Origin of the sequence: Solibacillus sp. NPDC093137 (assembly GCF_050280445.1) — a bacterium.
GTDB classification, from domain to species: Bacteria; Bacillota; Bacilli; order Bacillales_A; family Planococcaceae; genus Solibacillus; species Solibacillus isronensis_B.
In genome coordinates this window covers 1-57,671 of record NZ_JBNNVH010000001.1, presented here as the reverse complement: position 1 = coordinate 57,671, position 57,671 = coordinate 1, and the positions used below count along the sequence as shown (strand labels likewise).

Annotated in this window: 56 protein-coding genes, 4 tRNA genes, 1 riboswitch and 1 other annotated feature (1 of these 62 running past the window's edge); of the genes, 17 read left to right on the top strand and 43 right to left on the bottom strand. The window is 39.3% G+C overall.

Annotated features, from left to right (window positions below):
* Together ACQKN3_RS00300 and ACQKN3_RS00295 are read left to right on the top strand one after the other, a co-directional pair.
* On the top strand, positions 1–328 hold the 3' portion of the coding sequence (locus ACQKN3_RS00300; protein ID WP_427708600.1) for an acetoin utilization AcuB family protein. Its footprint begins 320 nt before the window's first position; only the last 328 of its 648 coding nucleotides appear in the window; its start codon lies off the left edge, out of view; the stop codon is at positions 326–328.
* Positions 325–1,488 carry an acetoin utilization protein AcuC gene (locus ACQKN3_RS00295; RefSeq protein WP_427708598.1) on the top strand — a complete coding sequence of 388 codons (1,164 nt, stop codon included), beginning with the start codon at positions 325–327 and terminating at the stop codon, positions 1,486–1,488. Before ACQKN3_RS00300 ends, ACQKN3_RS00295 begins: the two co-directional genes overlap by 4 nt.
* 80 nt (positions 1,489–1,568) lie before the next feature.
* Here the strand turns inward: ACQKN3_RS00295 and ccpA are convergent, their stop codons facing one another.
* From ccpA to ACQKN3_RS00280, 3 genes are all read right to left on the bottom strand, one after another.
* Complete coding sequence (gene ccpA / locus ACQKN3_RS00290; RefSeq protein ID WP_427708596.1) at positions 1,569–2,567, bottom strand: catabolite control protein A; 999 nt, start codon at positions 2,565–2,567, stop codon at positions 1,569–1,571.
* A gap of 207 nt (positions 2,568–2,774) precedes the next feature.
* Entirely contained in the window at positions 2,775–3,536 is a 762-nt protein-coding gene (locus ACQKN3_RS00285) for a 3-hydroxybutyrate dehydrogenase (protein ID WP_251689980.1), read from the bottom strand.
* A 127-nt stretch (positions 3,537–3,663) separates the two neighbouring features.
* The gene (locus ACQKN3_RS00280) at positions 3,664–4,749 is read right to left on the bottom strand and encodes a bifunctional 3-deoxy-7-phosphoheptulonate synthase/chorismate mutase (protein WP_251686458.1); all 1,086 of its coding nucleotides are present in this window, start codon (positions 4,747–4,749) and stop codon (positions 3,664–3,666) included.
* Positions 4,750–4,926: 177 nt separating this feature from the next.
* Between ACQKN3_RS00280 and pilM the strand changes: the two genes are divergently transcribed.
* On the top strand, positions 4,927–7,068 hold the full coding sequence (pilM, locus tag ACQKN3_RS00275) for a pilus assembly protein PilM (RefSeq protein WP_427708593.1): 2,142 nt from the start codon (positions 4,927–4,929) through the stop codon (positions 7,066–7,068).
* A 59-nt stretch (positions 7,069–7,127) separates the two neighbouring features.
* On the opposite strand, the gene ACQKN3_RS00270 is transcribed toward pilM, so the two are convergent.
* The 9 genes from ACQKN3_RS00270 to ACQKN3_RS00230 all read right to left on the bottom strand — a co-directional run bounded on the left by ACQKN3_RS00270 (position 7,128) and on the right by ACQKN3_RS00230 (position 17,273).
* Positions 7,128–7,610: a YtxH domain-containing protein gene (locus ACQKN3_RS00270; RefSeq protein ID WP_251686456.1), complete on the bottom strand. Its 483-nt coding sequence runs from the start codon at positions 7,608–7,610 to the stop codon at positions 7,128–7,130.
* Positions 7,611–7,650: 40 nt separating this feature from the next.
* The gene (locus tag ACQKN3_RS00265) at positions 7,651–8,160 is read right to left on the bottom strand and encodes a DUF948 domain-containing protein (protein WP_251686455.1); all 510 of its coding nucleotides are present in this window, start codon (positions 8,158–8,160) and stop codon (positions 7,651–7,653) included.
* 390 nt (positions 8,161–8,550) lie between these two features.
* On the bottom strand, positions 8,551–9,849 hold the full coding sequence (gene murC, locus ACQKN3_RS00260; RefSeq protein ID WP_427708591.1) for a UDP-N-acetylmuramate--L-alanine ligase: 1,299 nt from the start codon (positions 9,847–9,849) through the stop codon (positions 8,551–8,553).
* A gap of 146 nt (positions 9,850–9,995) precedes the next feature.
* Positions 9,996–13,166: a DNA translocase FtsK gene (locus ACQKN3_RS00255; protein ID WP_427708589.1), complete on the bottom strand. Its 3,171-nt coding sequence runs from the start codon at positions 13,164–13,166 to the stop codon at positions 9,996–9,998.
* Positions 13,167–13,376: 210 nt separating this feature from the next.
* Positions 13,377–13,991 carry a YtpR family tRNA-binding protein gene (gene ytpR / locus ACQKN3_RS00250; RefSeq protein ID WP_427708587.1) on the bottom strand — a complete coding sequence of 205 codons (615 nt, stop codon included), beginning with the start codon at positions 13,989–13,991 and terminating at the stop codon, positions 13,377–13,379.
* Positions 13,988–14,803: a DUF1444 domain-containing protein gene (locus ACQKN3_RS00245; RefSeq protein WP_427708585.1), complete on the bottom strand. Its 816-nt coding sequence runs from the start codon at positions 14,801–14,803 to the stop codon at positions 13,988–13,990. The genes ytpR and ACQKN3_RS00245 overlap by 4 nt, the downstream gene beginning before the upstream one ends.
* Positions 14,804–14,911: 108 nt before the next feature.
* The gene (locus tag ACQKN3_RS00240) at positions 14,912–15,430 is read right to left on the bottom strand and encodes a hypothetical protein (RefSeq protein ID WP_427708583.1); all 519 of its coding nucleotides are present in this window, start codon (positions 15,428–15,430) and stop codon (positions 14,912–14,914) included.
* Positions 15,431–15,502: 72 nt separating this feature from the next.
* Positions 15,503–16,039 carry a DUF84 family protein gene (locus ACQKN3_RS00235; protein ID WP_251686450.1) on the bottom strand — a complete coding sequence of 179 codons (537 nt, stop codon included), beginning with the start codon at positions 16,037–16,039 and terminating at the stop codon, positions 15,503–15,505.
* Between the two features lie 157 nt (positions 16,040–16,196).
* Positions 16,197–17,273, bottom strand: a complete 1,077-nt coding sequence (locus ACQKN3_RS00230; protein ID WP_427708582.1) for a M42 family metallopeptidase — start codon at positions 17,271–17,273, stop codon at positions 16,197–16,199.
* A gap of 147 nt (positions 17,274–17,420) precedes the next feature.
* Between ACQKN3_RS00230 and ACQKN3_RS00225 the strand changes: the two genes are divergently transcribed.
* Together ACQKN3_RS00225 and ACQKN3_RS00220 are read left to right on the top strand one after the other, a co-directional pair.
* Positions 17,421–17,735 (top strand): peptidase M4, encoded by a 315-nt coding sequence (locus ACQKN3_RS00225; RefSeq protein WP_079528542.1) that lies wholly within the window; start codon positions 17,421–17,423, stop codon positions 17,733–17,735.
* Positions 17,736–17,770: 35 nt separating this feature from the next.
* Positions 17,771–18,160 (top strand): DUF3169 family protein, encoded by a 390-nt coding sequence (locus tag ACQKN3_RS00220; protein WP_427711553.1) that lies wholly within the window; start codon positions 17,771–17,773, stop codon positions 18,158–18,160.
* A gap of 41 nt (positions 18,161–18,201) precedes the next feature.
* Here the strand turns inward: ACQKN3_RS00220 and ACQKN3_RS00215 are convergent, their stop codons facing one another.
* The 6 genes from ACQKN3_RS00215 to pepV form a co-directional block, all read right to left on the bottom strand.
* Positions 18,202–19,062, bottom strand: coding sequence for a YtnP family quorum-quenching lactonase (locus ACQKN3_RS00215; RefSeq protein WP_251686447.1), 861 nt, complete (start codon positions 19,060–19,062; stop codon positions 18,202–18,204).
* Between the two features lie 23 nt (positions 19,063–19,085).
* Entirely contained in the window at positions 19,086–19,733 is a 648-nt protein-coding gene (trmB, locus tag ACQKN3_RS00210) for a tRNA (guanosine(46)-N7)-methyltransferase TrmB (protein ID WP_251686446.1), read from the bottom strand.
* 65 nt (positions 19,734–19,798) lie between these two features.
* Entirely contained in the window at positions 19,799–20,719 is a 921-nt protein-coding gene (locus ACQKN3_RS00205; protein ID WP_427708578.1) for a diacylglycerol/lipid kinase family protein, read from the bottom strand.
* A 3-nt stretch (positions 20,720–20,722) separates the two neighbouring features.
* Positions 20,723–21,721 carry a nuclease-related domain-containing protein gene (locus ACQKN3_RS00200; RefSeq protein WP_427708576.1) on the bottom strand — a complete coding sequence of 333 codons (999 nt, stop codon included), beginning with the start codon at positions 21,719–21,721 and terminating at the stop codon, positions 20,723–20,725.
* 116 nt (positions 21,722–21,837) lie between these two features.
* Positions 21,838–22,689, bottom strand: a complete 852-nt coding sequence (gene dat / locus ACQKN3_RS00195; RefSeq protein ID WP_427708574.1) for a D-amino-acid transaminase — start codon at positions 22,687–22,689, stop codon at positions 21,838–21,840.
* Positions 22,690–22,708: 19 nt separating this feature from the next.
* Positions 22,709–24,103 (bottom strand): dipeptidase PepV, encoded by a 1,395-nt coding sequence (gene pepV / locus ACQKN3_RS00190; RefSeq protein WP_427708572.1) that lies wholly within the window; start codon positions 24,101–24,103, stop codon positions 22,709–22,711.
* A 326-nt stretch (positions 24,104–24,429) separates the two neighbouring features.
* On the opposite strand from pepV, the gene ACQKN3_RS00185 reads away from it, so the two are divergent.
* Positions 24,430–24,651 (top strand): DeoR family transcriptional regulator, encoded by a 222-nt coding sequence (locus ACQKN3_RS00185; RefSeq protein WP_008408196.1) that lies wholly within the window; start codon positions 24,430–24,432, stop codon positions 24,649–24,651.
* A gap of 190 nt (positions 24,652–24,841) precedes the next feature.
* On the opposite strand, the gene ACQKN3_RS00180 is transcribed toward ACQKN3_RS00185, so the two are convergent.
* Positions 24,842–25,552 (bottom strand): pseudouridine synthase, encoded by a 711-nt coding sequence (locus ACQKN3_RS00180; RefSeq protein WP_251686441.1) that lies wholly within the window; start codon positions 25,550–25,552, stop codon positions 24,842–24,844.
* Positions 25,553–25,601: 49 nt separating this feature from the next.
* Positions 25,602–27,218, bottom strand: coding sequence for a putative polysaccharide biosynthesis protein (locus ACQKN3_RS00175; RefSeq protein WP_251686440.1), 1,617 nt, complete (start codon positions 27,216–27,218; stop codon positions 25,602–25,604).
* Between the two features lie 262 nt (positions 27,219–27,480).
* On the opposite strand from ACQKN3_RS00175, the gene ACQKN3_RS00170 reads away from it, so the two are divergent.
* Positions 27,481–28,734 (top strand): NAD(P)/FAD-dependent oxidoreductase, encoded by a 1,254-nt coding sequence (locus ACQKN3_RS00170; protein ID WP_427708569.1) that lies wholly within the window; start codon positions 27,481–27,483, stop codon positions 28,732–28,734.
* An 89-nt stretch (positions 28,735–28,823) separates the two neighbouring features.
* On the top strand, positions 28,824–29,639 hold the full coding sequence (locus ACQKN3_RS00165; RefSeq protein ID WP_251686438.1) for a cysteine methyltransferase: 816 nt from the start codon (positions 28,824–28,826) through the stop codon (positions 29,637–29,639).
* A 40-nt stretch (positions 29,640–29,679) separates the two neighbouring features.
* On the opposite strand, the gene trhA is transcribed toward ACQKN3_RS00165, so the two are convergent.
* From trhA to ACQKN3_RS00145, 4 genes are all read right to left on the bottom strand, one after another.
* Entirely contained in the window at positions 29,680–30,321 is a 642-nt protein-coding gene (gene trhA / locus ACQKN3_RS00160) for a PAQR family membrane homeostasis protein TrhA (protein ID WP_251686437.1), read from the bottom strand.
* Between the two features lie 218 nt (positions 30,322–30,539).
* Positions 30,540–30,974 carry a CoxG family protein gene (locus tag ACQKN3_RS00155; RefSeq protein ID WP_427708566.1) on the bottom strand — a complete coding sequence of 145 codons (435 nt, stop codon included), beginning with the start codon at positions 30,972–30,974 and terminating at the stop codon, positions 30,540–30,542.
* 168 nt (positions 30,975–31,142) lie between these two features.
* Entirely contained in the window at positions 31,143–33,557 is a 2,415-nt protein-coding gene (gene leuS / locus ACQKN3_RS00150) for a leucine--tRNA ligase (protein ID WP_427708564.1), read from the bottom strand.
* Positions 33,558–33,669: 112 nt separating this feature from the next.
* Positions 33,670–33,885, bottom strand: a binding site (T-box leader).
* Positions 33,886–33,936: 51 nt separating this feature from the next.
* A complete protein-coding gene (locus tag ACQKN3_RS00145) occupies positions 33,937–35,106 on the bottom strand; it encodes an MDR family MFS transporter (protein WP_427708562.1) in 1,170 nt (389 codons plus the stop codon).
* A gap of 133 nt (positions 35,107–35,239) precedes the next feature.
* Between ACQKN3_RS00145 and ACQKN3_RS00140 the strand changes: the two genes are divergently transcribed.
* From ACQKN3_RS00140 to ACQKN3_RS00130, 3 genes are read left to right on the top strand one after another with little or no spacing between them, the layout of a single operon-like run.
* The gene (locus ACQKN3_RS00140) at positions 35,240–36,196 is read left to right on the top strand and encodes a TIGR01212 family radical SAM protein (protein WP_251686433.1); all 957 of its coding nucleotides are present in this window, start codon (positions 35,240–35,242) and stop codon (positions 36,194–36,196) included.
* Positions 36,193–36,783, top strand: a complete 591-nt coding sequence (locus ACQKN3_RS00135; protein ID WP_427708560.1) for a class I SAM-dependent methyltransferase — start codon at positions 36,193–36,195, stop codon at positions 36,781–36,783. Before ACQKN3_RS00140 ends, ACQKN3_RS00135 begins: the two co-directional genes overlap by 4 nt.
* Before the next feature lie 30 nt (positions 36,784–36,813).
* Complete coding sequence (locus ACQKN3_RS00130) at positions 36,814–37,227, top strand: pyrimidine dimer DNA glycosylase/endonuclease V (RefSeq protein WP_427708558.1); 414 nt, start codon at positions 36,814–36,816, stop codon at positions 37,225–37,227.
* Between the two features lie 29 nt (positions 37,228–37,256).
* On the opposite strand, the gene ACQKN3_RS00125 is transcribed toward ACQKN3_RS00130, so the two are convergent.
* Entirely contained in the window at positions 37,257–38,717 is a 1,461-nt protein-coding gene (locus tag ACQKN3_RS00125) for an alanine/glycine:cation symporter family protein (RefSeq protein WP_427708556.1), read from the bottom strand.
* A gap of 133 nt (positions 38,718–38,850) precedes the next feature.
* Complete coding sequence (locus ACQKN3_RS00120; protein WP_251686429.1) at positions 38,851–39,654, bottom strand: alpha/beta hydrolase; 804 nt, start codon at positions 39,652–39,654, stop codon at positions 38,851–38,853.
* Positions 39,655–39,908: 254 nt separating this feature from the next.
* Between ACQKN3_RS00120 and ACQKN3_RS00115 the strand changes: the two genes are divergently transcribed.
* Positions 39,909–40,421 (top strand): gamma carbonic anhydrase family protein, encoded by a 513-nt coding sequence (locus ACQKN3_RS00115; RefSeq protein WP_251686428.1) that lies wholly within the window; start codon positions 39,909–39,911, stop codon positions 40,419–40,421.
* 110 nt (positions 40,422–40,531) lie between these two features.
* Here ACQKN3_RS00115 and metK read toward each other — a convergent pair whose 3' ends face one another.
* Positions 40,532–41,728, bottom strand: coding sequence for a methionine adenosyltransferase (gene metK / locus ACQKN3_RS00110; RefSeq protein ID WP_251686427.1), 1,197 nt, complete (start codon positions 41,726–41,728; stop codon positions 40,532–40,534).
* 265 nt (positions 41,729–41,993) lie between these two features.
* Positions 41,994–42,109: riboswitch (SAM riboswitch) on the bottom strand.
* A 198-nt stretch (positions 42,110–42,307) separates the two neighbouring features.
* Here metK and pckA point away from each other — a divergent pair.
* The gene (pckA, locus tag ACQKN3_RS00105; RefSeq protein WP_427708553.1) at positions 42,308–43,894 is read left to right on the top strand and encodes a phosphoenolpyruvate carboxykinase (ATP); all 1,587 of its coding nucleotides are present in this window, start codon (positions 42,308–42,310) and stop codon (positions 43,892–43,894) included.
* A 76-nt stretch (positions 43,895–43,970) separates the two neighbouring features.
* On the opposite strand, the gene ACQKN3_RS00100 is transcribed toward pckA, so the two are convergent.
* From ACQKN3_RS00100 to ACQKN3_RS00085, 4 genes are all read right to left on the bottom strand, one after another.
* On the bottom strand, positions 43,971–44,750 hold the full coding sequence (locus ACQKN3_RS00100; protein ID WP_427708551.1) for an alpha/beta hydrolase family protein: 780 nt from the start codon (positions 44,748–44,750) through the stop codon (positions 43,971–43,973).
* Positions 44,734–45,201, bottom strand: a complete 468-nt coding sequence (locus ACQKN3_RS00095; RefSeq protein ID WP_251686424.1) for an NUDIX hydrolase — start codon at positions 45,199–45,201, stop codon at positions 44,734–44,736. Before ACQKN3_RS00095 ends, ACQKN3_RS00100 begins: the two co-directional genes overlap by 17 nt.
* 66 nt (positions 45,202–45,267) lie before the next feature.
* Positions 45,268–45,576: a transposase gene (locus ACQKN3_RS00090; RefSeq protein ID WP_251686423.1), complete on the bottom strand. Its 309-nt coding sequence runs from the start codon at positions 45,574–45,576 to the stop codon at positions 45,268–45,270.
* 113 nt (positions 45,577–45,689) lie between these two features.
* A complete protein-coding gene (locus ACQKN3_RS00085; RefSeq protein ID WP_251686422.1) occupies positions 45,690–46,133 on the bottom strand; it encodes a Dps family protein in 444 nt (147 codons plus the stop codon).
* A gap of 206 nt (positions 46,134–46,339) precedes the next feature.
* Between ACQKN3_RS00085 and ACQKN3_RS00080 the strand changes: the two genes are divergently transcribed.
* The 3 genes from ACQKN3_RS00080 to ACQKN3_RS00070 all read left to right on the top strand — a co-directional run bounded on the left by ACQKN3_RS00080 (position 46,340) and on the right by ACQKN3_RS00070 (position 47,820).
* The gene (locus ACQKN3_RS00080) at positions 46,340–46,492 is read left to right on the top strand and encodes a hypothetical protein (protein WP_251686421.1); all 153 of its coding nucleotides are present in this window, start codon (positions 46,340–46,342) and stop codon (positions 46,490–46,492) included.
* A 2-nt stretch (positions 46,493–46,494) separates the two neighbouring features.
* Positions 46,495–46,728: a membrane protein insertion efficiency factor YidD gene (yidD, locus tag ACQKN3_RS00075; RefSeq protein WP_251686420.1), complete on the top strand. Its 234-nt coding sequence runs from the start codon at positions 46,495–46,497 to the stop codon at positions 46,726–46,728.
* A 105-nt stretch (positions 46,729–46,833) separates the two neighbouring features.
* Positions 46,834–47,820 carry a metal ABC transporter solute-binding protein, Zn/Mn family gene (locus ACQKN3_RS00070; RefSeq protein ID WP_427708548.1) on the top strand — a complete coding sequence of 329 codons (987 nt, stop codon included), beginning with the start codon at positions 46,834–46,836 and terminating at the stop codon, positions 47,818–47,820.
* Positions 47,821–47,873: 53 nt separating this feature from the next.
* Here ACQKN3_RS00070 and ACQKN3_RS00065 read toward each other — a convergent pair whose 3' ends face one another.
* The 5 genes from ACQKN3_RS00065 to ACQKN3_RS00045 all read right to left on the bottom strand — a co-directional run bounded on the left by ACQKN3_RS00065 (position 47,874) and on the right by ACQKN3_RS00045 (position 54,136).
* Entirely contained in the window at positions 47,874–49,310 is a 1,437-nt protein-coding gene (locus ACQKN3_RS00065) for an o-succinylbenzoate--CoA ligase (protein WP_427708546.1), read from the bottom strand.
* A gap of 77 nt (positions 49,311–49,387) precedes the next feature.
* Positions 49,388–50,212, bottom strand: coding sequence for a 1,4-dihydroxy-2-naphthoyl-CoA synthase (gene menB / locus ACQKN3_RS00060; protein ID WP_008408141.1), 825 nt, complete (start codon positions 50,210–50,212; stop codon positions 49,388–49,390).
* 21 nt (positions 50,213–50,233) lie between these two features.
* The gene (menH, locus tag ACQKN3_RS00055) at positions 50,234–51,046 is read right to left on the bottom strand and encodes a 2-succinyl-6-hydroxy-2,4-cyclohexadiene-1-carboxylate synthase (protein ID WP_427708543.1); all 813 of its coding nucleotides are present in this window, start codon (positions 51,044–51,046) and stop codon (positions 50,234–50,236) included.
* The gene (menD, locus tag ACQKN3_RS00050; RefSeq protein WP_427708542.1) at positions 51,028–52,761 is read right to left on the bottom strand and encodes a 2-succinyl-5-enolpyruvyl-6-hydroxy-3-cyclohexene-1-carboxylic-acid synthase; all 1,734 of its coding nucleotides are present in this window, start codon (positions 52,759–52,761) and stop codon (positions 51,028–51,030) included. The genes menH and menD overlap by 19 nt, the downstream gene beginning before the upstream one ends.
* On the bottom strand, positions 52,754–54,136 hold the full coding sequence (locus ACQKN3_RS00045; protein ID WP_427708540.1) for an isochorismate synthase: 1,383 nt from the start codon (positions 54,134–54,136) through the stop codon (positions 52,754–52,756). The genes menD and ACQKN3_RS00045 overlap by 8 nt, the downstream gene beginning before the upstream one ends.
* Before the next feature lie 242 nt (positions 54,137–54,378).
* Between ACQKN3_RS00045 and ACQKN3_RS00040 the strand changes: the two genes are divergently transcribed.
* A complete protein-coding gene (locus ACQKN3_RS00040) occupies positions 54,379–55,296 on the top strand; it encodes a 1,4-dihydroxy-2-naphthoate polyprenyltransferase (RefSeq protein WP_251686414.1) in 918 nt (305 codons plus the stop codon).
* A gap of 41 nt (positions 55,297–55,337) precedes the next feature.
* On the opposite strand, the gene ACQKN3_RS00035 is transcribed toward ACQKN3_RS00040, so the two are convergent.
* The 7 genes from ACQKN3_RS00035 to ACQKN3_RS00005 form a co-directional block, all read right to left on the bottom strand.
* Positions 55,338–55,682 (bottom strand): TraR/DksA C4-type zinc finger protein, encoded by a 345-nt coding sequence (locus ACQKN3_RS00035; protein ID WP_251686413.1) that lies wholly within the window; start codon positions 55,680–55,682, stop codon positions 55,338–55,340.
* 63 nt (positions 55,683–55,745) lie between these two features.
* Positions 55,746–56,504, bottom strand: coding sequence for a MerR family transcriptional regulator (locus ACQKN3_RS00030; RefSeq protein ID WP_427708538.1), 759 nt, complete (start codon positions 56,502–56,504; stop codon positions 55,746–55,748).
* Positions 56,505–56,609: 105 nt separating this feature from the next.
* Entirely contained in the window at positions 56,610–57,236 is a 627-nt protein-coding gene (locus tag ACQKN3_RS00025) for an NUDIX hydrolase (RefSeq protein WP_427708537.1), read from the bottom strand.
* Between the two features lie 76 nt (positions 57,237–57,312).
* Positions 57,313–57,384: transfer RNA gene (locus ACQKN3_RS00020), tRNA-Glu, on the bottom strand.
* Positions 57,385–57,386: 2 nt separating this feature from the next.
* Positions 57,387–57,477: transfer RNA gene (locus tag ACQKN3_RS00015), tRNA-Ser, on the bottom strand.
* A 14-nt stretch (positions 57,478–57,491) separates the two neighbouring features.
* Positions 57,492–57,567, bottom strand: a tRNA-Asn gene (locus tag ACQKN3_RS00010).
* A gap of 9 nt (positions 57,568–57,576) precedes the next feature.
* Positions 57,577–57,653: transfer RNA gene (locus ACQKN3_RS00005), tRNA-Ile, on the bottom strand.
* Positions 57,654–57,671: the final 18 nt, after the last annotated feature.

Genomic DNA, 57,671 nt, shown 5'->3' with positions numbered 1-57,671 from the left:
TATTGTTACTGCCGGGAAACTGGTCGGCATCGTAACGACGACTGATTTACTATATACTTACATCGAATTAACAGGCGCACATAAGCCCGGTTCTAAAATTGATATTCGGGTAAACGACAAACCTGGCATGTTGTTTGAAATAACGAAAGTATTCCATGAAAATAAAGCAAATGTATTAAGTGTTCTCGTATATCCTGATGGTGAAAATGTGAAATCCAGAATTGTAAGTGTCCGTCTGCAAGTAATCAATCCGCTGCATATTATTGAAGAGTTGCGAAAGCAAGGATACGATGTATTGTGGCCAAACTTGCCTGGCGTTACATTATGAAAAAAGCTGTATTTATTTATTCACCAGAACAACTCACTTACAAATTTTCGGACACACACCCGTTTAACCATAAGCGATTACACTTAACGATTGATTTACTGAAAAATATCGGTGCCCTCCAAGATGAGGATATCGTCCCTGCTCGTATTGCAACAGATGAAGAAATTGCGCTTGCCCACGACATGCAGTATATTGACATCGTAAAAAAAGCAGGTCATGGCGAGTTAACCGCTCAGCAAGGGGAACCATATGGTATTGGGACAGAGGATACTCCGATTTTCAAAAATATGCACGAAGCAAGCGCATTGTTAGTCGGCGGGACTTTACAGGCAGTCGACCAAGTACTGCAAGGTAAATCTCAGCACGCATTAAACTTGGGAGGCGGACTTCATCACGGTTTCCGTGGAAGAGCATCCGGTTTTTGCATTTATAATGATAGCAGTGTAGCTATTAAATATATTCAGAAAAAATACGGGCTGCGTGTTTTATATGTAGATACTGATGCACATCACGGCGATGGTGTTCAATGGTCCTTTTATGATGATCCAAATGTATGTACATTATCAATTCATGAGACAGGACGCTATTTGTTTCCGGGTACAGGCAATATCACAGAACGCGGGAATGGTGAAGGATATGGGACTTCTTTTAACTTCCCGATTGATGCGTTTACGGAAGATGAGAGCTTCTTGGAAATATATGAACAATCAATGCGGGAAGTTTTTGAATTCTTCAAACCGGATGTTGTTTTGACACAAAATGGTGCAGATGCCCATTATTTTGACCCCCTAACACATTTATACGGGACGATGAACATTTATAAAGAAATACCGAAGCTTGCACATAAATTGGCACATGAATATTGTGAAGGTCGCTGGATTGCAGTTGGTGGCGGAGGATATGATATTTGGCGGGTCGTCCCGCGGGCTTGGTCACATATTTGGACAGAGATGACCGATCAGCCTGCACCGATTGGAGCGTTACCGCAGCAATGGCTTGATACATGGCAATCGGAATCGCCTGTTCCGCTAATTCCGACATGGAATGATCCACAACCTCTATATGATCCTATTCCGCGTAAAGCAGAAATTGAGGAAAAAAATGCACGAATGCTTGAAAAAGCACTACATATTATTCGTACAGAAAAAAACCGATCGTAACGTTTGCAATAAAGTTTGAACAAAATTATAAAGCTATAAAATAATACAAAGCGCCTGTCAGCTATTGACAGGCGCTTTTGTTATTTACTCGAACCACGCTTTTCTATGCGGTGAGGTAAGATGACATGTTGCTGTTCAACTTCCTCTTTGTTCATATACTTCGTTAATAAGCGCATTGCGACTGCTCCAATATCGTATAAAGGCAATACAACACTTGTAAGTCTTGGTCGTACCATACGCGCTAGTTTTGAATTTTCGAAGCTGATGATTTCAACATCATTGGGTACATTTTTTTCGCTATCTTGAATGCCATGTACTAGTCCAATTGCCAGCTCATCATTCCCGACAAAAATGGCTGTAGGCGGTTGCTGTAGTTCACTTAAACTCGCCCAGCTTTCCAATCCGTCATCATAAGAGCCATCTCCGGCAACAATTAAAGCATCGTCTATTTCAATGTTTGCTTTTTCAAGAGCATCTTTATAGGCTGCAAGTTTATGCTGACCATTCACTGTATACTGTAATGGACCTGAGACAAATGCAATTCTCATATGTCCATTATTAATAAGTGTTTCTACAGCTTCAAATGCCGCATTATAATAATCAATGTTTACAGAAGCTACTTTTTCAGTAGAACTGATAGAACCTGCCAATACAATCGGTACTGGACAAGCTTCCACTGCGCGTTGGATATTTTCAGTTACCTCTTCACTCATCATCACAATACCGTCAACTTGCTTTCCTAGCATCGTATCAAGTAAAGACAACTCTTTTTCTTCATTTTGATCTGAATTTGCTAAAATAATATTATAGCGGTACATTGTCGCAATATCTTCAATGCCTCGTGCAAGCTCAGCATTTAAATTATTCGAAATATCAGGGATGATGACTCCTACTGATGTTGTTTTTTTACTTGCTAAGCCACGTGCTACTGCATTTGGACGATATTCGAGACGCTCAATCACTTCCAACACTTTTTTTCTTGTCGCAGGCTTAACATTTTGATTTCCATTTACTACGCGAGATACGGTTGCCATTGATACATTCGCCTCACGTGCAACATCATAAATTGTGACAGTCAAAAATTTCTCCCCCTTTTTATCTTAGTGATATAAGTTTTTATAAACGACTAGTAGAACTAATTGTTATGTATAGCTTCATCATATAATATTTTCATTTCTATTTTCAATCTAAAACCTAGTGAATACCTGGTTTTTTCATCAATTGTCTTAAAATATTCAAAAAGTGTGATATCAACACGATAGCACTTGTTTAAATTCGCTATTTTTTTATTGAACGGTGTATCCTCCATCCAATACAACCGCCTGTCCTGTCATCCCTTTTGCTGCATCACTGCATAAATAGATGACTAACGCTGCAATTTCGGAAACATCAATTAAGCGCTTTTGTGGCACTAAAGGATAGAGTACTTGCTCCAATACATCTTCAACCGCTATATTCCGTGTTTTCGCTAAATCCTGAAATTGATTTCTAACTAATTTCGTATCAACATAGCCGGGACAAATTGCATTTACTGTAATTCCGTTTGCTGCCGTTTCAAGTGCTGCTACTTTAGTTAAACCAATAACACCATGTTTAGCGGTATTATAGCCGGCTTTCCCTGCAAAACCGACCAAACCATTGATGGACGCAATGTTAATTATTCTGCCAAAGTTTTGCTGTTTCATAATAGGTAATGCATACTTCATAAAAATAAAAGGCCCTACAACCATTACTTTCTGCATCAATTCAAAAACTTCCGTATCAAATTCCTCTATTATGGATACATGTTGGAAACCAGCATTGTTGATCATGACATGTAGTGCACCAAACTGCGAAATAACTGTATCGATTGTTTCTTTAATTTGGTCTTCATCGCTGACATCACAAAGTAAATACTTTAAATCCGGTCGTTCTGTAATTGCTTCTTTCAGTCTTTCTTCATTTTTATCTGAAATAATAACTGTCATCCCATTGTTTGAAAGCTCTTTAGCAATTTCAAAGCCGATTCCTTGTGCAGCCCCCGTGATTAACGCAATTTTTTGCACTATGTCATTCCCCCTTATATAAGGTATTTAGAAAAAATTGTAATTTATTACACTACTATTCGTCAAATTAAAACATGCAGAAATACATAAAGGCCCATGTTGAATTGACTCAACATGGGCTTATTAATGTTTATTTTGACACTTCGTATTGTTTCATGAATTTTAAAAGTTCATCGTAGTAAGCATTGAATGTCGGGATATCCATTTGCTGTTGCTGATCCGATAATGCGATTGATGGATCTGGATGCACTTCTGCCATTACACCGTCTGCTCCAATAGCGATTGCAGCTTTTGAACATGGCAATAATAAATCACGACGGCCTGTAGAGTGCGTCACGTCTACCATAACCGGTAAATGTGTTTCTTGTTTTAAAATCGGAACTGCCGAAATATCTAATGTGTTACGAGTTGCTTTTTCGTATGTGCGAATACCGCGTTCACATAAAATAATGTTTTCATTACCTTTTGACATGATGTACTCTGCTGCATGGATGAACTCATCAATTGTCGCTGCTAAACCGCGTTTTAATAAGACAGGCTTATTCGTTGATCCAGCTGCTTTTAATAATTCGAAGTTTTGCATATTACGAGCTCCGATTTGAATTACATCGATGTAATCTAATGCATGGTCTAAATCAGCAGGTGTTACGATTTCTGTAATAACACCTAAACCGTATTCTTTAGAAACATCTTTTAAAATCTTAAGGCCGTCCAAACCTAGGCCTTGGAAATCATACGGAGATGTACGTGGTTTGTATGCACCACCTCGGATTAATTTTAATCCTTTTTCCTGAATTGTTGCAGCTACTGCAGCAACTTGTTCATACGACTCAACCGCACATGGTCCAAATACGAACGAAGGAGCACCTGTACCGATTAATTCACCATTAACATTAATGACAGTATCTTCTGACTTTTCTTTACGTGAAACGAGTAATTCTTTTTTCTTTTCTGCTTCTAATTGTTTAAGCGCTGTTTTGAAGATTTGTTTAAAAATATAATCAACCGTCATTTGATTTAACGGGCCGTTATTGTTTTCTTTAATTAAGTCAAGCATATGACGCTCGCGTAACGGATCATAGCGATTGACACCTTGCTTCTCTTTAATCTTACCAATTTCTTCTACTACTGATGCACGTTCATTAATTAAACGTAAAATTTCTAAGTTCAAGCTGTCAATCTGGCTACGTAAGCTTTCTAAATCTTGTTGATGCATATTCCTCTACCCCTCTTCTTTGCGTATCCGGCACTTTCAGATAAATAAAAAGTATGATACATTTTTAAGTAATAATCTTATTATAATCAAACTATTGTAGATTGTCACGCATTTTTAATTTAGCGCTTCAACTCGTTAAAGTATATTGTGATAATAATAGAAAGGAAGCGTTTTCATATGGCAAACAAATTGTTCGCACTTGATATCGGAACACGCTCCGTTGTCGGTATTATTTTAGAGCAGCATACAGATACATACCATGTCGCCGATATTTTAGTAAAAGAACATAAAGAACGTGCAATGGTTGATGGCCAAATACATAACGTCCTGTATGTAGCGGAGCTTATACAGGAAATTAAGACGAAATTGGAAGAAACTCACGGTCCTTTGGAGAAAGTGAGTGTAGCAGCAGCCGGGCGTGCATTAAAAACCGAACAGGCCAGTGTTTCCATTTCTATTAAAAACCGACCGATCTTTACTGATGAAGATATTAACCGCCTAGAACTTCAAGCCGTTCAACAGGCTCAGCAAAAATTATTGCTTCATAAAGAAGATACAAAAAATAACCATTATTATTGTGTTGGCTATTCCGTTTTATATTTCCGTTTGGATGGAGAAGAAATTGGGAGCCTCCTCGATCAGCAAGGTGATGAAGCATCCGTTGAAGTGATTGCCACTTTCCTGCCGCGCGTAGTCGTGGAATCATTGCTAGCTGCATTAAAACGAGCCAATTTGGAAATGGAAGCCCTCACGTTAGAACCGATTGCCGCGATTAATGTACTTATTCCTCCTTCCATGCGCCGCTTGAATGTGGCACTTGTTGATATTGGTGCCGGAACTTCGGATATTGCCATTACAGACAAAAGTACGGTTGTAGCATACGGAATGGTGCCGACTGCTGGTGATGAAATTACCGAAAGTTTAAGTGACCACTATTTACTGGACTTTCCGGTCGCTGAAATGGCAAAGCGCCAATTGCATACGAGTGAGGAAATTCTCATTCAGGATATTTTGGGATTTGACGAATATTTTCCTCGTGAAGAAGTAATCAAGGCAATATATCCAGCAATTGAAAATTTGGCGAAGTCTATTGGCGACGAAATACTACGGTTAAATAATAACACCCCTCCAAAAGCGGTCATGTTAGTTGGGGGCGGGAGTTTAACACCTCACTTGCCGGAAGAGCTCGGCAAAACATTAAATTTGCCGTCTAACCGTGTAGCGGTACGTGATGTGAGTGCCATTCAGAATTTAACACGGGCTCAACATATTGCTGCAACACCTGAGCTTGTGACACCGATTGGAATTGCGATTGCCGCACAAAAATCACCGATCCATTACATGTCAATTCAAGTAAATCAACAAGTTGTACGACTATTTGAGTTGAAAGAAATGACAGTCGGTGATGCATTTTTGGCTGCGAACGTCAGAGCAAAACAATTATACGGCAAACCCGGACACGGTTTGTCGATTACAGTGAACGGTCAAAATGTTTTCGTGCCAGGTGAGCATGGACAGCCGGCACAGATCATATTGAATGGTGAAAATGCCTCGATTAAATCCCTTATTCAAAATGGAGATCAAATAGAGCTGATTCCCGGAAAAGATGGGACAGCCGCATCTGTTACTATAGGGGATATTATTGACCATGCATCCGTAAAAACTGTGATAATTCAAGAAAAGCAATACACTATTGAACCGAAAGTATTTGTAAACGGTCAAATTGCAAAATTGGATACTCCTTTACAGGATCGAGACTTAATTGTCGTCGAAACAATCGAAACTGTGGAAGATGTATTGAAATCTATGAACCATTCTGTGTATATGCAGCAATTCCAATCATATTTTGTTCATATCGATGGGAAACCTGTATCGTTCCCTGATTTTTCATCACAGCTTTTCATTAACGGAAAGCCTGGGAAACTGCATTACCCTATTCAAAATGGAGATATCATTACATTCGAACAGCGTCATTTACCTACAGCTGAACAAATTGCAGCACATTTGAATTTGTTGTTGGAAGAAAAGGCGATTGTAGAGTTCCAGCATGAACAAGTCGAACTTGTAAAGGTGGCCCGTGAGTTTTCTGTAAACGGTCAAGTAGTCCAACGTGAAGCAACAGTGCCGAATGGGGCTACAATTAATATTATCGAAAAAGATACAAGCAAATGGATTTATCAAGATGTCTTTCGGTTTTCCGACTGGCAGCTTCCTGCGTCATTTAAAGGGTCATTTGTGATTTTACGTAATGGTGCGCCTTCTTCATTTGATGCTGAAATATTCGGTGGCGACCAACTTGAAATTCAGCTTACCGATTAACCGGTTGTGGAATAATAAAAAAACGGCTCCCAATATTTTTTGGGGAGCCGTTTTTCTTATTATTGTACATCTGTATGGCGTGTTGAGTTTGGTGCGATATCCGGGTCTGTATTTACGCTATCCGGATCCGGAGCTTCAGCAGCAAGTACTTCTTCATCTACCATTTTATCCAATGGTAATGGTTCCTCACCTTCTGATGAAGCAGTTCCATCATCCATAACTGGTGGTTGTTTCGCTGTTTTCGCTTTCACTTTTTCAACAATTGAAGAAGATTGCTCTTTTAATTGCGTCGATAGCTGTGCCGTTTTCTCCTTTGCCGTGCCAGAAAGCTCAATGCTCTTATCCTTTAATGTGACAGCTTGTACCGCAACATCATTACGCATTTCACTGCCTGTCTTAGGCGTAAGTAATAAAGCTGTCGCTACACCGACAATACCGCCTACTAATGCGCCGATAACAAAATCCTTAACGTGAACTTTTTCATCATCATAAATCGAATCATTTAATCGGTTATAATCATAATTTACGCGTTTTTCTTCCATTTTAAAAACTCCCCCTTGTTATTGAATGTCATTTTCCCTTTTACTTGCGTTTTAAGAAACCAAACTTTGATTTCTGGCCTAAATTTGGTGGTGTTTCATTTGTTTTAGTACTCGTATAAATGATATCTTCTTCATTAATCGGCTTGCGCTGACGCCATTGGTCTGCAATCCCCATCGCTACATTACTCCATTGTACGACTTGCGCAATCTTGTCTTCGTTTTTATGCACTTCTGTTGAAATCGATGTTGTAATACGTTGAACTGATGAATTCAAATTATTCACAGAATCTCCAACACCTTTTACAGCATGCATTACTGAATTTAACTTCTCCGATTTATCTGAAATATCATCTGCCAGTGCATTTGTTTTTGTAAGCAGGCTTGTCGTCTCACGTGTAATGCCTTCCATTTGTCCTTCGATGCCGGCAACAGTTCCCGCAATTGAATTTAATGTATTCTTAACAGAAAACAATGTCATACCAATACTTACGCATAGGACTAAAAATCCGATTGCAGCCACTAATGCCGCAATATAAAGTAATACTTCCATCAAATATAACCTCCTCTATCTAGTTCCATTTATTACATTCGACAAAAATTGCGACAATCCTTTTCCTAGAAAAGCATTTTTTCCGAAAAACCCTCACGAAATACAAGCTTTTCTTACGTGAATACTGTTAATTTGTTATTTATTTATTCACTAAAGGCGAATGGCCATTTTGTCCATGCTTTCATATTCCCCAATCTCTTGATGAATAAAACCCTTTATAAATAGAAGTTCTATCATTTGTCCCGCATTAACGGAAAATCCGGTTGCTTTGGGCCAACACGATGTTGGTCTATCACTAGGGGATGAAGACAACAACCTGCTGATTGGAGTTTCACTTTATGTATGGAAAAACAGCTTATCCTTTTACTTCTAGGTTAAGCTGTTTTTCAATTAAATCAAAATTGCTTCAAAGGCATCTTGATATTTATGAACATCTCCCGCTCCCATAAACAGGAATACGGCATTTTCATGTTTTTTAAGTTGATCAACTGTTTCGGTAGTTAACACAGTACAGCCATCGATTAAGTTTGCTAAATCATGAATCGAAAGCTCTCCTTGTTTTTCACGTGCTGAACCAAAAATATCACATAAGTAGGTTGTGTCGGCACCGCTTAAACTATCCGCAAAATTTTGTAAAAATGCTTTAGTTCGAGTAAAAGTATGAGGCTGGAATACAGCTACAACTTCACGATCTGGATATTTTTGTCGCGCTGATTGCAAAGTTGCCGCAATTTCTGTTGGATGATGTGCATAATCATCCACTAAAATTGCATTACCCACTTTTGTTTCAGTAAATCGACGTTTTACACCGCCATAAGTATTAAGGCGTTCTTGAATCAGCTTTGCTGGAACCCCTTCATAATGACAAAGTGAAATCACCGCCAAAGAGTTTAAAATCGTATGGTCACCGAATAGCGGGATAAAGAATTTGCTGTAAAACTCATTACGTACATAAACATCAAATTCCGTACCTTCTGATGTTTTTACGATATTACGCGCAGAAAAATCATTAGCAGGATCAAAACCATAGTAGACAACTGGTACATTGGCTTGAATTTTCTGAAGCTGTTCATCATCTCCGCAGGCAATGATTGCTTTATTCACTTGTAAAGCCAGCTGTTGGAAAGCATCGTATACATCGTCAATACTCGTGAAATAATCCGGATGATCAAAATCGATATTCGTCATGATTGCATAATCCGGATGGTACGCTAAAAAGTGGCGACGGTATTCACATGCTTCCATAACAAAATATGAAGCATCTTTTTTACCTGAACCAGTACCGTCACCGATTAAATACGATGTCGGCATATAACCGCCTACAACATGGCTCATTAAACCAGTCGTAGACGTTTTACCATGTGCACCTGTGATGGCAATTGAAGTATAGCGATTGCTGTATTCACCTAAAAACTTATGGTAGCGAATGACCTCAACACCTAACTCGCGTGCACGCACTAATTCTGGATGATCATCATTAAACGCATTCCCTGCAATAACTGTTAAACCTTCTTTAATATTGTTTTCATCGAAATTTAAAATTTCTATTCCTCGGTCACGTAATGGTTGCTCCGTAAAATAGTATGTTTCATAGTCGGAACCTTGAACTTGCTCTCCTGCATCAAATAGAATTTGCGCCAGGGAACTCATGCCTGAACCTTTAATACCGGTAAAATGATAGCGTGTCATTATTTATAAAACCCTCCTAGGATACGAAGACCCCATTGAATTATCAATTTATTGTTTCAAAGTATGCCTACATTATAGCACTAAATACACGTTACGATAATTGAACGACAATTCTAATTTTTTTTAATTGTTCAACTTGCTGTGCTTTAGCCTCCGAATTGCTCAAACAGCTCTTCTTCTGTAATATATACATCTCTCGGTTTGCTTCCTTTTGGTTCTGAAACATAACCATGTCGCTCTAACATATCGATTAATCTAGCTGCTCGATTATAGCCAATATGATAACGGCGTTGTAAAAGTGATGTCGATGCTGAGCCTTGTTCAAACACAAATCGGCATGCCTCTTCAAACAACTCATCTTGTTCCTCTATTGTTTCTGAGCGTTTTAATAATTCTTCCTGTTTAAAAATATATTGTGGCTCTCCTTGTTCACGTACATACTCGATAATTTCTTCGATCTCATCATCTGTTACAAATGTACCTTGAATACGGGTTGGAGCCGACATTCCATTTCCTAAATATAGCATATCTCCGCGTCCCAGTAATCGTTCTGCACCCTGTGAATCCAAAATTGTGCGGGAGTCGATTTGTGATGATACTGAAAAGGCGATACGCGTTGGAATATTGGACTTTATCAGACCAGTTATAACATCTACTGATGGGCGCTGTGTAGCAACAATTAAGTGTATTCCTGCAGCACGGGCCTTTTGCGTAATTCGTACAATGCTGTCTTCCACATCTTGTGGGGACATCATCATTAAATCTGCCAACTCATCGATGACAATTAATAAGTATGGAAGCTTCTGTGCATACATACCATTTGCATCACACATTTTATTATATGCTTCTATTTTACGTGCACCGCTGTGCATAAATAACTCATAACGTCTTTCCATTTCCTCAACTGCCCATTTTAACGCTGCAGTCGCTGCTTTAACATCTGTAATAACAGGGCTGACTAAATGCGGAATATGGTTAAATGGCGCCAGTTCTACCATTTTCGGGTCAATCAGCATAAGCTTTAATTCATTCGGATTTGCTTTATACAGCAGGCTGACTAAAATCGAGTTAATACATACCGATTTACCCGATCCTGTGGCACCGGCGATCAGACCATGCGGCATTTTCCGTAAGTCGATTGTGACTGGCTTTCCTGTTAAATCCAAACCAAGTGCTGCTTCCAATGGGGAATCCGAATCTTTAAACGAAGCTGATTCTGTCACTTCTGATAGGCGCACCGAACGAGAAATCCGGTTTGGAATTTCAATACCGATTGATCGTTTCCCCGGAATTGGCGCATCAATTCGAATATCTTTTGCAGCTAATGCCAATTTAATATCATCCGTTAAATTGCGGACTTTGCTTACCTTCGTCCCGTGCCCTACTGTAATTTCAAATTGTGTAACGGCCGGTCCTTGGACAATCGATTCAATCTGCGCCTGAACTTGGAAATGGGATAGTGCTTCAACTAAATTTTCGCCTTGTTCATCCATCCAGTCGCGGTCTTCCACCATTTCCTCCGGCGGTACTAAGTATTCAAGAGGTGGCTTTACATAAGGTATCCTTTTAACTGGAGGTGCTTCTATTACGGTCTCAGCTTCCTCTGCTATCACTTCTTGAGTAGAAGGTGCTTTTACGTCTGCTGTTTCTTCAACAATTGGCTCTTCCTCTTCTTCAACTGACGGAAGTTCTGTTACCTCTTGGATTTCCGGTACTTCTTGAACGTTCAACGTTTCTGGAACTTCTTCTACTACTGCTTCCGTAGTCGCTGCTACTTCTAATAACTCTTCTACTTTTGCAGGTATATCGGATTCACGTTCCAACAACCCAATAGATGTAGAAATAGGTGCCCTCATCGTTTCCTCTTCATACTGATTAGTCGGTTCATGCTTCACAACCTGTTCGTTAAAAGTAATGATTTCAGCATTTTCCTGTACAGGTCGTACTTCATTCTGAGATAACTGAGCTTCCTTTTTAACAGCTTCTATTTCATCATTCTTTTCATGTTGCACTATATCCTCTAGTTCAGTATGAACTTCATTAGTTTCTTCAACCGGATTCATAATGTTTTCTTGCTTTACTTCGTCTAGTTTATTTTTTTTACTTTGCATGCTTAACTGCTGTTCAACAAATTGCTTCGTCATCAGTTTTTGCTTGTCTGACTTCAGCATCACCACATTAAAAGGAACACGGCTTCTCGTACTGATTGGTTGTACTGCATCCGTTTCTTCCTTCTTCTCTTCAATTACAATGGCTTCTTCAGATGGAGGCATTTGCTCCACATTTAATTGACCAATGTGTATTGTCGAATTTTCAATTGTTACATGCTTCACTTGTACATCACTGATTGTTTCTGCAACGGAAGGTTCCTCTTTCACTGCTTCTTCCGCTTCATCTTCTATTTCGACAACTGCTTCTGTCCGTTGTTCAAGCACCTCTTCTTCCACCGGTTGCTTGTCTTCTTCAATTGATTCGTCATTTTCGACTTCAATCAATTCTTCCTCATTCACAGGGGCAAGTTCAGGTTCTGATTCAAGTGATTCAGTTTGGGCAATTTCTTCTGAATAAGGCTCATGTATTTCTTGTTCATAATTTGTTACAGCTTGTTGTTCTTCCTCATTTGGTTGTACATCAACCAGTTCAGTCGGCTGTTCTGCCGATTCATTATGTTCTGGTTCAATTATTGATTTATGTTCGTGCTCTTCATTTTTAAGCTTTTCATCCTGCTGCTTTTCAATTAATTTTTCAATTGATGACGGCTTTTTAAAACCATGTACAGGCGACGGAACATCGGTAGGAATAAAACGTTTCCTAATTTCGATCGGTTTTAAAATTTGTTTATTTTCAGTTCTTTCTGCGCGTACAGGCTTATTGTGACGTATCGCTTCCCGTTCTTCTTTTAAATTCGATAAACGTCGTACAGGATCTCTTGTATGCACGACATTTGTGTGGCCTTTCCCTTTGCGGCGGCGTTCCAGTAAATCTCGTATACCGGATACTTCGACTTCATATACTTCCTTGGCTGTATGCTTTTGCAAATAATTTGGTAATGTCAGTTCTTCCTTATCATCATCATAAAAGCGCGTCGTTTGTCGCTGCTCATTTTCTTGCTTAACTGTTTCTTCATAATCATCTTCTATTAAAGGAAATCGGAATGCTTTTTTCGGCGCATCAGGTTCTTCATAATAATTTTGCTGCGCTTGTGATTGTTTTGTTTGATCTATTTCATCCATTTTTGGAGAATCATCATACTCATCATATTCTTCATCTGAATCCATATTAAATAGCTTATTAAATTTATTTTTAATCCAACTCATAAATACCACTTCTTTCCTTAAAAACATTGCCGTACAAATTCCACTATTTGCAACGGTCTTTATTCTTATTTAAATTGCTGTGTATAAATAATATACACCTCAAAAGCATATCATATTTGCCGGGTAAATGCGCTTTGTCGCTGATATTTTTAAGGATAAAAAAAAGTTAGTATGAGAGACTCAGCTCAACATACTAACTTATCGTACTTATTAACGAGTTGGAACCTCGAATGGGCTTCCTACTTCTGCAGAATCTTCCAGCACTAAAATACCTTTTACTTCAGGTGCGCCTGGAATTGCTAGTTCACGTGCAGAGCAAAGCATACCGAATGAATCTTCACCGCGTAAGTTACCTTCTTTAATCAATAGACCAGAAGGCATAACAGCGCCAACTTTAGCCACAACTACTTTTTGGCCTGAGTCAACATTCGGTGCTCCACATACGATTTGTAATGTTTCATCCCCAACGTTTACTTTACAAACACTTAGTTTATCTGCATTTGGATGCTTTTCTTTTGATTCAACATAGCCAACTACAAATTTTGGTGAGAAGTCTACATCTAGAGAAATTTCTGCGCCATTTGCTTTTAAAGCTGCTTCTATTTTTTCTACAAGTTCCGGTGTTACTTCCACATTCCCTGCAACATCCAGTTCTACGTACTTGCTAGCATTAAAAAGGTTAAATGCTTTCACTTCACCAGTTGTCTCTTCTTTTAAAATGGCTACATCGCCAGCGCGATCCATCGCTGTTTTTACGATTGGCTCCATTGATAATTGAACTAATAGGACATCTCCTACATGTGCTTTGTTGTAAGCTACTTTCATTTTTCTTCTTGCTCCTTTTTTACTTTGTTTTTCGCTAAAATAAATATTGGTTCTAAATGACCGTTTTCATATACAAATGACAAGCTCGTAATCGGAACCGCGCCAACTGTAAAGAAATGCATCGTCATCTGCGCTAATACATCATACCCTACTTCATTCCGAATATCACCAATAATTAATACGTCCTGATGCGGGACAGATACCGTCATTTCGCCTTCAATTTGACTTTCCATTTCTTTCAAAAAGCTTTCGTTTAAAATACGGCTTGCATCATAACCGTCATTCTGATTTAAAAAGTAATAAACATTACCGGAAACTTCATCACGTTTAACAGAAGTCGGCAATTTTTTTACAGAAAAACGTGCAGCTTCACGTATATGCTCCTCTGTTACATTTAATTTCGGCAACATTGACTCATCAATTAAACGATAAGTTGTACCTAAATCGAGCGCATAATAAATACGTGTTTCCGCTGTATGATCTGTCATGACAAAAGCATGACCATCATTCGACTTTTTAGGGAAGGATGTTGAGCGGATAATTGGATATACAGAAGCAAGACCTGCAAAGCCCTGTTCTTTTTCTCGCTGCATCGCTAAAAATGTTTGCTCAATTGTATAAATTACTTCATCAATTGCCTGCTGTTTTTTCTTTTCGTACTTCGTTAAAATTTCGGGTAAAAAGATATCCATCCCTCGTCCAATTTTTTTATGTTCAAGACGTAATTTATCATGCTTTTCATCGAATGTGAATGTAAAGTTTGCCTCACCTAGCTTAGTCTTCAGTTCAGCTACTAACTGTTTCGATTCCATTCAACCACTCCTTTATCTAATCAAAAACGGCTCACAAATGTGAACCGTTCCATTTACTTCATCTATTGTAACAAAAAAGCTATATGATTACTTTACTCAACGCCTCAGCTAGTTAACCACTTTCACTGTTTTCACAATTTCCATCATTTCCTGGATTTTATCGTCAATTTTCTTATTCTCGGAAATAGTCGACAGCTTAACGCCGCCTAAATTAACGATCAGCTCATATTTCTCTTCAGGAAATTTTGTGACAGCAGAAAATCCGAATTGGCCATCCGATTCGAATGTTTTCTCTTCGACAATTTCATTTTTGTTTTCCTGCTTTAACAAGTCATATTGTAACTGACTGTCTTCCGGTTCATTTTGATTAACGAATAATATATAGGAATCTTTACCGTTCAGAATCGTATAATTCAATTCATCGATTCCTTTTTCAATACTATATCCTTTTGGTAAGTATAGCTCTATATGTCCAATCGTTTTGTTTGCTTCATTCGCTTCGTTGCTAAACATTGTTTCAGCATTTTCCATTCCTGCTTGTGCCTGTTCTTCAACTGTTTGACTGCATGCTGATAATATAACAACAAGTGAAGTAAGCAAAAACGCATGTATCCATTTACGACTCATTGTTTTCCCTCTCTTTCAAACGTTCCATCAGTATCATAATAATTTTTCGAGCCGTAATGCAACGATTGTGCTCTACATCCGGTCCGATTGCTCTTTGTTTATTTTAAACAAGATTTGACCGACTAATAACTTAACAATATGTTCAAACATTTCTTTTCGGTCGATTAAATTATTTGAAAAAATACCAACTGCTCCTTGATGATGGCGAATATTTTCGCTATCTGTATAGACGTCCATCACCGGTCCGAGTTCCTTGCCCATACGAAGCTCCTGTGCAATTTCTTCCGGTAAGGCAAATTGAGCTCCTGAGCTGGCAATGACTGTCCCATCCTTCAAAACAGCCGCCCCCCAGTTACAGCAATACATTGTTCCTTCGATTTCATCGACGCCGCCTTCAAGTCCAAATGTTATATCCGCATTTGTAAGCATCATTGTATGACGTGCACGGTTGATCGCCCCTTGTCTCGTTTCTTCATTTGAGAAGGGCTGAATTGATACATCTGAAGGCACTTCCATATTTTCGATTGTGGCTTCAGGGAAATACTGTTTGACAATTGCTTCAACAGCACCTAATTTCGCCTTATTTTTCGATCCGACTGCTACTCTCATTATTTCATCTCCAAGCTATTCGTTTTTAAACGGTCTATACCTATATAAAATGGTTTACCGATTTTTATGTAAGTCACGTTAAACCCATTATCCGCAACTAAAAAACAAGAATGCGATAAGTTCGCATCCTTGTATTATAATATAATATTGATTTTTTTTATACGTTTGCGCGAATAGATTCGATTGTAGAACGGTCGGCAGTTTGAATTAATTTTACTAACAGTTCTTTAGCAGCTGCATAGTCATCCACATGAATAATCGACGCAGATGTGTGAATATAACGTGAGCAAACCCCGATTACAGCTGATGGAATCCCGTCATTTTGAGTGTGTACACGTCCTGCGTCTGTACCACCTTGAGAGACGAAATATTGGTATGGAATATTGTTTGATTCTGCTGTGTCCAGCACGAATTCACGCATACCACGATGTGTAACCATTGAACGGTCTAAAATTCGTAGTAATGTTCCTTTACCTAGTTGACCGAATTCATTTTTATCGCCAGATGTATCATTCGCCGGTGATGCATCCAATGCAAAAAACAGATCAGGTTTAATCATATTAGATGAAACCGCTGCACCGCGTAAACCGACCTCTTCCATAACATTCGCTCCAGAATAAATATGGCTCTTCACTTCTTGACCGTGAATCTCTTTTAAAAGTTCAATCGCTAATCCACAGCCGTAGCGGTTATCCCACGCTTTTGCCATAATTTTTTTCGGATTAGCCATCGGTGTGAATGGACATACAGGAATAATGGATTGTCCTGGACGTACACCTAAGTTCATCGCATCTTCTTTTGAATCTGCTCCGATATCGATCAGCATATTTTTAATATCCATCGGTTTAGAACGTTCCGCATCTGTTAATAAGTGCGGCGGAATTGATGCAATAACACCTGGGATTTCACGGTCTTTTGTATAAAGCGTAACGCGCTGTGCCAGCATAACCTGATTCCACCAGCCGCCAAGTGTTTGGAAACGGATCATGCCGTTTTCAGTAATGGAAGTAACCATAAAAGCGACTTCATCCATATGGCCAGCAACTAAAATTTTTGGCGCTTGTTCATCTTTTGCTTTACGCACACCAAATACGCCACCTAAATTATCCTGGATCACTTCATCAGAATATTTCGCTAATTCCGAGCGCATAAAATTGCGGACCGCACGCTCATTCCCTGGTGCACCAGGCAGTTCTGTTAATGTTTTAAAAAGAGCAAGTGTATCTTGATTCATTCTGCAACACCTCTAAAATGTAGATTTGCCTTCATTATACCACAAATTGCAAGCAATATTTCGACTTTCGAACCTTCTATTATTTTTACTCTATTTTCAGAATATGATAAAGTAAATGTAGTCACTATTTTGAGGAGGTATTTTGAAATGAATTTAAAAGACTTTACAATAGGGGTTGTAACAGGGATGGCAGCTGCTGTCATTGTTAAGGAAATGAGCAATCGTGTCGCACCATTTGCGAATCCAGATCATATTTTAGCTAACATTAAAGATGAATTTAAAAAACATGCACCAATTGATGGTTCTTGGATTTACATGAAAACTGAAAACTTCAGTAATGGCTTTACAGAAACTCCGGTTTACCGTGGAGGTATTTCACGTACAATCAACGGCGAGCTTGAAAACTACGAGTTCGCAGCAGATGCCCGTTCCGGTGCCATTGTAGATATTAAACAAATATAATGTAAAAGATGCGATGACGTAATTTTAGTCATCGTATTTTTTTTGGTTGTGCAGCTATCATTACAGAACAGTCAATCGTTATTCAAATTCTTTCAATTCCTGCTATATTATTAGCTATTATTGCTACACCATTAGTAGGCAATTATATTAAATATGTGTATCCGTACCGTGAAATCCCTTCTTATAATGATAAGCAATATACGAAAAAGATGTTTGAAATGTCCGACGAAGGCGAGCGCCATATCATGTTACAAGGGTTATATTCGGCATTTAATTTAGAGAATATTTTATTACTATGTTCCTTGTTACTATGCATGTTCTGTTCAGTCGCATCCGGTGAATCCCAGCTTTTCGCCATTCTCATCATTGCTATAATATTAATTACTGTAAACACTCAATATATGCTGAAAGTACGTAATCGATAATAAAAGCACCTGCATCGATAATCATGCAGGTGCTTTCGTGTTTACTTAATTAATGCCGGTTTCGAACGTTCCAGGCTGTCTGTTACTTCCTTGCCTGTTGCATCCCACTGAATCATGCGGTAATACGCATCATGGTAGAAGATAAAACGGTAGCCATTTGACAGCGCTTCTTTCATTAACTTTTCCTTCGCAAATACGCTTGTCATCGGGTAATCATCATATGCCAATACCCAAAGCGGATTTTGGTGGGCATGTGTCGGCATAATATCCGCCATATGTAACGCCACTTCCCCATTTTGTTCAAGGCGAATAATTGCATGCCCTTCACTATGGCCGCCCGTATGGATCATTTTTAAGCCTGGAGCCACTTCCAGCTCCCCTTCATATGTTGAGACTAAATGCTGTACAGGCTCCCAGTTTTCTTTCCAATACGTATTTTTTGAACGGATATTCGGATTGCGCATCTCATCCCATTCAATCTGTGTCGTGTGAATAACTGCATTAGGGAAAACCGGAACAAGCTTGTCCCCTTCCCACTTCGTTAAACCGCCAGCATGATCAAAATGTAGATGTGTCATCAGAATTGCATCAATATCACTTGGCTGTAATCCAGCTTCAGCTAAGCTTTTTTCAATTGTTGATTCTTCGGAAACACCGAAATTGCGCAGTTGCTTTTCATTTAACTTACCAGCACCTACCCCAGAATCGATTAAGTAATTTTTCCCCTCGTATTGAATTAAAATTGGTTCACATGCTAATTCAATTTGGTTCAATTCATTTACCGGATATTTACGAGACCACAGTGCTTTTGGCACTACCCCAAACATAGCTCCGCCATCCAGTGCTGTGACACCCCCATGTAACCATGTCAGTGTCATGTTGTGAAATTCAAATCGATCCATTTCTCCATCCCCCTAAATCGTTATTATTTCGTCTTGTATTGGCATTCTAGTCGATATATTGGTTGACCGAGCTTCGAGAATTTCTCCTCGTATTCTGTCATAATATTATCTTCCGGCATATTCGCATGTAAGTCTAGCGATACATAGTTTAATGCCATACCATACTCGTTCATACTTACGAGTGAATATTCAAAAAGACCACGGTTATCCGTTTTGAAATGGATTTCACCGTTATCAACTAAAATGTTCTCATAAATTTTCAGGAAACCTTCATGTGTCAGGCGACGCTTTGCATGTCGCACTTTTGGCCATGGATCCGAGAAGTTCAGATATACACGGTCCACATCCCCTTTCCCAAAAAACTCTTCCAGCTTCGCACCATCAACTTTTAACAAACGCAAATTCGATGGTTTGTTTGCTGCTTCGATTTTTTCAAGGGCACAGACGATCACACTATCAAATAATTCAATACCGATATAGTTAATCTCCGGATTTTGCAATGCCATCCCTAAAACGAATTGCCCTTTACCCGTACCAACTTCGATATGAATCGGATTGTCGTTGCCGAATGCTTCAATCCACTTGCCTTTATAATCTTCCGGGTTCGGAATAATTACATCAGGATGTTGTTGAATATATTCCGCTGCCCATGGTTTATGCTTTAATCTCACTTACTTATCCTCTTTTCTATTGTGTAGCTGCCTCATATTATAACGGAAAATAGCTTCGTTTGCTTTTATTTTGCTAAATTCCATGCTTTTTTCTGAACAGTTATTTCAATTTCATTTTGACCGGGTGCTAATTTTTGGGTTTCACCGTCTGCATGTGCCATGACCGGTTCCTCAAACATCAACTGTGCATCCGTCGCTGCAAACTGCTCGACTTCCTTCAAAAGTGTATGCTTCCCTAAAAAGACTGTTCCAAAAAGGAATAACAATTTCCATTTCGATAAATTGGAAACGACTGTCAGTTCAAACTGCCCATCGGACGTATTAGATTCTGGGGACAATTTCATGCCCCCTCCAAAATAAGGCTGATTGCTCGCTGTTACAAACCATACGTTTTGAAATTGCTTCTTTTTCCCTGTATGGACAATCGTAAGCTTAAACGGTCTATAAGTAAAAAGAGCGTGAATGACATAATAAGGATAGCTCAGCTTCCCGAGTTTCCATTTATTAAGCGACCTTTTCAGCGTGGACTTGTTCGCGATGTTCGCCACTAATGCATCAAACCCCACACCAAAATTATTGATAAAGTATGTGGTTTTCCCACCTTGTCTCACTACCCCGCAATCATGTGAAGTACTATTTACTGTGTTTACAAATTGCTCTACTTGTTTGCTCGTTTCGAATGCTTGATACCCCCTGGCAAAATCATTACCAGAGCCTGCCGAAATTGCCCCTAAATAGACATTTTCAAAATGTACTGCACCATTCAGCACTTCATGAATTGTCCCATCACCGCCAATGGCAATTAGACAGACCGGGTTTTCCTTTGTTGCTCGTCCGGCAATATCCTTTGCCAGCAGCTGCGAATGTCCTTCGTATTTTGTCCAATGGATTTGATACGGGATCGCCAACTGGTGGTGAAACTTATGCCAACGCTTAACCCCCTGCCCGTTACCCGCATAAGGATTAATTATAAAATGCACTTCCATTATTTAATCTTCCTTATTTTCCGTATTCCAAATATCCCGATGAAAAGATGTTGTCTGTACTGTATTTAAAATGGCTTGAGCTCCACGTATTTGCATATGCTTCATCGGTGAAACAGAGCGCGATAATTGTCCCATCCATTCAGGGAATTTCCGTTTATCCACAAATGAAACCCCATACATTGTTCCTGGATAATCAATATAGCCATTTCTTGTTAACAATACTTTGCGAATCGGCAGTTCAATATGATTCTGCTGAAAAATCTGCTCGACAACTTTTTCCATCCGGTTTAATTGAATTAAAGGACTTAACACTTTTTTTTCATTTTTTCCGTCCTTCTTTAACCAGAAGCGTTCGCTATTTGCGATATATACCGCCTGACTTTCCTGTTCCAAAACCGTAATACATAGACATTCTGTCGGTGTCATTATAATAATATCCAATTCTATCGGCGCTTTTTTCACACGTAAAATCGGATAATAGAATACTAAGTAATTGTCCGGCAATGTTTGGAGCATGGAACGCAAAAATGTATCACGCATAAACTTCGGATCTACATAAGATTTTTCACGCAATGTCGAGCTTGCCCATTTCATTTGAAAATGAAAAAACTGATCGATGAACATTTTCTTAAGTTCTTCTAATGTTTTTGGCGTATAGACAAGATTCGGTTCAAATGTCAGCGTTGAATCATCTTCCTGATATGGATTTTCTTCTACTGCCCAATCATTGGAGATGGTCACTTTTTCGATATCTTCTTGTTCTTCTTCGATTACTTCTGCTTCTTTTTTGAAAGGGAAAAGTTTTTGAAACAGTGATTTTTTCTTCTCTTCCTTTACTTCTTCCTCTATATGTTCCCAACGTTCAATTGCTTCACCAGTCTGCCATTGATACTTTATTCGCTCCCACTGATTTGTCTTTAAGCGAATAAACTGCGTTGGATAGCGTGCCAAGTCAATTTCGTATCGTGAAATATAATCTTGAAGTTTTATTAACTGAGCCATTTTATCTACTCCCTAAGTTCATTCCTAATCTTCATTACGTTATATTTTACAGGTTATCCGCAAAAAAAAATAGCGCCTTGCCGTTAAGCAAGGCGCTATTTTTATTAAATTAAGAATTAAGCTTTAATCCCTTTTGGAATTTTTGTTTCGAATTGTGCTTGTAATTTACGTGTCCATTCACCCGGTGTACCATTGCCGATAACTGTACCGTCAATTTCAATAACCGGAGTTACTTCTGATGTTGTTGAAGAAACGATTACTTCATCCATAGCAAGCAGCTGCTCTTTCGTCATTGCCTGTTCGTTAACAGTAAGACCGATTTCCGCTGCACATTTAATAATTACTTGACGAGTAATTCCGTTTAAAATGAGATTGTTGGCTGGGTGTGTATAGAGTACACCTTCTTTAACTCCGTAAATGTTTGATGATGAACCTTCCGTAATGATTTCATCACGGTGCAAAATTGCTTCATAGCAGCCTTTTTCATATGCTTCCTGTTTTGCAAGAACCGCACCAAGCAAGTTCAGTGATTTAATATCACAACGCAACCAGCGAATATCTTCCACAAATGTAGCCTTTACACCCTTTTCAAAGTTTTCTAATGGGCGTGGATTTTCTTTCGCATTCCCTGTAATCACCGGTTTCACATCATCGCCAGGAAAAATGTGGTTACGAGGGCCGGCGCCACGTGTAATTTGGAAGTAAACATGACCTGTGTCAATATTGTTTGCTTCTACAAGTTGATGCAGTAACTGGTGCAATTTATCTTTTGTATAAGGAATAGTAATGCGGATTTTTTCAGCACTGTCATAAAAACGGTCAATGTGCTCAGTCGCTGTAAACAGTTCTCCATTATATACTTTCACTACTTCATATACACCGTCGCCAAATTGATAGCCGCGGTCTTCCTTGTCCACCAATACTTCTTCATTTTTTACAATTTGATCATTCCATAAACTAAAGCTCATCTCAAATACCACCTTTTTATTAGTTAGTTGCTAAATTTACTATTGCTTCTGCATAAATGGCAGTCGCTTTTATCAAGTTATCAATATCAACAAATTCATCGGCCTGATGGGCAACATCTAGTTCGCCTGGGAACAGCATTCCGAATGCAACCCCTTTTTTCATAACGCGAGCATATGTCCCTCCGCCAGTTGAAAGTGGCTTCGAGTAGTCATTGCTGTATTTGCGATATACTTGCAGCAATGTTTGAATTAATTCATCTTCCTCGCTCACATAATGCGGGACTGAATTGCTTACTACATCTAGTGTAAATGCTTCATGCTGTAATAATGCCTGTACTTTCGTTATTTTTTCTTCAAACGGATACGTTACGGAATAGCGCATACTCACTTCAATTGACACACCGCGCTCATCAAAAGTTACGATTCCAGGATTTAATGTTGTCGGTCCTGACATGGCATCTTCAAATTGGAAGTCCAATGCGGTTCCAAAATGATCGTTGTCAAAAACACGGACGATAAAATCGATAAACGATTTACTTTGTTTCGTCTCCACAACATTTTGTAAAAATTTCGCTAAATAAACTGCTGCATTTCGTCCCTTTTCCGGTTCCATTGCATGAGCTGATTTACCTTTCACAACAATTATAATCCCATTATCGTTATTAGTGAAAGTACCTTCAACGTCATTTTCTTTTAAATATTTCAGAAAATTCTCACTTGTGCTTTTTTCGGCATATTTTAAAGTAGCGGTTGCTTCATCCGGTACCATATTTGTTCTGCTACCTGCATAGAATGACAGTAATTGCTCATCGCCTGTTCGTTTTTCTTTACTTGAGAACGTTAAATGAGCAATACCTTTTTCAGCGTTGATTAGCGGAAAATCTGCATCAGGTGCAAAACCAATTGTCGGCATTTCCTCTTTTTCGAAGTAGCGCGTTACACATTGGAATCCGCTTTCTTCATCTGTACCAATAATCATTCTTACACGTTTTTTCAAAGGGATCTTCGCATCGTGAATCAGTTTCATCGCCAGCCATGCCGCCATTGTTGGACCTTTGTCATCAATCGCACCACGACCGAATAATTTTCCATCTGCCACTTTCCCTTCAAATGGAGGATATGTCCAACTTGCAACATCTCCGGCAGGCACTACATCCACATGGCAAAGTACACCAACAAGTTCCTCACCTTGCCCCATTTCAATATGGCCGGCCATATGATCCACGTTTTTTGTAGTCATCCCTTGCTCTATACCTTTTTGAAGCATATATTCCAATGCTGCTTTCGGACCAGCACCGAAAGGCATTATATCAGAAAAATTATTTTCATCTTTTACACTTTCTATTTGAATCAATTGCTGTAATTCTTGAATAAGCTCTTCTTTTCTTGCTTGAGCCAGTTGTAACCAATCCATTAATACACCTCATTTTTTTAATATTGTTATTGTACTCCTTCTTGTTAAAATTACAATAATCATTCGACAAAATCATTTCATCCTATATTTCTAGGAATATTAAATATATGAATTTTCTGTAAAAATAGTGTTTTTCGTCTCTCATTTCTGGAAATCTGTTTGGTTTTCCGCTATAATGTATGTGTCAGAACATCTATTCTGACCAAACTTTCAGAAAAGGGGATGTCTAAGGCAAACTATTAAAGCCTAAGTGCACTCCGCACATATTTTGTCGTCCGCTAGTCTTATGCCATGAGAATTTAAGATCGAAGGAGTGGTTTTTAGAAATGAAGCCAACTACTGATAGAATGCTTAATCGTATTAAAGACGTGTATATGTTTATCCTCAATAAAGGAGAAGTGACTACACAGGATTTAGTCGAAGAGTTTAACATCACTCCTCGCACCATTCAAAGAGATTTGAATGTGTTAGCCTTCAATGACTTGGTAATGAGTCCAAGTCGGGGTAAATGGACAACGACGAAGAAAAAAGTAAAAATGACATCTTAGAATTTTGAAAGCGGCTGATTCTTATTTTGTGAGAAAGGACTAATTGTCCCAACATAACGTAAGGTGTCGATCAGTTACACATGAAATATTATGAACATTGCTGAGTCAGCAAGCGTTCACTTAGTTCTTGACACAAGAACTAAAAGAAGCGAATGCCTTTTCGTCGGGGCATTCGCTTTTCCTTTGTTTATTATTTTGAAGCTAAAAGATCTAGTTCCTGTTCTGTCAGCTCGCGGTATTCACCTAATGCCAACTCTTCATCAAGCTTCAATGTTCCCATTGACTGACGCTTTAAATACGTAACCTTCTTGCCTACCGCCTCAAACATGCGCTTCACTTGATGGAATTTCCCTTCTTGGATCATCAGCTCAATTTCCGATTGCTCGCCAGACACTAATATTTTTAATTCTCCAGGCTTTGTATGATAACCATCTTCCAATGTTACACCTTGTGCGAAGGCTTCGATATCGGCTTCCGTTACTACTCCGTCAATTTTGGCGTAATACCATTTCGGGACATGCTTTTTAGGAGAAAGCAGATTATGTGCTAAATTGCCGTCATTTGTAATTAGCAGCAGCCCTTCCGTATCTTTATCCAAACGTCCGACAGGGAATGGCTCAAAGTGCTGATACTCTGGATCAAGTAAATCAATGACCGTTTGATCGTGGCGGTCTTCTGTAGCTGAAATGACACCCGGCGGTTTATTCATCATTAAATAAATAAACTCCACATATTCCACACGCTCACCAAATACCGAAACATTTTGCTTTTCAGGATTCACATGCATTGCTGAATCTTTTACTGTAACACCGTCCACTGTTACAGCTTTTTGCTTTAATAATAGTTTAACTTCTTTTCTAGAGCCGTAGCCCATATTAGCCAGTAATTTATCTAAACGCATAAAGTCCTCCATGAAAAAAGGGGACGCCTTCGTTACGACGTCCTCATTTTTATTTAACTAATCTTAATTTACGTGCAATTTTTGTGAATTTTTCACCTAATAATAATTGGGCTAACCCTAGTCTATAAGAAATCGCGCCATAAAAAATCGCGCCGACCCCTGCACAAATAATTGCATATAGAAGTGCCAATACTTTCGTTTCAGCCGGAGCAATTGCTGTTAAAACAATATGTGTAATCCATACCGCTAAAGCCATTACAATTGTCAAAATAATAATTAATAGAATACGTCGTAAAACAACAGTTGCATTGTAATTTGTCACTTTCCTCAAGACAAAAATATTAATTGCGATTGTTGCTCCATAGCCAATTGCTGTCGCTAAAATAGCTCCATCAACTGACATTAGATGAATAAGCGGTGTATTTAGTATCGTTTTTGTAAGCAAGCCGACAAGTAAACTGAAGATTACCCACTTTTGATAATTGACCCCTTGTAACATAGCAGCTGTAACTGAAAATAAAGCAAAGAAAATAGCAAGCGGTGCGTAGTGGCTTAATACTTGTGTACCCATTTCACTGAAGGAATAGAAGAAATGATATAAATCTTCCGCTAAAATTGAAATTCCGATCGCTGCCGGTACAGTAATAAACAACAGCACTTGGTACGTTTTATCCATCGCACTATGTACTTGGCGCAAATTACCTTCCGTATAAAATTTCGTCACAGTCGGAATGATTGCCATCGAAAAGCCTGTCGCCAAAACAACAGGAATCATAACAATTTTTTGTGTTAACAAGTTAAGCATTGTAAAGTACAGATCATAAATTTCCGCTGGTATTCCACTGGCTGCCATCGCACGGTTAAATGTCAGCAAATCAATAAGCTGGAATAATGAACCACCCAGCCCGACAAACACTACAGGAATCGAATATTTAAAAATTTCTTTGTACATATCCGAATAAGGAAGTCTCTGTTCTCTCGGTGCTACAACCTGTACAGATTTAATCTCCGGACGCAGCTTTTTCCAAAAATAAAACAATGTCAAAAGTCCGCCAAGTGCCCCAATAAATGCGGCAAACACCGAGAAATTAATAGCCGTAATCTCATCACCGTCCATCACATTGACAACGATGAATGCCCCGCCTAGTAAAAAGACGATTCGCACAATCTGCTCGACCAACTGAGAAACAGATGTCGGCAAATAATGTCCGTATCCTTGCAAGTAACCGCGTATCAAACTCATAAACGGCACAACAATTAATGCATAGCTCACCCACTGGATGACATTAGCAACTTGCTCCACAGTAAATGCCTGTTCATCACTATTAATCACTATATTTGCAAGCGGTGTTGCAAGCAGATTCATTAAAATAAACGCTACAATTCCTGTAAGCGTCATCAGTAAAGCACCTGTTTTTACTAGTCTGCGGCCGGCATCAAAATCCCCGAGCGCATTATATTTCGATACGAATTTTGATACTGCTATCGGCAGTCCCGCAATGGCAACACTTAACATAATGTTATAAGGAATGTAGGCGTAATTGTATAAAGCAATATTATCTTCACCTACAATGGCGTAAAACGGGAAAATATAAATTAACCCTAAAAGCTTTGATAGAAACAACCCAATTGTTAATATGGCTGTTCCTTTCATTAATGAAGACATGAAATAACCTACCGTTCTATATGAAATTCTCTCAGTATAACAATTTACTTACAATACGAATTCGTAAAGCAAGTTATTTATTTACATTATTTAACTTCCTTCTTGTGACGGCACTCTCATTAAAAAGTTCCCGTACATTTCCTTTTACAAGTTTACATGTGAAAGACCATTTACTCAAATAGTTTCTTCACTTCGTGTATAATAAGTAAGAGAAAAATCCGTTGAACGAAAAATTATTGCAAAAGAAAGTGAGAAATTATCTATGTATGATGTAATTGTAATAGGAGGCGGTCCATCAGGATTGATGGCAGCAATCGCCGCAGCCGAGCAAAACAAAAAAATACTCCTCCTTGAGAAAGGCTCAAAAGTAGGAAAGAAATTGGCCATATCAGGCGGTGGCCGTTGTAACGTAACAAATCGACTATCAGCGGAAGAAATCATTAAACATATTCCCGGCAATGGACGTTTTTTATATAGCCCCTTTACCGTTTATAATAATGAAGATATTATTGCATTTTTCGAAGGACTTGGCGTGGCATTAAAAGAAGAGGATCACGGGCGTATGTTCCCTGTATCCAACCGCGCACAAGATGTCGTTGATGCACTTGTGAATGAAATGAAACGATTAAAAGTGGAAGTCCGACTACACACGGCAGTTAATAAATTGCTTTTGGATGATGAAAAAATATATGGTGTACGTTTGGAGAGCGGCGAAGAAATCCGTACAAATGCTGTTGTTGTAGCAGTCGGTGGTAAAGCTGTTCCTCAAACAGGCTCAACTGGAGACGGTTATCCTTGGGCAGAACGAGCAGGTCACACGGTTACTACGCTTTATCCGACAGAAGTTCCTGTGACATCAAAGGAACCATTCATTCAATCACGTGAGCTGCAAGGGCTGGCTTTACGCGATGCCGCTGTTTCTGTCTTGAACAAAAAAGGAAAAGTTCTTGTAACACATCAGATGGATATGCTGTTTACGCACTTCGGCTTAAGCGGACCTGCCATTTTACGCTGCAGCCAGTTTATTGTTAAAGAGCAGCTGAAATCTGGCAGCGCGCCCGTACAAGTTCGTATTCAATCATTACCGGAGCATAACGAAGAGACATGCTTCCAAATGTTAAATAAAACAATCAAGGAAGAACCGAAAAAAGCGGTGAAAAACTTATGGAAATCACTAGTTCCAGAACGATGGCTTCTATTTTTAATGGATCGTGCAGGTATTGACGCACAGTTAACAGGCATAGAATTATCTCAGGAGAAGATTCGCTACTTTGCACGTGAACTTGTCGCATTTACGATGGACGTTCACGGTACCCAACCGATCGAAAAGGCATTTGTTACAGGGGGCGGTGTTTCGGTAAAAGAAATAGAACCAAAAACAATGGCCTCCAAGAAAAAACAGGGACTCTACTTCTGTGGTGAGATTTTGGATATTCACGGTTATACAGGGGGTTATAATATTACTTCCGCGCTCGTAACAGGACGAATTGCAGGTATGAGTGCGGGTCAACAGTAACGTTTCTGATTTTAATCGTAAAAATACTAGAACAACTCATCATTCCCTAGTATCATAAGAGGTATGTACACTCAGGAGGATACGGCACGATGAATAATTCTCAAAAAAACCAGACTATGCTTTATTTAGCATCAGATGAGCTAATGCAAACTCATTTATCTTGCACTAAAATAAGCAATCGTAATAAAGATGAATTTACCTTTTCCATTCGTGTTTTTTGTTATGTCGAAAAAAATAACTCCTATGCGAAAAGTGTTCCATTATATTTGATACTCGGCTTAAATAAACAAGGTGTCGGCATGACTTTGGCTGTCGATTTAGTCAATATCCCAAATGTTTGCCCGATGCAATTAAAAAAGATTATTGAACATTTGCAAAAAAGTCCAGCACTATTGCTAATCGTCTGTCAGCAGCTCGATAAAATTGCTTCTTCTTCATCAATTGAAGAGGCCGTGCAAGCAAAACTGGCAAAGCATTTCTTCATTGAAAATGCGCCAAAAGGGATTACTAGCTTTACGACAAACCGTCAGGCAAATGAACTGTACTGGCTCATGCATAAAAATCAAATGATTTCAGATATGGATTCATTTAAATTAGATGGTGAAGGCGGTCATATTGCATTTACTGTTCAGGTTGGCTTTAAACACGATTTTATTATGCAATGCTATGAAGTAGATTGTATGATGCATATGTTTAATGAAGACGAAAAGCTCGGCTATTATTTTGAGCTTTATTTGGATCAGGAAAATTACCATCATCAGCTACTATATGAAACGTTGCCGAATCAGTTCATGGACAACAAAACATTTTTAAATCAGGTTTTGGAAGAAATGAAAAAACGTAACGAAGAACAATACGACGATTATTTGCAGGATTTAATCGAAAAGTTTACAGCGAGCATATAGTAAAAGAGTCAATCCCCAATAACGGGATTGACTCTTTTGTTTATACATATAAGTAAATTGCGAAGAACATCGCGACACTGCCGCCCATAACAAATAAGTGCCAAATTGCATGGTTGTATGGAATGCGGTCATTTTTGTAAAAGTAAGTGCCGACCGTATAGGAAAGCCCACCGATTAATAATGTGGCAAAGCCTGCGATGCCTATATGTGCGAATAACGGCTTGGCAACAAAAATAATAAGCCAGCCCATCCCGATATAAACAAACAGCGACAGTAATTTAAAACGGTAAACAAAAAATTGTTTCAGCACAATACCGATTGTTGCTAGTATCCATTGAACCGCAAAAATCGTCCAACCCAATTTGCCACCAATTGCGACTAATACGATCGGTGTATATGTTCCTGCAATTAATAAAAATATTGAGCTATGATCGAGCTTTTTCAGAAATGTTTTATGTTTCGGCCATGAATGATACATCGTTGAAGCAAAATACAGGCAAAACATTGAAATACCAAAAATAATATAGCTAACAAGCTCTAATGTTGTGCCTTCCTGCTGGGCTTTGTTTACTAACAGCAATGTTGCGGGAATCGTCAGTAATGCGGCAACTCCATGTGTCAGCCCGTTCCAAAATTCTTCCTTTGTACTATATCCACTTTGTTCCATCATGATTTGTGTCATAAAGCCACCTCTTTCATTGTTCAATTATAAAAAATTGTATTTAGTTGTTATAGAAGAACTTGTCATACTTTCCATATGATATTTATCATGGATTTGCTGGAAACTTTCATTTCTGGAGTAATAGCTTTTTAAGGGGTTCTTCCCATAAAAGCTATACCCCCTTCTAACAAAATAAAAAACCCACTGGGAAAAATTTTTCCAGTGAGTTATTGTTCGTTTTACGATTGAATATGACGAGCGATTTTTTCTGTTAGGCGACTCGTAACTTTTGGCAATAATACTTTAATAGCCGGATTTAATACTGCACCCGAAAGACCGCCAGCAGTTACTTCTACTGTACCTGTCATATATGTACCGCCATCTTTCGGCTCGGCTGTAAATTCACCGCCGCCTTTAATATTATCAGATAGCCCTGTAATTTCAAATTTGATTTTAGAAGGCTCAATCATTTCGATAATTTTAATTTCGATTTCAACTTTTTTCTTTAAGCCTTTAAAGTTCCCTTCGAATGTCCAATGTGATGTTTGGGCATCCAGTTCTTTATGCTCTTTGTAAGCTGGAACTAATACAGCCCATTTTTCAATTTTACTTACGAAACCCCATACTTTTTCCTGGCTAACTGGGATTTGTACTGAATGTGATGCTTGTGCCATGTTGTTACACTTCTTTCTTCAATTCATTAAATGTGAACATTTACTATTCTAGTATTACATAGAATTTGGTTACGCAACATAGTTATTTTTGCTCTTCATGCAATATCAAAATAAAAATGCACGGTGATTTCTTTATGAAAACACCGTGCATTAATTTTATTTCACTTATTATTTAACAACGATATTTACTAATTTACCTGGGATGACAATTACTTTCACAACCGTTTTTCCTTCGATAAATTCTTGTACTTTGCTGTCTGCTAAAGCAACTTTTTCTAACTCTTCTTTAGTAATATCTTTTGCAACCGTTACTTTTGCACGTACTTTACCTAAAACTTGTACAACAACTTCGATTTCATCGTCTACTAGTTTCGACTCATCGAATGTTGGCCATGTTGCATACGTAATTGTGCCTTCATGTCCTAAAATTGACCAAAGTTCTTCAGCAATATGCGGTGCGATTGGTGATAAAAGCTTCACGAAGCCTTTTGCATATTCTGTTGGAATTACTTCCGCTTTGTAGCAATCATTAATGAAGACCATCATTTGTGAAATCGCTGTGTTAAAGCGAATGCCTTCATAGTCTTCCGTCACTTTTTTCACAGTTTGGTGATACACTTTTTCCAATGCCGTATCAGAAGAATCCTGAATTTTTGCAGCTAGCTTCCCTTCATCTGTTACGAATAGACGCCAAATACGATCTAGGAAACGACGTGCCCCATCAAGACCGTTCGTGCTCCATGCAACTGAAGCTTCAAGTGGACCCATGAACATTTCGTATAAACGTAATGTATCTGCACCGTGTGAAGCAATAATGTCATCCGGGTTTACTACATTGCCTTTTGATTTAGACATTTTTTCATTACCTTCACCTAGAATCATCCCCTGGTTAAATAACTTTTGGAACGGTTCTTTCGTATGAACAAGTCCTAAATCATAAAGCACTTTATGCCAGAAGCGTGCGTATAGTAAGTGAAGTACTGCGTGCTCTGCACCACCGATATAAATATCGACTGGTAGCCAATGTTTTAATAGTTCCGGATCTGCAAGCGCCTGATCATTTTTCGGATCGATATAGCGCAGGAAGTACCATGATGAACCAGCCCATTGCGGCATTGTATTCGTTTCACGGCGGCCTTTTTTGCCTGTTACTGGATCAACTACATTCACCCATTCTTCAATATTTGCAAGTGGTGATTCACCAGTACCGGAAGGACGGATGTTTGTTGTTTTCGGTAATTCCAATGGCAGCTCTTCTACAGGTATCGTAGTCATTGTGCCATCTTCCCAGTGAATTACTGGAATTGGTTCACCCCAATAACGTTGACGGCTGAATAACCAGTCGCGTAAACGGTAAGTGATTTTCTTTTCCCCTACACCATTTTCCACTAACCAGTCAATAGCCTTCGCAATGCCGTCCGTTTTATTTAATCCGTTTAAGAAGTCCGAGTTAATGTGCGCACCATCACCAGTGAATGCTTCATTCTCGATGTCTCCGCCTTCAAGTACCGGAATAATTTCTAAATTGAACTCTTTCGCGAATTCATAGTCACGCTCATCGTGTGCAGGAACAGCCATTATTGCACCAGTTCCGTATGTTGCCAATACATAATCCGCAATCCAGATTGGCACTTGTTTGCCGTTAATCGGGTTCACTGCATAAGCACCTGTGAATACACCTGTTTTTTCTTTCGCCAAGTCTGTACGTTCCAGATCAGATTTTAACGATACTTTTTCCAAGTATGCTTCTACCGCTTCTTTTTGCTCTGCAGTAGTAATGTCGGCTACTAATTTATGCTCTGGTGCTAATACACAGTATGTCGCGCCAAATAATGTATCCGGACGTGTTGTGAAAACTTCGAAGTTTTTGTCTGTGTTGGCAACTGTGAATTTCACTTGTGCGCCTTCAGAACGTCCAATCCAGTTACGTTGCATTTCCTTAATTGATTCAGGCCAGTCAACATCAACTAAATCATCGACTAAACGGTCTGCATATTTTGTAATACGCAGTACCCATTGTCGCATCGGACGACGTACTACCGGGTGACCGCCGCGCTCAGAAACTCCGTCGATTACTTCTTCGTTTGCAAGTACTGTACCTAATGCTTCACACCAGTTTACTGCCACTTCATCTACATACGCTAAATCCATTTCCACTAACTTAGTGAAAATCCATTGCGTCCATTTGTAGTATGAAGGATCAGTTGTATTAATTTCACGATCCCAGTCATAAGAGAAGCCTAGTTCGTTAATTTGACGTTTAAATGTCGCGATGTTTTTTGCCGTAAATTCAGCCGGGTCATTTCCTGTATCAAGTGCATATTGCTCTGCAGGTAAACCGAATGCATCCCAACCCATTGGATGAAGAACATTGTAGCCTTGCATACGTTTAAAACGAGATAAAATATCTGTCGCTGTATAGCCTTCAGGGTGTCCTACGTGCAGACCCGCACCCGATGGATACGGGAACATATCCAATGCATAAAACTTTGGCTTATCCATTTCATTTTCAGTTTTGAATGTTTTATTGACATCCCAAAACGTTTGCCACTTTTTCTCAATTTGCTGATGATTAAAACTCACAATAATTCCTCCTTTAAATATATTCTTGCTGTGGTTTATGTATTTTAGGCGCATCATCAATGATTTAACAGAATATTTAAAAAATAAAAAAATCCCGTCCCATCTTATGATAAGAAGGGACGAGAGGTATTTTTTACTCCCGCGGTACCACCCAAATTAGTGACGCAGCACTCAGCTTCATTTCTTAACGCGAATACACGGCCATTAGCTACTATTACTTCACTAAAGCAAACTCCGAGGCGAGTTCAACTTGACACTTACCGGCTTCCACCTGCCGCCAGCTCTCTATAAAGTGCGTCCGTTTACTATTCCTCATCACAGTCAATATTATTATTTCATTCATTTTAACGAATTCAACACAAAAGTACAAGTAACTGTTTTATGTTTGTTCTTTTCCTAACGTACGATCAAAGAACAGACATGGAATAATTGCAATGACAATGAGTAGTGATAATATTAGCATCAATATTTGCATGCCATATAAATCTACCATTAACCCGCCAAATACAGGGCCAATCATCCGTCCAATTGTTGATGCACTATTGACAAGCCCTTGATAGAAGCCTTCTTGTCCATGAGGCGCCAATTTATTGGCAATCATCGGAATAACCGGTGTAAAGAACACTTCCCCAAACGTCAAAATGACCATCGCTGCAACAAACATCTTAAAGTCCTGCGCAAAATAAACGACGATATAAGATAGCGACATCAATATGAGACCAAGCACCAGCTGATGTTTTATTTTGTTTTCCCAACGTGTGACAAGCGGTCGGATAATCGGTTGAACTGCAACGATCATGAAGCCGTTGATCGTCCATAATAAACTGTATTCGGACAGACTCATTCCTAACCCTTGTGTATAAGAAGAAATGGTCGCACTCCATTGAGAGTAGCTTAACCAGCAAACGATTAAAGAGATACTTAATATACTGATCGCCACAATCGGTCCCCTGTTTCTTCTTTTTGTCTCATTACCTGAGAACGGTTTAGTTGTCAGTCCCTTCATATCAAAACGCTTATATGTCGTGATGACAAGCACAAAAAATATAGCATAGAAAAATAGATTCGCACTAAATACATAGTCAAACTTAATATCGGCAACAACGCCTGCCAATGCCGGGCCAATTGCGACCCCTACGTTATTTGCCAAAAAAATCGAGTTAAACGCACGGCGACCTCCTTCTGGCCAGGCACTCCCTGCTATCGCATAGATGGCCGGGTACACAATTCCTCCACTAAAGCCCAACATCGTCAAAAATATGATGTATTGCGGCCAATCATGCCAAATGGTCAACAGTGTGATTGACAATAAATTAAATACAACCCCAATTAAAATTGCTTTATAACCACCTAATTTATCAAATAAATAACCACCTACTAGATTACCGAACACACCTGCCAATGAATTTAGCATGAGGACAATTCCAGCTGTAGTTAAAGTTTTCCCTAAATGATCATGGATATAAATGCTATTTAAAGGCCATAAAAATGAATTTCCGACCGTATTTACGAATGTGCCAATAATTAAAAACCATACTTGTTTCGGCAATCAACTTCCTCCTTCAATATTTGCTCAATTTACTAGTTTATTCTTTAACAGGAATTTGTACAAGAAAAAGATTTCTATTAGGACACGATGTTCTGTCCGTGTTAGAATAATACGTTAGAGGAGTGAACAAGGAATGACTGAAACAAATTTCCCTTTCCCGTCAGACGGGAAACGTTATTATACATGGAATCGCTATTTACGAAATGAATTCGGAAAGAAAGTTTACAAGGTTGCTTTGGATGCAGGGTTTGATTGCCCAAACCGTGATGGTACGGTCGCTTTTGGCGGTTGCACGTTCTGTTCGGCAGCTGGTTCAGGAGACTTTGCGGGCAGTAAAGTTGATCCGATTCCGGTACAGTTCGAAAAGATTAAAGCAAAAATGGAGAACAAATGGAAAGATGGCTTAACTATGGCCTACTTCCAAGCGTATACAAATACACATGCTCCACTTGAAGTATTAAAGGAAAAGTTCGAAGCAGCACTTGCCTGTGAAGGAGTAATGGGACTTTCAATTGCAACGCGTCCTGACTGTTTGCCGGATGATGTTGTAGAATATTTGGCAGAGTTAAATGAACGCACATATTTATGGGTAGAGCTAGGACTTCAAACAGTTCATGAAAAAACTGCCAATTTAATTAACCGCGCACATGATTACGCTACATATGTAGAAGGTGTTAATAAACTGCGCAAGCATGGTATTCGAGTTGTGACACATATTATTAACGGATTGCCTTTAGAGGATTACGATATGATGATGGAAACAGCCCGTGAAGTGGCAAAGCTTGATGTACAAGGGATTAAAATCCATCTACTGCACCTTTTAAAAGGAACACCACTTGTGAAGCAATACGAAAAAGGCATGCTGGAGTTTATGGATAAGGATGCTTATATTCAACTCGTGGCAGATCAGCTAGAAATTATTCCCCCTGAAATGATCGTCCACCGTATTACAGGTGATGGCCCAATCGATTTAATGATCGGTCCGATGTGGTCTGTCAACAAATGGGAAGTTCTGAACGGAATTGATGCAGAGCTGGAACGTCGTGGTTCTTACCAAGGGAAGTTTTATAAGGCGGATGTGACAAAATGAAATTAGAACGTGTTCTTCAATATGCCCAAACCTTATTGGAAATGTCAGTTTCCGAGGGTGATATTGCAGTCGATGCAACAGCAGGAAATGGACATGATACACTTTTTTTAGCCAATCTCGTTGGAGATGACGGTTATGTATATGCGTTTGATGTGCAAAAGGAAGCGGTTGATGCAACATTACACCGACTGCTCGATAACGCACTTGAGCATCGGGCAATCGTTTTAAGAGACGGGCATGAAAATGTGGCAAACTATATTCACAAACCTGTTTCAGCCGCTATTTTTAATCTTGGTTATCTGCCAGGCAGCAATCATGAAATTGTAACACAGCCGAACACTACGATCCAAGCGATTGAAAGTTTGTTAAAGCTGTTAAAAGTCGGGGGAATGATCGTTTTAGTCGTTTATCATGGTCATGAAGGCGGAAAAGACGAGCGCGACGAAGTAATTCGCTATGTAAGTGATTTACCGCAAAAACATGTACATGTTCTGCGCTATGAGTTTGTGAATCAGAAAAATGATCCCCCGTTTATCATTGCATTAGAAAAAGTAAAAGAATTTCCGATAGAGGCTAAGTTTTCTTAGCTCTTTTTCTATCTTTAATGAGGTGAAATGATGCGTTTATGGCATACCGAGTTAATCCCTTTTATTCCAAAAAGTCAGTTGCTTGCCCAGTGGCGCGAGTTGAACAGCATTTTCGTGAAGGAAGACAAACATGTATTAATCAATTATATTTATGAATACCCAAAAGAGGATTTATATATTTATACGCAAATTGTTCTGAAGGAAATGCGTGCCAGAAACATTACAATTCGTACGATTGATAAGATGGATCGTTATTTTGCCGATTTTAGTTTGTCTGAATATGCATACTATCCGCCATACAGCCGCCACCATAATGATGAGTATTTAACGATTTGCTACTATAATTTATATGAAAAATATATTCGCGGACAAAAAGATTTTACTACAGAACAATTTGAGGCACTACATCAGTATTATTCCATAAAAAAAGGAGCAGCTTTTTAACTAGCTGCTCCTTTTAATCTATTTATCTATTAATCTTTCTTATATGTCTCCCAGAAATCAGCATTTTTAATTCCGAGTTTTTTCGGATCAAATACTGGGTCTTTTCCTTCTTTTTTCTGTTGCTCATAATCCTTCAATGCAATGAGGGCAGGCTTCATAATGAATAATAGCATAATTACGTTAATCCAAACCGTTAATCCTAAACCAACGTCACCGAATGCCCAAGCTAAATCGGATGTTTTAACTGTTCCGTAAAATGCCGAAGCCAATAATATGAATTTCATTAACAATATCCCGATTCGTCTTGCCTTACCATTAAACATATATGAAACATTCGTTTCAGCAATATAGTAATATGCCATTAAAGTTGTAAAGGCAAAGAAGAACAGTGCAATCGCTACAAACCCCGAACCAAAGTTATTTAAAGATGGGAACGCATCGTTTACCGCTGCTTGCGTAAAGCCTGAATACGTTATTGTCTCATCCATTTTTGCTTCGATCAGCGCTCCATCTTGGCTACCCTCATGGACATTGTATGTACCCATGAATAAAATCATCAGTGCTGTTGCAGAACATACTAGTAATGTATCAATATAAATTGATGCTGCCTGCACTAAACCTTGTTTTGCCGGATGTGATACTTCTGCAGCAGCAGCTGGATGTGCACCAGTACCCTGCCCTGCTTCGTTTGAATAGATAGCACGTTTTACACCCCAGAAAATAGCGCTACCAATCATCCCGCCAAATACCGCATCTGCCGCAAACGCACTGCGGAAAATTAATGCTAACACTTCAGGCACAGCTGTAATATTCAAAATAATAATAATACCGGCTACTAATAAATAGGCTAATGCCATGAACGGAACTAAAATTTGTGCTGTGTTCGCAATACGTTTAACCCCGCCAAAAATAATGACCGCTAATAAAAGAATCGTAATTAGACCAGTAATCCATGGATCAATACCGAATGCGTTATCAACCGCACCTGCAATGGCATTTGCCTGAACACCTGGCATTAAAAACGCAACAGATGCAATCATGGCAACCGCAAAAATAATTCCTAATGCGCGAATTCCCGTTGTTTTTTCAATGTAGAATGCCGGGCCTCCTCGATATTGCCCATCTTTTTTCTCTTTGTAAATCTGCGCCAATGTGGACTCCATGTACGCTGTAGATGCCCCAATAAAGGCTGTAACCCACATCCAGAACACCGCTCCCGGACCCCCAAAAGCAATTGCTGAAGCCGTCCCTACAATATTCCCCGTACCGACACGACCCGACAACGCAATCGACATTGCCTGGAAGGAAGAAACTCCGGCATCGGACTTTTCCCCTGTGAACATTAGCGTGAACATGTCTTTAATAAGCCTGACTTGCGCAAACTTTGTAAGGATAGAGAAAAACAAACCAACGATTAAAATACCATAAATCATGACAGGACCCCATAAAATATTGTTGGCCCATCCTACAAAATCATTCAAGAAATCCATACTATACCCCCTTTGTTGAAATAATGTATTAATTTGAAATTTAGTATATTACAAATATTCGAAAATTTCGATATATTTTTTTTAAAGAAAATAAAAATAAACCTAACAAAGTATGATTTTGTTAGGCTTATCACTATTCAATAATATATCCCAAGTCTCTTAAAACATTATTAATATAATCTATCGTAAATTTAAAAACATCTTCCCTTTCCACTTCAAAATAAAGGCTGTGGAGGCAACCTTTCCATTGCTTATAGTGAAACTCGGAAAGCGTATGTTCTGTTATCCATTTCTTTGATGTACTAATGTCTGTAACTTTATCATTTTCACCTGTCATTAATAATACCGGGATATCCGGGAACTTCAATTCGGGGTTACGGATTGTACGCGTCATCTGCTGCCAGTCGCGATACCATTTTACCGTCACCATACTCGTTAACGGTAATTGTTCTTTCAACTCCATTAATACATCTGTATTCCGGGTAAGATGGTGAGGCTCCAACTCATGTTTCAGCTTAACATTCGATGTAATGGCGCTGAAGCTTGATAAAGCATTCGACAGTTTACCCGGTGCCAGCTTTAAGTTAAACCAAGGGGATGTTAAAACAACACCCGCACATTCTATTTTATTGTTCTGGAGCACGTACGTAGCTATTGCAGCCCCTAGCCCATTTCCGACGATAAAAAGCGGTAAATTATATTCTAGTGCCACTTTCAATAACACTTTTGTATACTTGTAATATTCTTTAAAATCTTCATCATGATACTTTGTATACTTTCCTTGCTCTCCATGTCCCGGCAAATCTCCCATCACAACGTGAAAGTGAGAACTACGGAACTTTTCGATTAACCATGCGTACCACCGATGATGTTCATATGCGCTATGAAGAATAACGACTACGGCTTTTGGTTGTTGCTCTGTTTCCCATTTCCACATGGCCATACTCCTTACATGTAAATTATTTTTATGTCATAAACACGAGACCTTTAATTTTAAATCTGAGTTTTGCCGTGTATCAAAAAATTATGGTATTGCGCCTTCTTTAATATCGGCATCATTATATTACTATTTATTTGTTTAATTATAATACATTCCGATCTAAAAGAAATGTTAATTGAAAAATCTTCACGTTTTGTTACGATATCTATAGATTTATCTACAATTTTATAGAAGAAATGAGGAAATGAAAAATGATATACCCTTATAAGGATAAAATACCGACGATTCACCCTTCTGCATTTATTGCCGACTATGCCACAATTACCGGCGATGTAACAATAGGAGCCGAAACTTCAATTTGGTTTAACACAGTAATCCGCGGCGATGTAAACAAGACAATAATTGGCGACCGTGTCAGCATCCAGGATTTGAGCTGCCTTCACCAAAGTCCCGCTTACCCTCTCATTATTGAAGATGAAGTAACAGTAGGTCATCAAGTTACATTACATAGCTGTACAATTAAGAAACGTGCTTTAGTTGGTATGGGTTCCATCATATTGGACGGAGCCGTTATAGGCGAAGGAGCATTTATCGGTGCCGGTAGTCTTGTGCCACCGGGAAAAGTGATTCCTCCCAACTGTTTAGCGATGGGACGCCCAGCAAAAGTTGTACGTGAAGTAACTGCAGAAGATCGCGCAGATATGGATCGCATTATTTCCGAATATGTAGCGAAGGGACAATACTATAAATCACTTCAGAAATAATTTCACACTCATTTACTGTTTTTCGAAATCTCTACCTATAATATAGGAAGTTTACTGGAAACTACAAAAAAAGGAGCTATCCATTTAACCGGATGCTCCTTTTTATTTTATTAAATTCCTGCTTTTGCTTTTAATTCAGCTGCTTTATCCGTATTTTCCCATGGCACATTTAAATCTGTGCGACCGAAATGTCCGTATGCTGCTGTTTGTTTATAGATTGGGCGACGTAAATCAAGCATTTTAATAATGCCTGCAGGACGTAGGTCAAAGAGTTCACGAACCCAGTTTACGATTTGGGATTCTGCTACTTTTCCTGTGCCAAATGTATCAACAGCGATTGAAACAGGTTGTGCAACACCGATTGCATAAGCAAGTTGCACTTCAGCACGGTCAGCTAAGCCAGCTGCTACAATATTTTTGGCAACATAGCGTGCTGCATATGCTGCAGAGCGGTCAACTTTTGTTGCATCCTTACCAGAGAATGCTCCGCCACCGTGACGTGCATAACCGCCGTAAGTATCAACAATAATTTTACGTCCTGTAAGACCTGCATCTCCTTTAGGTCCGCCGATTACGAAGCGACCTGTTGGGTTGATGAAGTACTTTGTAGCTTCATCCAATAAATGAGCAGGAACTACCGGTTTAATAACGTGTTCTTTAATGTCTGTTTGGATTTGTTCCAATGTTGCTTCTTCATCGTGCTGTGTTGAAATAACAATTGTATCTACACGAACAGGTTCATTGTTTTCATCATATTCGATTGTTACTTGTGTTTTACCGTCCGGACGTAAATATTCCAATTCGCCTGATTTACGCACTTCTGTTAAACGACGAGCTAATTTGTGAGCTAAAGAAATAGGCATAGGCATAAGTTCCGGTGTTTCGTTACATGCATAACCAAACATTAAACCTTGGTCGCCTGCACCGATTGCTTCAAGTTCATCTTCAGTCATTGAACCTTCACGTGCTTCCAATGCCTGGTCAACACCTTGTGCAATGTCAGGTGATTGCTCTCCTACAGCTACTAGTACTGCAAGATTTTCAGCATCAAAGCCGTACTTACCGCGTGTATAGCCGATTTCTGCTACTGTATCGCGGATAATCCCTTTCATATCTACATAAGTAGAAGTTGTAATTTCACCAGATACTAATACTAAGCCTGTTGTTACCGTAGTTTCACAAGCTACACGTGCATTTGGATCTGCAGCTAAAATAGCGTCTAAAATGGCATCCGAAATTTGATCACAAATTTTGTCCGGATGTCCTTCCGTTACACTTTCTGATGTAAACAGTCGACGATTTGTCATGTCATTTCCTCCTAAATCACTTTGGCAATTGTTTTTTATTGATACGGTACTCATTACCCATGTCCGTTATATTGCAGGAATTACGCTGATGCGTAGCTGCCTTTTTAACGTCAAGCTATATTTGCTTTAACACGAGGGTCTGAAAGGCTGTAACTATATAATTTTCGTTCAGTACGAAATTGTAAAACAAAATAAAAAAAATCCTTTCTCTCATAGCCGTGTTCATCACACGTGAGGAAAGGATATTACGTTTCGTTACCTTTCACTCTTATCGTTCAAGGGAAATTTTGCCCTTGCATCAGGTTGGCACCAACACGTATAAAATATACGCAGGTTGCCGGGTTTCATAGGGCCTGCCCCTCCACCAGCTCGGGATAAGAGTATCCGTTCAATTAAACATCTTACGCAAAAATTCAAGTACTGTCAACAAATTTTGACTTTTTTCGATCTGCTAAAATTTACGAAAAAATAATTTGCAATTAGTATAGATTATTTCACTTAATGTGTTATACTATTTTTGAATTAGGAATCAACTCCCCTCTATAAGGGAATACTATAAAAAAGGATGGTATTTAATAGATGAATTCGGTAGAAATTGCTAACGAGCTGAAAGAACTTTTAAACGGGGAAAACATCAAAACTCAATTATCTGTTCCACAATTAATTGAAAAAGCTACATCACGCGGAGAAGCATCGCTAACTGTTGAAGGCGCATTACGTGCTGAAACAGGCAAATATACTGGCCGCTCTCCTAAAGATAAATATATAGTAGAAGAAGAAATTTCAAATGACAAAATCGATTGGGGTAAAGTAAACCGTCCGATCTCTGCAGAAGTATTTGATAAACTTTATGTAAAAGTTATAAATTACTTAAAAGAACGTGACGAGTTATATGTATTCAACGGTTTTGCTGGTGCAGACAAAGAGTCTCAATTATCTATTAAAGTAATTAACGAATATGCTTGGCATAATCTATTCTGTCATCAATTATTCATCCGCCCAACAGGAGACGAATTGGCTAAACACGTTGCCGAGTTTACAATCGTATCTGCGCCAAACTTCAAAGCAGATCCGGAAGTAGACGGTACTGGATCGGAAACATTTATTATAACATCTATCGAAAAGAAAATCATCTTAATCGGCGGAACTGAGTACGCAGGTGAAATGAAGAAGTCAATCTTCGGTATTATGAACTACTTGTTACCTGAACAAGGTATCTTCCCGATGCACTGTTCTGCAAACGTTGGAGAAGAAGGCGATGTAGCATTATTCTTCGGTTTATCTGGTACAGGAAAAACTACTTTATCAGCTGACAAAGACCGTAAATTAATCGGTGATGACGAGCACGGCTGGTCTGACAATGGCGTATTCAACATTGAAGGTGGTTGCTATGCAAAAACAATTAACCTATCTGCTGAAAATGAGCCGGAAATTTACAATGCAATCCGCTTTGGTTCAGTATTAGAAAACGTTGCGGTAGACCCTGAATCACGTGAATGCGACTATGCAGACGGTTCTTTAACAGAAAACACACGTGTCGCTTACCCTATCGACTTTATCGATAATATCGTCTTGCCATCAGTAGCAGGTCATCCAAATACAATCGTCTTCTTAACAGCCGATGCATTTGGTGTATTACCTCCTATCTCTAAATTGACTAAAGAGCAGGCAATGTATCACTTCCTAAGCGGTTTCACTTCTAAACTTGCCGGTACAGAACGTGGTGTAACAGAGCCAGAACCAGTATTCTCTACATGCTTCGGTTCTCCGTTCCTGCCGCTTGCTGCAACTGTTTATGCAGAGCAATTAGGTAAGAAAATTGATGAGCACGGTTCACAAGTATTCCTAGTAAACACTGGTTGGACTGGTGGCGAATATGGTGTAGGCAGCCGTATGAAGCTTTCTTATACACGCGCAATGGTGCGTGCTGCAATCGACGGTAAATTAAATAACGTTGAAACTACCCAAGACGCTGTATTTGGATTAAACATCCCAGTAGCAGTTGAAGGTGTACCAACTAACGTATTAAATCCTCGTGATGCATGGGCAGACAAAGCTGCGTATGACAAAAAAGCTTCTGAACTTGCCGAACTGTTCAAAAACAACTTCAAGAAGTTCGAGAATGTTGATGAAGCAATCGTTCAAAAAGGCGGTCCATTAGTATAATTTACTAATCAGCCGTGTTTATTCAATCAAAAACAGCATTTTTCTCTAGGAGAAAAATGCTGTTTTTTTATTGTGTTTATTGGCGTTTCATCCAATCACATAAGTTTTTCACAGTATCACAGTTTAGGTTGGGAGGATAGTGATGCTTTAATCCAGATGAGTACCATGTCTCAACAGATTTCCCTTCCTTTTTTAAATACTGCTCCAGTTTATAGGCATGCTCTATATCAACATGCTGATCTTCTGTACCATGAATAATAAGTACGGGGGTTTGAAGTTTATCGATTTCAAATAATGGTGTACGGTCATCATAGTTTTCCGGTACTTTATTTGGAGTACCTCCAACAATTCTCTTTAAGCCGCGCCGCATATCAACACGGTCCCAATATGTTGCTGTCGCATCCGATACACCTGCCCAAGTTACGAGCGATTTGATATCATCACGTAAAATCGCTGTCCACAATACCATTAACCCGCCGCGGGAAAATCCATATAAATTCACTTTATCCACTTGAATAAATTGCTTCAGTACTTCTATGCCGCTAACTGCATCATAACGGTCATCACCCGCAAACTCGTCCTTACCTTCTCCTCCGCGATTTCCACGATAATACGGAGCAAATACAACGAAGCCTCGCATCGCAAATTGAGCAATACGTGCAGGCCTGACCATGCCGATCGATTGGAGTCCCCCACGCAAATATAAAAGCGCTTCATATGTACCAGGGGCTTTAGGACGCGCCAATAATCCTTTTACACGCAGTCCTTGTGACCAATACGTAATTTCATCTAATCGGATATGAGGATTTGGAGATGGGTAATTGCGTATCGAAAAAATCTTACCATTGTCGTTCATGATTTTTCACTTCCTGCAACATCTTTTTCATTCCTGCATCCCGCATATAGAAACTTAATTTTGGCTGCTGCCACAGCTCTTCTTCTGTCAGCCATAACATGCCTTCTGTTTCATGATCTCCGGTAAAAGGTTCAATGTCCTTTACCTTAGCAGTAAAGACCGCTTTGCAAAAGGGAATCTCATCATGCACAATATAGTAGGCAAACCATTTTACATCTTCTATGACCACATTTGCTTCTTCGTAAACTTCACGGATAGCCGCTTCGTACAATGTCTCCCCGGGCTCCTGCTTGCCTCCAGGAAACTCAACGCCACGACGATGATGAATCGTGCATAACCATTTCCCTTTATATTGTACAAGTGCCAATACATGCTTCGGTTCAACTTCGAAAGGACCTTCATCAAATCTTAAATCTACTTTTAAATTATTTTCATCGATAAATGTAAACATCTTTTCGCTCAACTCCTACTATATAGTGTAACGAACAGATGTCTCCCGTTCAATCAAATCGCCTAATTAGCGCGTGAAGTACGGCAGTTGCTCGACGAATTTCTTCGCTTCCTCATCACCGAATTCATGAATCAGAGCATAGACTTTTTTTAGACGGTGGTCGATCTCATGATTTAATCTGTCCAAATGATATGGAATAAACGGCATATGGGCACGGAATGCATTTGACGCCTCCAGCTGCTGCATCTGATTGAACAGCTTCATAAATACACGCGCTTTTAATGGCTCCATTTTCAGTACAAATTCATAGGATGATCCAGGATGCAAATTGCATGTTAAATTGGCAACTGATACATAAACATTATTTTTTTCCATTATTCTCACCTCAAGTTTAAGGTGGTCCGCAATAATCTCGTTTATACATTGGAAGTATATCGTACAGTGAACGAATAAAAAACGACCCCGCATTTGGAGTCGTTTATCCGATATTATTTGCCTAAATAAGCATTTAACATCCATGTATGTTTCTCAAGACTTTGGAATTGAGCGTTCAGTAAATCCTCTGTGCGATCATCGCCTTCTTCTGAAGCAGTTTCCATTGCTTTATTTAAAGCTTCCATAATCGTATTGAAGTCAGTGATTAACTTAGAAACCATTTCCTCTGTCTCTTCTTTTCCTGAAGCCTCTTCAATTAGAGAAAGCTCTAAATGTTCCTTTAATGTTGCAACAGGCTTGCCGCCCTTCGTTAAAATACGTTCTGCAATTTCATCTAAATTTAATGTTACTTCGTTGTAAAGCTCTTCAAATTTAACGTGTAGTGTAAAGAATGATGGTCCGTTTACATACCAGTGATAGTTATGTAACTTCGTGTACATTACCGACCATGTTGCTACTAAATCATTTAATTGTGTGTTTAATTGTTTCTTTGCCATTGTCCTTCACCTCATAAATTATATTTAAAACTTCTTAACGAAGTTTTAATCCTGATATAAAATCAGCTTACTATTTCTAATATTTTCAGAAATGTATCATGCTTGTATTATATCCGTTATCGCACTTCTTAAAACATTTAGTTCAACCATTATTCACACTCACCACATTTTTTTCCTGTAATATGGAAGGAAACGAGGTGAAAAATATGAGCTTACCTATTGTATTGATTATTATCATAACGATTATGGGGATATTCGCATTCTCTATTATTTTACTTGCCCGGAAAAACAACGTATCATTAAAACAAACCGTTGATGACAAACCAATTCGGACTTATAAAAATGGAGAGCAAAAATAGCAATGAAAAAACTTTTTATCGGATTAATTCGTCTTTATCAAAAATATATTTCGCCAATGACGCCACCTTCTTGCCGGTTCCACCCGACCTGTTCACACTATGGAATTGAAGCAATTCAAAAACATGGTGCAATAAAAGGATCGGTCATGACCGTTATTCGTATACTAAAATGTCAGCCGCTTCATCCAGGTGGATTCGATCCAGTACCTGAAAAATGGCCTTCGAAAAAAAAATAATTTTCGAAGCCTTTTTTTATTGTTTTTTTTTATTGAATCCTGTAAGATTAAAAATGTTCAAAAATACAAATCGTAATTATTACTATTTAAGGAGATTTAATTATAATGAAAAAATGGTTTTCAATCATTTCGATGTTTACACTCATTTTATTATTAGCTGCTTGTAACACAGACGATACTAAAAAAGATACAAGCGAATCGCAGCAAAACAAAGATGCCCTTTCTGTTTATACAACTGTTTATCCCTTGCAGTATTTCACAGAACAAATCGGCGGAGAGTTTGTTGATGTCTCTTCTATTTATCCAGCAGGTGCAAATGAACACTCATTTGAACCAACGCAAAAAGATATGATGGCGTTAGCAGATGCGGATTTATTTTTCTACATTGGCCTTGGATTAGAAGGTTTTGTTGAAAATGCGCAAAAAACTTTGGCAAATGAAGATGTAAAATTAGTTGCTACTGCTGCTAATGTAACGGAAGATCAGCTTCATATTTCAACAGGACATACACATGCTGAGCATGAGGAACATGATGACCATGGACATGGAGAAGAGCATGCACACGAAGAACATGATGCGCATGTTTGGTTATCCCCGGTCATTTCACAGCAGCTGGCATTAACGATTAAAGATGAACTTGTCGCGGCATTACCGGAACACGAAGCAATATTCAATTCTAACTACGAACAATTAGTAACAGACCTTGCAACATTGCATTCAGACTTTGAAGCAATGGCTGCAGCTACGACGAAGAAAACTTTCTTTGTATCGCATGCAGCATTCGGCTATATTGCGGGACATTACGGCTTTAATCAAGTTCCTGTAGCTGGTCTTAACTCACAAAGTGAACCTTCACAAAAGGAATTAACGGCAATTGTTGATTTAGCGAATAAAGAAGAAATCCAATATATTTTCTTCGAGCAAAATGTTTCTTCAAAATTAACGGAAATAATTCAAAAAGAAGTAAATGCAGAAACATTAACATTGCATAATTTAAGTGTTTTAACAAAAGAAGATATCCAAAACAATGAAGATTACTTTACATTAATGCGTAAAAATATGGATGTCCTTAAACAAGCATTAAGCAATTAGTAAACACAAAAGGTCCAAGCATTCATTATGCTTGGACCTTTTTTATCTCCGTATCACTCATCCAGCAGCTGCATCAACTTTCTTCGCAAAAGTTTATTGGAGCCGCTTCGAGGTAAACGGCTGACGAAGTGTACTTGTTTTGGGACTTTATAATTTGCTAAGTGCTGCGTGCAGAAGTGTATAATTTCTTGTTCTGTCATCTGTTTTTTGGCAACAATAAAGGCAACAGGTACTTGCCCCCATTTGTCATGCTCGACTCCACAAACTCCTGCCTCTTTTACGTTCGGATGTCCGAGGAGTATGTTTTCAATTTCAGCCGGATAAATATTTTCGCCACCTGAAATAATTAAGTCACTGCGTCGATCGACGACATACAAATACCCTTGTTCATCTAAATAACCGACATCTCCTGTATGAAGCCAACCATCGATGGTCGTCGGTTTATCTTTAAAGCGGCCGATATATTTCGGTGTTACATGAGGTCCGCGGATTAAAATTTCACCTATGGAGTCCCCGTCTTTTGCATCAATTTTTATTTCATTAAAAAACAGCGGCTTGCCGGCAGATCCGGTATGTGTCATGGCATCCTCGTTTGCCAATGTCGCGGTTTGTGAAGAAGTTTCAGTCATCCCGTAAGTTTGGGCAACACGTAAATCCAGTTTTTCCGCACGCTTCAAATAATCGACCGGTACTGGACCGCCCCCTGCTAATGCGGTTGTAAAATGCGGATGTGCCTTTTGTCCAGCCTGCTCCATTTCGGAAAGTATATTTTCCAATATGACTGAAACGACCGACATTTTCGTAACGGTGCCTTCCATAATTTCCCGAGCACACTTTTTTGCATCGAATTTTTCATATAAACGTATTTTCATCCCATATAGCAATGATCGGACGACAATCGAAAAACCACTTATATGAAAAATCGGGACAGTACAAAGCCATGTATCCTTCTCTGAAATGCCTAAGTTCAATGCTGAGCTGATTGCGCTGGAACTATGATTTGAAACCGTTTGGCAAACACCCTTGGGAAACCCTGTTGTTCCGGATGTATACATGATCGTCAGTGCAAAGTCCTCTTCCCACTGTGGTGCAATCTCATATTCCGACTCAGTAGTCTCATAAAGCTTGGAAAACGGAATGATCCGGGCATCATCAGGAAGTTTGGCAAGCTCTTCATCGGCTACTAATATCGCATCTACTTCCGCATCTTCAACTTGATACGCAAGCTCCTGCTTAGCCAGTCTTCCATTTAACAGCACCATCTCACACTGTGCCTGCATACATGCATATAGCAGCCTGATTAAAGGTGGTGTAGACGGGGCTAAAATAGCTACCCGTTTTCCATTTGTTAAACGTAGTGTATTTAATTTATATGCTAGGCTGACAGACGTTAAATAAAGTTCTTTAAACGTCCATTGCTCGTCATGAAAGCTCAGTGCAACCCGATTCGGTGTTAAATAGGCTCGTTGCTTGATCCAGTTTGGCTGCATCCCTTATTCCTCCTGTCGTAAAGAAAAGGGATGTCCAAAGTTTTCGGACATCCCTTTTGAATATTATAACGAACAAATCAAGGGAAACGTGGGAATTGACCGAAGTCTGGTTTACGTTTCTCTTTGAATGCATCGCGGCCTTCTTTTGCTTCATCAGTTGTGTAGTAAAGAAGTGTCGCATCACCAGCAAGCTGTTGGATACCAGCTAAACCGTCTGTGTCTGCGTTCATTGCAGCTTTTAAGAAACGTAATGCTGTTGGAGACATTTCCAGCATCTCTTCACACCATTTTACTGTTTCATCTTCTAACTGCTCATATGGTACAACTGTGTTTACTAAGCCCATTTCAAGTGCTTGCTGCGCATCATACTGACGGCATAAGTACCAGATTTCACGAGCCTTTTTGTGTCCTACGATACGTGCTAAGTAACCTGAACCGTAACCAGCATCGAACGAACCGACTTTAGGTCCTGTTTGACCGAAACGTGCATTTTCTGCAGCGATTGTTAAGTCACATACTACGTGCAGTACGTGGCCGCCGCCGATTGCATAACCTGCTACCATTGCTACAACCGGTTTAGGAATTTTACGGATTAACGTTTGTAAATCTAAAACGTTTAAGCGAGGGATCTGGTCATCGCCTACATAGCCGCCATGACCGCGTACTTTTTGGTCGCCGCCTGAGCAGAATGCATGCTCGCCTTCACCTGTTAAAATAATTACGCCCACACGCTCATCATCACGAGCACGTGTGAAAGCATCGATCATTTCCGCTGTTGTTTTTGGGCGGAAAGCGTTGCGAACTTCTGGACGGTTAATCGTAATTTTTGCGATTCCGTTATAGTATTCATACTTAATATCTTCGTAAGTATGTAAAGATGTCCATAGACGTTGCTTTGTCATATATATTGCCTCCTAATTCGGTTATGAAATCGTTTCCTTTACTATTGTAGCAAACTTTGTCGGATTTTCCACATGAATTGCGTGGCCAACTGCTGGAATTATAAGATGATTTGCTTTTTCGATAAGCTCCTGCATTTCATTGTTTAATTGAATGAATTTTTCGTCAAGTTGTCCGGTTACGAGTGTCACAGGCATTGTTAATGTATTAAGCTTACCCCAAAGTTCCGGCATTACACCTGTTCCCATACCGCGCAGACTGTTTGCAAGTCCGATTTCCCTTTGCTGTATGCGCTCAGATCGAATTTCCTGCTGTACTTTTGCGGGAAGACTTTTTTGAGAAGCAAACAACGGGATATTTCCCCACTTGTTTACAAATGATTCTATCCCATTTGCAAGTATCTTTTCCGCGAGTGTATCATCCGCCTGTTTTCGTATAGTACGCTGTTGTTTATCCAATAGACCGGGAGAAGCGCTTTCCAAAAGCAAATGATTAATTCCAGACGGATAACGAACCGCATAGCTCAACGCAACACGTCCTCCCATCGAATAGCCTACAAGCGAGAAAGTATCAAGCTGTAATTGATGAAAAAGTTCATGTAGCAGTTCCACTTGAAATGCCATCGAGTAGAAATTCACAGTAGTTGGTGCTGCTGTTTTACCGTGTCCGATTAAATCAACAGCAATACACCGGATGTTTGACGGCAGTTGCGAAATAATCTTTTTCCAAGTATTTGTGCTCCCTGTAAAACCGTGGAGAAATACAACCGTTTGAGTTGCCTGTTCATTCCACTGTTCAATATGCACATCCAACCCTTTTACAGTGAATCGAGCCATTGTTCCATCACCTCATGAATCCGTGCCCATAGCTGACGGTGCTGCTTCACATTCTCTTCACGATCTGTGAAAGCTTCGATTAGTTTAATCGATGTTTGTTTATCCACAGACAATGCAGTCGTAAATTGTTCCAATGATGTTGCTTTTACGTAATCCAAATCATACATTTTGGCCATTTGTTCGAATGTCAATGCAGTCGGTGTACCAAAAAGATCTTCATAATGCTCCTCTACCTTCGATTGCGGTAAATAAGAGAAAATGCCGCCACCGTCATTATTCATGACAATTACCGTTAAATCACATTGCTGATAACGACTTGCAACAAATGCATTGGCATCATGCAAAAATGCTAAATCCCCAATCAATAAATACGTTTTGCGGTTTTTGCGACCATTACTGAATCCAAGTGCTGTAGATGTTACCCCATCAATCCCGTTTGCTCCGCGGTTTGCGAAAATTTGAAAAGGACGATTTTGTGTAAGTAAAAACGTATCAATATCACGAATCGGCATACTGCTGCTGACATAAATGTCGGCGTCTTCCTCAATACTTGTAAGGAATGCCTGTACCATTGCTCCTTCGTCATCGGCAAATTGGCTGTACTTTTCAATAACATCAGCTGCAAGTAAATCTGCCATTTTCCAGAATTGAACGTATGCCATTTCTGCTTGAGAATTAACTAATTTCACATCCGACAGCCATTCTCCTGGCAAGGCATGAATGAAATGTGTCGACATATGAGTAGAATCTCTATACATCGGATCTTCATCGATGACAATATAGCTTTGCGGGTTTGCCTGTACGATAAACTGCATTAAAAATTTTGAAACAGGCTGTGCTCCGAAACGAATGACCGTCTGTGGTCGAACATTACGCTTGAAGCGCTCATTTTTCATCAATGTATCATATGTAGTAATCGCATATATTTGGCAATCTTCCGGTATTTCTGTACGCAAGTTCGATAAGCTTTCAATCATTACCGGCCATTTCACTTCACGAATGAAATCCCATAAATGTTCCGTGTTCGTTCCTAGCGGCAATTCCCCGACGATCAGGATTCCGGTCGTTGTTTGTTCGATGATTTCTGTCAGTTCAGCCATCGCTTGCTTTGCAGGCCGAAGCTCATTTGTATAGCTTTTAATAAAGCTTGAAACAGGCAATGTTTCCGCAAATTCAATGATTAACGGTTCACGGAACGGTATATTTAAATGGACCGGTCCAAACGGTGCTGTCGTTGCAATATTTACCGCACGCACTGTATGGCGTTCGATAAACGGAAGCGTTTGCGGTGCCTCATCCGGAATCGGAAATTCTGCCGACCATTTCACATTTTCACCGTATAATCGCACTTGATTGATCGTCTGCGGTGCTCCTACTTCGCGCAATTCATGCGGACGGTCTGCTGTTAAAACAATTAGCGGCACTCGTGCATATTTTGCTTCGACAATGGCCGGATAGTAATTTGCCGCCGCTGTTCCTGATGTACATACGAGTACGACCGGTTTTGCAGTCGATTTAGCTAAGCCAAGTGCGTAAAAGGCTGCAGCCCGTTCATCAACTTGACGATGCATTTCAATTTCCTTCGTTGAGGCAAATGCATAGGCAAGCGGTGTAGAGCGGGAGCCGGGACTTACGACAACCTGCTCTACACCAGATGCTACTAACGCTGACACAATTGTATAAACATAATTCGATAATACTTCACGATCATTCATGTAACTGGCCTCCTAAAGCTCGAAGCATTGGACGGAATTTCACGAGTGTCTCTTCATATTCCGATTGTGCTTCCGAATCTTCGACAATGCCTCCGCCTGCATATAAGTACGCTTTATCCTGTACTAATGCAGCCGAACGAATTGCTACTGCAAACTCGCCATTTCCATCGGCATCAAGCCAGCCGATTGGTGCCGCATACAGCCCTCGGTTCATCGGCTCATATGTTCGGATTATTTCCATTGCCTGTTCACGCGGAACACCGCCTAAAGCTGGTGTTGGATGCAAATGTTTTACTAGCTGCAAAATAGTTGCATCTACATTTAATTGTCCTTCAACAGGTGTATATAAATGCTGAATATCACGGATTTTTAATAACTTCGGTCCATGAGGGACTTTTACTTCCGTACAATTCTTGTTAAATGTATCGGTAATCATCTCAACAACATAATGATGCTCACCAAGGTTTTTCAAATCGCTCAGCAACGTTTTTCCTAATTCCTCATCGGCTTCAGCTGTTGTGCCTCGCTTAATCGAGCCTGCTACACATGAGGAATAGGCACGCCCGCTGTCTACTTTTACTAAACGTTCCGGTGATGCACCGTAAAACAGTAAATCACCATGCTCCAAGCCAAACAAATAGCTCTCCGGCTGTTCATGTACGACATGTGACAAAATTTGCGGAGATGTAATCGATTCCTCAAATTGCAATGCTAAAGATCGTGCAATAACAACCTTTTGCGCTTCATTTGCTTTGATCAGGCTAGTCACCTTATTGATTGAATCCATATATTCGTGCTTATATGGTTCCATATAGCTTGTCATCGTTGGTTTCGGATAAGTTTTCACTTCCTTCACCTGTGCTGCATGAATGAGCTCATCACGCTCTTTACGAAGTGCTTCAAACGTTTTCGCGCTGTTTTCCTCATCCGTAATATAGTTAATTGTTACATAAGCTTTATCATTGCGAATAACTAACTGATGTGTTGCGACAGTAAAGTAGCTTTGCGGGAAGTTTGTCCATTCTGCCGAAACATCATTTTGCGGATCAAAAGTAAAGCCGCCAAAAAGGATAGGCTGCAGATGCTGATCTTCCTGGATGATTTGACTCGTCAGTTTTTTCCATTCACGTTCAACTAAATCGAAACGAGCGTCAGACGCATTGTTTTCGATTGTATAGGCATGTCCTAAACCAACTAATGTGAAGGTTTTTTCACGATTTTGCCAGTAGTTGCGTTTTCCTTTATACTTCGATTCGCCAGCCGCAAAAAATGCCAATGCGGATAATCGGCTTACTTCGATTGTTTCCATATAAAAAATTTGCTTTGAATTTGAGCCTACTTCTATTTCAGTGGCGTTGTACCACTTGTGTTGCATGAAAATTCCCTCCGTCATGTTGCAAATTCACTAAGTATGATGCAAGTATAGCGTTATTTTAATACGTGCCTGAATTTTTATATAATTTGCTCATTTTTTTTGCGTTCGCGCAGTAAATAATACCTTCCTATCATAACATTTTTCGAGCAAACGTTACATGTATTGTCCCTTCACTCTGTTCAATTTGTTTTATATGCATTACAATAGTTTAGATAATTGTATTTAGTTAGGAGCGTTTTTTTATGACAAAAGTCGTTGAAGCGGACAAGGGATTTAAAGTCTGGTGGCATTTAACACGGCCCCACACATTAACAGCTTCATTTGTACCTGTATTATTAGGTACGTCTATGGCACTTTCAATAAATCATGAAACAATTCATTTTGGACTATTTTTTGCAATGCTTATTGCTAGTATGCTAATACAGGCAGCAACTAATATGTTCAATGAATATTATGATTATAAACTTGGCCTGGATAATGAAAACTCAGTCGGTATTGGAGGCACAATCGTCCGACATGGTGTAGCACCAAAAACAATTATGGCTATTGCGCTAAGCTTTTACGGTATCGCGATGCTATTAGGCGTTTACATATGTGCCATGACATCCTGGTGGCTTGTTGCTGTCGGTCTTGTATGTATGCTTATCGGCTATTTGTATACTGGAGGACCGTATCCGATTGCTTATTCACCGTTTGGGGAGCTGGTTTCGGGGGCAGTAATGGGTATGGGTATTGTTCTAATTGCCTTCTTTATTCAAACAGGAGATGTAACAGCTGATGCTGTAATTATTTCAGTGCCGAGTATGATTTTAGTTGGGGCAATTATGCTTTCTAATAATATCAGGGATATTGTTGGAGATACAGAAGGCGGACGTAAAACGATGGCCATTTTAGTTGGCCGACATAACGCTGTAACAGTACTTGCCGGTTTCTTTATTGTTTCGTATGTTTGGATTGTCGTTCTCGTAGTTCTTGGCCATTTAACACCATGGGCACTGCTTGTATTATTAAGCGCAAAGAAACCGGTTGAAGCGATTAAATTATTCCGAGCAAAAGAAAAACCGCTTGAAGTAATGCCGGCAATGAAATATACAGCCCAAACAAACACGATTTTCGGTTTCTTGTTGGCTGTAGGTCTATTAATTTCATATTTCATTTAAAACTAGTAGAGGTATGTTGAACATTCAACATACCTCTTTTACTATTCAGTCACTTCTTCTACATGGTCAATACAAGTTAAAGCTGTTGGAATCGCTTCTAAGCGTTCAAAAGGAATCTCTTTTCCGCATACGATACATTCCCCGTATGTGCCTTCATCCATTGCGTTTAAAGCTGTTTGTATTTTTTCGATTTCGTCTTCCTTCAATTCACTTAATGTTTTTTCTGTAACCATTGTCGTTAAATCGGTTGCTGCATCTGCCGGATGATTATCAACTGCAGTTATTTCTGTATCCTCTAAAGGCGGTTCTTCATTAACATGCTCCTGCAATGTTGCAAGCTCCTCTTCCAAAATGCTGCGTAATTGTTGTAATTGATTGATATCCATATAAAATCCCCCTTTTTTCCATTAATAAAATATTACCTATATGAGGATTTCTAAACATCTTTTCTATTTGTTCGCTGCATAAACAGCGATTACATCATGCAAGAATTTTGTAGCACCGGGACCGACACGCTCATCATAGTAAGCGGTAAACCGTTCATCGCTTACATACATTTGTGCTAGGCCTATATGTGCTTCTGAGGTATACTTTGCCCAGGAGAAGCTTAGCCAGCGTTTATGAAGCTCTGCTGCTTCCATTGCAACGTCTGACGTTACATCGCCGGACGCCATCGCTTCTTTTAATCGTTCAAACAGTTGGTTTTCCAATTGCTGCATTGCATTATATTGTTCTTCTGTCATATCCCTAAATTTTTTATTGCTTGCTTCCACTTGAGCTTCACCGTATTTTTCACGTACTTCCTGGCCATAGCTCTTTTCGTTTTCTTCAATCAGTTTATTTTTAAACACGTCAAACTTTTGTTCATTTGTCATCTTAAGTTCCCCTTCCATCGTTTGGATTGTTTGTTCTATCGTTATTAGTAAGTCGTCGATATATCGTCTTTTCTTTTGTAATAGCTCAAATTGTTTTTTTAGCGCTTCTTTTACTTCATAATCAGGATGATCGAGCAATTTTTTTATTTCCTCTAACTTAAAATCAAGCTCCCGGTAATATAGTATTTGCTGTAACCGGTCAATATCCCCTTGGCTATATTGCCGGTAGCCATTTTCCGCAACTGCAGAAGGCCTCAGCAAACCGATTTCATCATAATAACGTAGTGTGCGTGCACTCATACCCGATAGCTTGACTAGTTCGTTAATCAGCAAATGATCACCTCCTATTTAGTACTATAAAGGTTGACGCAACGTGAAGGTCAATAGTTAATTATATTTTCTTAATTATTCTAAAAAAAGAAGCTAACCTAAGTATTTTCAGGTTGCTTCAATTAACATCTTTTTCAATCTCGGGATAAACTCCTGCAAATAGCTTTCGGGTAGTGCAGACATTTGTTCTAGTCCGATCTGTTTCACTTCATCATGACGTAAATCATTTACGTATTTATAACCGGATACTTCGATTTCCTGTATTTTATGTGTCGCAAGCAATATAAATTGGTTTAAGTTAGCAGAGTATATACCATCAAGTTCTTCGCGTTGAAGAGTAAACTGCTCAATTCCTCCTGTTAACACATATACAAATACGTTTGCAAACTCATAATCCTTTATTTTTTCATTGTCTATACTGTACGGGACGACTCCAAGTGACGTTAATTGCGAAAACATTACGTTAATCCCTACTTCTTCCTTTAATTCGCGTACACCGTCCTCAATCGTCTCCGTTGCCAGTATATGACCAGCTGCGGTGATATCAAATTGGTTTGGGTAATCCTTTTTATTTTTGCTTCTCAGCTGTAAATAAATGCGCCATTCTAAATCTGTTTTTTCAATAACCCAGCAATGAAACACTTCATGCCAATAACCTTTTGCATGAATGAGTTTACGTTGTTCAATGCCCGTTTCCTTATAATATTGATCAAATGCTTTTAAACGTTCATTCACAAGATCCGCTCCTTTTATACAAAAAAAAACGCTAAGCACATGTAACAGTACTTAGCGTTCTTCGTTTTCCTATGTATGACCCGTACGGGATTCGAACCCGTGTTACCGCCGTGAAAGGGCGGTGTCTTAACCACTTGACCAACGGGCCGATGGCGGAGACAGAGGGATTTGAACCCTCGCGCCGCTTACGCGACCTACACCCTTAGCAGGGGCGCCTCTTCAGCCTCTTGAGTATGTCCCCAAAAATAGAAAAAATGGCTCCGAAGGCAGGACTCGAACCTGCGACCTGCCGGTTAACAGCCGGATGCTCTACCAACTGAGCTACTTCGGAATAATACTATGGTGGGCCTAAATGGACTCGAACCATCGACCTCACGCTTATCAGGCGTGCGCTCTAACCAGCTGAGCTATAGGCCCTATTTAAAAACTGGAGCG

What these genes read in the sequence shown, in the direction of transcription:
- ACQKN3_RS00295 (WP_427708598.1), top strand. Translation starts at nt 325, where the DNA reads ATGAAAAAAGCTGTATTTATTTATTCACCAGAACAACTCACTTACAAA.
- ACQKN3_RS00280 (WP_251686458.1), bottom strand. Translation starts at nt 4,749, where the DNA reads ATGCATCAACAAGATTTAGAAAGCTTACGTAGCCAGATTGACAGCTTG.
- pilM (WP_427708593.1), top strand. Translation starts at nt 4,927, where the DNA reads ATGGCAAACAAATTGTTCGCACTTGATATCGGAACACGCTCCGTTGTC.
- ACQKN3_RS00270 (WP_251686456.1), bottom strand. Translation starts at nt 7,610, where the DNA reads ATGGAAGAAAAACGCGTAAATTATGATTATAACCGATTAAATGATTCG.
- ACQKN3_RS00265 (WP_251686455.1), bottom strand. Translation starts at nt 8,160, where the DNA reads ATGGAAGTATTACTTTATATTGCGGCATTAGTGGCTGCAATCGGATTT.
- murC (WP_427708591.1), bottom strand. Translation starts at nt 9,849, where the DNA reads ATGACACGCTATCATTTTACCGGTATTAAAGGTTCAGGCATGAGTTCC.
- ACQKN3_RS00255 (WP_427708589.1), bottom strand. Translation starts at nt 13,166, where the DNA reads ATGAGTTGGATTAAAAATAAATTTAATAAGCTATTTAATATGGATTCA.
- ytpR (WP_427708587.1), bottom strand. Translation starts at nt 13,991, where the DNA reads ATGAAAGTAGCTTACAACAAAGCACATGTAGGAGATGTCCTATTAGTT.
- ACQKN3_RS00245 (WP_427708585.1), bottom strand. Translation starts at nt 14,803, where the DNA reads ATGGAATCGAAACAGTTAGTAGCTGAACTGAAGACTAAGCTAGGTGAG.
- ACQKN3_RS00240 (WP_427708583.1), bottom strand. Translation starts at nt 15,430, where the DNA reads ATGAGTCGTAAATGGATACATGCGTTTTTGCTTACTTCACTTGTTGTT.
- ACQKN3_RS00235 (WP_251686450.1), bottom strand. Translation starts at nt 16,039, where the DNA reads ATGAGAGTAGCAGTCGGATCGAAAAATAAGGCGAAATTAGGTGCTGTT.
- ACQKN3_RS00230 (WP_427708582.1), bottom strand. Translation starts at nt 17,273, where the DNA reads ATGAATCAAGATACACTTGCTCTTTTTAAAACATTAACAGAACTGCCT.
- ACQKN3_RS00225 (WP_079528542.1), top strand. Translation starts at nt 17,421, where the DNA reads ATGAATTTAAAAGACTTTACAATAGGGGTTGTAACAGGGATGGCAGCT.
- ACQKN3_RS00215 (WP_251686447.1), bottom strand. Translation starts at nt 19,062, where the DNA reads ATGGATCGATTTGAATTTCACAACATGACACTGACATGGTTACATGGG.
- ACQKN3_RS00205 (WP_427708578.1), bottom strand. Translation starts at nt 20,719, where the DNA reads ATGGAAGTGCATTTTATAATTAATCCTTATGCGGGTAACGGGCAGGGG.
- ACQKN3_RS00200 (WP_427708576.1), bottom strand. Translation starts at nt 21,721, where the DNA reads ATGGCTCAGTTAATAAAACTTCAAGATTATATTTCACGATACGAAATT.
- dat (WP_427708574.1), bottom strand. Translation starts at nt 22,689, where the DNA reads ATGAGCTTTAGTTTATGGAATGATCAAATTGTAAAAAATGAAGAAGTA.
- pepV (WP_427708572.1), bottom strand. Translation starts at nt 24,103, where the DNA reads ATGGATTGGTTACAACTGGCTCAAGCAAGAAAAGAAGAGCTTATTCAA.
- ACQKN3_RS00185 (WP_008408196.1), top strand. Translation starts at nt 24,430, where the DNA reads ATGAAGCCAACTACTGATAGAATGCTTAATCGTATTAAAGACGTGTAT.
- ACQKN3_RS00180 (WP_251686441.1), bottom strand. Translation starts at nt 25,552, where the DNA reads ATGCGTTTAGATAAATTACTGGCTAATATGGGCTACGGCTCTAGAAAA.
- ACQKN3_RS00175 (WP_251686440.1), bottom strand. Translation starts at nt 27,218, where the DNA reads ATGTCTTCATTAATGAAAGGAACAGCCATATTAACAATTGGGTTGTTT.
- ACQKN3_RS00170 (WP_427708569.1), top strand. Translation starts at nt 27,481, where the DNA reads ATGTATGATGTAATTGTAATAGGAGGCGGTCCATCAGGATTGATGGCA.
- ACQKN3_RS00165 (WP_251686438.1), top strand. Translation starts at nt 28,824, where the DNA reads ATGAATAATTCTCAAAAAAACCAGACTATGCTTTATTTAGCATCAGAT.
- trhA (WP_251686437.1), bottom strand. Translation starts at nt 30,321, where the DNA reads ATGACACAAATCATGATGGAACAAAGTGGATATAGTACAAAGGAAGAA.
- ACQKN3_RS00155 (WP_427708566.1), bottom strand. Translation starts at nt 30,974, where the DNA reads ATGGCACAAGCATCACATTCAGTACAAATCCCAGTTAGCCAGGAAAAA.
- ACQKN3_RS00140 (WP_251686433.1), top strand. Translation starts at nt 35,240, where the DNA reads ATGACTGAAACAAATTTCCCTTTCCCGTCAGACGGGAAACGTTATTAT.
- ACQKN3_RS00135 (WP_427708560.1), top strand. Translation starts at nt 36,193, where the DNA reads ATGAAATTAGAACGTGTTCTTCAATATGCCCAAACCTTATTGGAAATG.
- ACQKN3_RS00130 (WP_427708558.1), top strand. Translation starts at nt 36,814, where the DNA reads ATGCGTTTATGGCATACCGAGTTAATCCCTTTTATTCCAAAAAGTCAG.
- ACQKN3_RS00125 (WP_427708556.1), bottom strand. Translation starts at nt 38,717, where the DNA reads ATGGATTTCTTGAATGATTTTGTAGGATGGGCCAACAATATTTTATGG.
- ACQKN3_RS00120 (WP_251686429.1), bottom strand. Translation starts at nt 39,654, where the DNA reads ATGTGGAAATGGGAAACAGAGCAACAACCAAAAGCCGTAGTCGTTATT.
- ACQKN3_RS00115 (WP_251686428.1), top strand. Translation starts at nt 39,909, where the DNA reads ATGATATACCCTTATAAGGATAAAATACCGACGATTCACCCTTCTGCA.
- metK (WP_251686427.1), bottom strand. Translation starts at nt 41,728, where the DNA reads ATGACAAATCGTCGACTGTTTACATCAGAAAGTGTAACGGAAGGACAT.
- pckA (WP_427708553.1), top strand. Translation starts at nt 42,308, where the DNA reads ATGAATTCGGTAGAAATTGCTAACGAGCTGAAAGAACTTTTAAACGGG.
- ACQKN3_RS00100 (WP_427708551.1), bottom strand. Translation starts at nt 44,750, where the DNA reads ATGAACGACAATGGTAAGATTTTTTCGATACGCAATTACCCATCTCCA.
- ACQKN3_RS00095 (WP_251686424.1), bottom strand. Translation starts at nt 45,201, where the DNA reads ATGTTTACATTTATCGATGAAAATAATTTAAAAGTAGATTTAAGATTT.
- ACQKN3_RS00090 (WP_251686423.1), bottom strand. Translation starts at nt 45,576, where the DNA reads ATGGAAAAAAATAATGTTTATGTATCAGTTGCCAATTTAACATGCAAT.
- ACQKN3_RS00085 (WP_251686422.1), bottom strand. Translation starts at nt 46,133, where the DNA reads ATGGCAAAGAAACAATTAAACACACAATTAAATGATTTAGTAGCAACA.
- ACQKN3_RS00080 (WP_251686421.1), top strand. Translation starts at nt 46,340, where the DNA reads ATGAGCTTACCTATTGTATTGATTATTATCATAACGATTATGGGGATA.
- yidD (WP_251686420.1), top strand. Translation starts at nt 46,495, where the DNA reads ATGAAAAAACTTTTTATCGGATTAATTCGTCTTTATCAAAAATATATT.
- ACQKN3_RS00070 (WP_427708548.1), top strand. Translation starts at nt 46,834, where the DNA reads ATGAAAAAATGGTTTTCAATCATTTCGATGTTTACACTCATTTTATTA.
- ACQKN3_RS00065 (WP_427708546.1), bottom strand. Translation starts at nt 49,310, where the DNA reads ATGCAGCCAAACTGGATCAAGCAACGAGCCTATTTAACACCGAATCGG.
- menB (WP_008408141.1), bottom strand. Translation starts at nt 50,212, where the DNA reads ATGACAAAGCAACGTCTATGGACATCTTTACATACTTACGAAGATATT.
- menH (WP_427708543.1), bottom strand. Translation starts at nt 51,046, where the DNA reads ATGGCTCGATTCACTGTAAAAGGGTTGGATGTGCATATTGAACAGTGG.
- menD (WP_427708542.1), bottom strand. Translation starts at nt 52,761, where the DNA reads ATGAATGATCGTGAAGTATTATCGAATTATGTTTATACAATTGTGTCA.
- ACQKN3_RS00045 (WP_427708540.1), bottom strand. Translation starts at nt 54,136, where the DNA reads ATGCAACACAAGTGGTACAACGCCACTGAAATAGAAGTAGGCTCAAAT.
- ACQKN3_RS00040 (WP_251686414.1), top strand. Translation starts at nt 54,379, where the DNA reads ATGACAAAAGTCGTTGAAGCGGACAAGGGATTTAAAGTCTGGTGGCAT.
- ACQKN3_RS00035 (WP_251686413.1), bottom strand. Translation starts at nt 55,682, where the DNA reads ATGGATATCAATCAATTACAACAATTACGCAGCATTTTGGAAGAGGAG.